The organism is Acinetobacter sp. MF4642, assembly GCF_002018925.1.
GTDB lineage: Bacteria > Pseudomonadota > Gammaproteobacteria > Pseudomonadales > Moraxellaceae > Acinetobacter > Acinetobacter johnsonii.
In genome coordinates this window covers 1-57,671 of record NZ_MVON01000009.1, presented here as the reverse complement: position 1 = coordinate 57,671, position 57,671 = coordinate 1, and the positions used below count along the sequence as shown (strand labels likewise).

Here is a 57,671-nt window from a genome sequence, read left to right as displayed (position 1 = left end):
AAATCCGTGAAGGCCTCACGCAAATTACCAGTTATGGCGCGAACATGGCCATTTTATATGGTGGTAGTGTAAAAGCTGAAAATGCAGTAGAGTTAGCGGCCTGTCCAGATATCAATGGTGCACTCGTCGGTGGGGCATCTTTAAATGCAACGTCGTTTTATAAAATTGTCGAAGCATTTGCAAATACAAAATAATTAGGAGTTCAGCATGCAAACTTTTGTGCTGGTAGTACATATTATCTTAGCTGTGTTGATGATCGTGCTGATTTTGGTCCAGCATGGTAAAGGTGCAGATGCTGGTGCTTCTTTTGGTGGTGGCGGTGCTGCAACTGTATTTGGTGCATCAGGTTCAGGTAATTTCTTGACCCGATTGACTGCGGTTTTGACGGCCTTGTTTTTTATCACCAGTTTGTCACTTGCTGTGTTTGCCAAAAAGCAAACCACAGATGCCTATAGCTTAAAGTCAGTGCAAACGACAAGTTCTGCACCTGCACAATCGAATGAAACTTCGCCAGCTGCACCTAAAACAAGCGAATAATTGGAATTAGTCCTTTCTTTTTTGTGACGATGCTACTAGAATGCGTCACAGCTGCGGTGGTGGTGGAATTGGTAGACACGCTACCTTGAGGTGGTAGTGCTTTCGGGCGTGGGGGTTCAAGTCCCCCCTTCCGCACCAACTTATGAATCCAGAAGATTAAGTTGGTGTATGCAGCAAATTCTGTTGATGCGGGATGGAGCAGTCTGGTAGCTCGTCGGGCTCATAACCCGAAGGTCGTTGGTTCAAATCCAGCTCCCGCTACCAATCAATCTTATTTTAGATGCAAACTAAGGTGAGTAACTTAAGTGATTAAGTTAAGAATATTTTTGCGTTTTGTTGCGGGATGGAGCAGTCTGGTAGCTCGTCGGGCTCATAACCCGAAGGTCGTTGGTTCAAATCCAGCTCCCGCTACCAATCTTATTTTAGATGCAGACTAAAATAAGCAGTTTAAGTCATTAAGCTGAAAAAATTGCATTTTGTTGCGGGATGGAGCAGTCTGGTAGCTCGTCGGGCTCATAACCCGAAGGTCGTTGGTTCAAATCCAGCTCCCGCTACCAATTTGATTTAGGTGCAACTAAATCAGAGCAAGTACGAAGTATTTAGATTGAAAAATAGTTCATATTTGTATATAATTTTTGCACGTTGATGCGGGATGGAGCAGTCTGGTAGCTCGTCGGGCTCATAACCCGAAGGTCGTTGGTTCAAATCCAGCTCCCGCTACCAAGTTTCTAAAAAGAGGCTCACAACAAGGTGGGCCTTTTTGCACAGTGGATATTAATTTTCTGTGCAATAATTGGGGCGATTACGCCCTTTTTTATTGGCTATCGTGTAGTGTCGATGTGAGCCGGATACGGTGAAAGTCAAAGTGTCATGTTCCACTACTACTATAGTTTGTATTGGCTTGTAGTGGTCTGTTTCGGCCATTGAATCGCACAAAAATGACGAGAGTAAATGAAGCTATCAAATAAAACTCAAGCACTCCAAGACTTAATTGCTCCTGCAGTGCAAGCCTGTGGTGTTGATCTTTGGGGGATTGAATTCCTTCCTCAAGGAAAACGTTCTTTATTGCGCATTTATATTGACAAAGCTGTCGACGAAAATGCAGAACCCATCATCAATGAAGATGGTGAAGAAGAGCAGGGCCGTGGCATCGGCGTACAAGACTGTGTACGCGTGACTCAGCAAGTCGGCGCAATGATGGATGTCCATGATCCAATTTCAGGTGAATATGCACTTGAAGTGTCATCTCCAGGTTGGGATCGTCCATTTTTCCAACTTGAACAATTACCTGCATATATTGGTCAACAGATCGCTTTCCGTTTGATCAGTGCGGTCGATAACCGTCGTAAATTCCAAGCTAAATTGGTTGCTGTAGATCTTGAAGCTGAAATGATTCAAGTCGAAGTAGAAAAGCAACAGGTGCTTGAAATCGATAGTAATAATATTGATAAAGCCAATTTGGTCTATCAAGATTAATTCATTTAATAAATAAGAATCTGAACGAATAGGTGGCTTATGGCACGTGAAATTCTTACCGTAGTTGAAACGGTTAGTAATGAAAAAGGTGTACCTCGTGAAGCGATTTTCGAAGCCTTAGAACAAGCGCTTGTTGCTGCGACTAAAAAGAAATTTTACGAAGGAACAAACTCTGAAGAAGCTCAGCTTCGTGTAGAGATTGATCGTAAAACGGGCGAATACAGCACTTTCCGCCAATGGGAAGTGGTTGCAGATGAAGATCATGAAATGCCAGCATGTCAAGATGCGATTTCTGATGTTGATCCTGCACAATGGTCGATTGGTGATATTCGTGAGCTTGAAGTGCCTTCAATTGACTTCGGTCGTATTGCGGCGCAAATTGCAAAACAAGTGATTGTTCAAAAGATTCGCGAAGCTGAACGTGCGCTGATTGCAGATGCCTACGAGTCTAAAGTGGGTGAGTTGATCTACGGTGAAGTGAAAAAGCAAACCAAAGATGGCTTTATCATTGACCTTGGCGATAACGCAGAAGCGTATCTTGCACGTGAAGAAATGATTGCAAAAGAAATTTTGCGTCCGAAGCAGCGTGTAAATGCGATTTTGTTCAATGTGAACCGTGAAGGTCGTGGTGCACAACTACAATTGTCACGTGCCAAGCCTGAAATGCTCATCGCTTTGATGAAGAAAGAAATTCCTGAAATTTCTGAAGAAATCATTGAGATTAAAGCTGCAGCGCGTCAACCTGGCGTTCGTGCTAAAATTGCTGTGAAAACCAATGATCATCGTATTGATCCAGTGGGTGCATGTATTGGTATGCGTGGTACACGTATCCAAGCAGTTCAGCAAGAATTGAACGGTGAGCGTATTGATGTTGTTGTATGGTCTGATGATCCTGCACAGTACATTGCGAGTGCTTTAGAGCCAGCAGATGTATCGGGTATTGTGATCGATGAAGAAGAGCGTACAGCGGACATTATTTTCGCAACTAGCGATCAATTAGCGCGTGCGATTGGTTCACAAGGTCAAAACGTACGTTTAGCCTCTGAACTGACAGGCTACAAACTCAACATGATGCTTGAAGATGAGTATCATGCTCGTCAACAAAATGAAGCACAACAATACTTAGACCTATTTGTATCGCGTCTAGATATTGAAGAAGATTTGGCAATGGCATTGGTTGAAATGGGCTTTACTTCTTTAGAAGAGATTGCTTATGTTCCAGCTGAAACATTTGACGAAATCGAGCTAGATGCTGAAGTTGTTGAATTACTTCAAAGTCGTGCCAAAGAAGTTACATTGGCTGATGCATTACAGCAGCAAGAAAACATCCAAGATCCAAGCGCGGAACTCGTTGCAATGGAAGGGATGACGCAAGAGATTGCTTATGCACTTGCAGCACGTGGTGTCATCACAATTGATGACTTGGCTGACCAAGCGACTGACGATATTGCTGATATTGAAAGTCTAGGTACAGAGAAAGCAGGTCAACTTATTATGAAAGCGCGCGAATCATGGTTTAACTAGGAGATCTACATGACGGATAAGACGATACAAGAGTTAGCTCTCAGTGTGAACCGCCCTGTTGAGAAGGTCCTAGAGCAGGTTCGTGATGCTGGTTTACCACAGCGTAAATCGGACGATATAATCTCTACTGAACAACAAGATGCCCTCGTGCACCATTTGAAGAAAATTCATGGTCAAAACGATGGTCAGGCAGGAAAAATCACGTTGAAACGTAAAACGACCAGTACCGCTAAAGTAGCGAGTACTTCAGGTAAGGCAAAAACGATTAATGTAGAAGTTCGCAAGAAACATACATTTACCAAGCCAGATCCAGAACAAATTAAAGCGGAAGCTTTGGCAAAAGCGCAAGCTGAGCAACAAGCTCGTGCGAACGTTCAAGCTATGGTTGAACCTAAAGCTGAAACTCCAGCAGTAAATAAAGCAGCTGCAAACTTTGAAGCAATGCGTGCTGCTGCAAAGCAAGAAACGACGAAGCAAGAAGTTGCGAAAGCTGCGGTAGTTGTGAAGCGTAAATCAAACAATAAGCCTGTGGTTAAAGCACAAGTTAAAGTTGTTGAAACACCTGAACAGAAAAAAGCACGTGAAGCTCAAGCCGCTCAATTAAAAGCGACCGAAGAAGCAGCACGTCGTAAGGCAGCTGAAGAAGCGCAGCAACGTACACTTGAACAAATGCGTCAAATGGCATCTAAGTATTCTAACGAAGATGCAACTGCGACCATTCGTGTTGTGGATGATTCTCCACTTGCTGCGGGTCTAGTTGGCCAAGCATATGAAGATTCATTTGCGAAAGAAGACCGTGACATCAAACGTGGTACCAATACACCAAGTACACGTGCACCGAAAAAAGGTGGTCGTCGTGGTCAGGAAGAGCAAAGTTTCAGCAAGCAACCTAAACGTGGTCTGAAAACAAGTCAGGCTGGTAAACATGGTTTTGAAAAACCAGTTAAGAAACAAGTTTATGATGTTGAAATTGGCGAAACTATTGTTGTTGCAGATCTTGCAGCAAAAATGGCGATTAAAGTACGTGAAGTAATTAAATCACTCATGAAAATGGGTGAGCTGGTTACTCAGAACCAAGCGATTGAGCAAGAAATTGCTGCATTGATCGTAGAAGAAATGGGTCATAACCCTGTTCTTGTATCGGATACGCAAGCTGAAGATAACTTACTTGAAGCAGCTGAAGGCGCGCGTGGTGCTCAATCTACACGTGCACCAGTGGTGACCATCATGGGGCACGTTGACCATGGTAAAACATCGCTTCTTGATCGTATTCGTCGTGCGAAAGTTGCAGCTGGTGAAGCGGGTGGTATCACACAGCATATCGGTGCGTACCACGTTACAACTAACAAAGGTATGATCACTTTCCTTGATACCCCTGGACATGCTGCATTTACTGCAATGCGTTCACGTGGTGCGAAAGCGACTGATATCGTGGTTCTTGTTGTAGCAGCAGATGATGGTGTTATGCCACAAACTGCGGAAGCAATTGATCATGCACGTGCAGCTGGTACACCAATTATTGTTGCAATCAACAAAATGGATAAAGAATCGGCTGATCCAGATCGCGTATTGAACGAATTGACAGTAAAAGAAATCGTGCCAGAACAATGGGGCGGTGATGTACCTGTTGCAATGGTTTCAGCACATTCTGGTCAAGGTATCGATGAGCTTCTAGATTTGATTTCAATCCAAGCTGAATTGCTTGAATTGAAAGCATCTGAAGAGGGTGCTGCACAAGGTGTCGTGATTGAAGCACGTGTAGACAACAGCCGTGGTGCGGTAACGTCTATCCTTGTTCAAAACGGTACATTGAAAGTAGGTGACCTGGTTCTTGCGGGTGCATCTTACGGTCGCGTTCGTGCAATGACAGATGAAAACGGTAAACGTATTCAATCTGCAGGTCCTTCGATTCCAGTTGAAATTTTAGGTCTACCTGAAGCGCCAATGGCGGGTGATGAAGTTCTTGTTGTAAGCGATGAGAAGAAAGCACGTGAAGTTGCTGATGCGCGTATGGATCGTGAACGTCAAAAACGTCTTGAGCGTCAAAGTGCAATGCGTCTTGAAAATATCATGGCGTCTATGGGCAAGAAAGATGTGCCTATCGTCAATGTGGTATTGAAAACTGATGTACGTGGTACATTGGAAGCATTACATGTTGCTCTTGCTGACCTTGCAACAGACGAAGTTAAAGTTCGTATCATTGGCTCAGGTGTTGGTGCGATCACTGAATCTGACGTGACACTAGCTGAATCTTCTGAAGCAGTTCTTCTTGGCTTTAACGTACGTGCGGATAACGCAGCGCGTCAAAAAGCGGATGCTGACGGCATCGATATTCGTTACTACTCAATCATCTATCAATTGATTGATGATGTGAAAGCAGCGATGAGCGGTAAGCTTGCTCCAGAACACCGTGAAACAATTCTGGGTGTGGCTGAAGTACGTGAAGTGTTCCACTCAAGTAAGTTTGGTGCAGCAGCAGGCTGTATGGTACTTGAGGGTATGTTACATCGCAATAAACCAATTCGTATCCTTCGTGATGACGTGGTTGTGTTCCAAGGTGAGCTTGAGTCACTTCGTCGCTATAAAGAAGTGGTTGAAGAAGTTCGTGCAGGTATGGAATGTGGTCTTGCGGTTAAAGGTTATAAAGACATCAAAGAAAAAGACAAGATCGAAGTCTATGATGTTCAATTGATCAAACGGAGTCTTTAATGGCGGGTAGTCAACGTCTTAAGCGCATGGCGGATACAGTACAACGTGAGTTGTCTGAACTGATTCGTCAAGAGTTGAAAGATCCACGCTTAGGTGGTCTCGTGACCATCTCTGCGGTGAAGGTTAGTCCAGACTTAGGTTATGCTGAAGTATATGTGACTGTGATGGGCCGTGAGCTTGGCGATGAGCAAAGTGAAGCAGCCAATAAAGAAACGCTAGATGTGCTGAACAAAGCATCTGGTTTCTTGCGTCACGAACTCGGCCGTCGTATTAAGACACGTATTACACCGCGTTTGCGTTTCCATTACGATAAAACCAATGCATATGGTAACTATATGTTTGGCCTGATTGCTGAAGCAGTGAAGGATTTACCCGCTGACGAAGCAAACAAAGATGATGAATAATTCAGTCTAACTGAATCAAAAAGCCACCTTCGGGTGGCTTTTTTTATAATTGTATATAGATAAAAATAGATGGAGATTTTAAAAATGTTGTATCTGAGCGAGCCTCAATTATTAGAGATCCGGAGTCTGGATCCGTTGAGAGAATCTAAATTTAAGTATAATTCTACTCGATGGCTGAGTTTGGATCAGAACTTGAAAAGTATTACAAAGGACTATTGTGATGATGATATTTCAAGAGAACAGGTCATTAAATGTTTTAGGGATTATTTTGATTGCAAAGTTAGTGTGGAGTTACCTTTTGTACTGACGATGATTTGGGGTTTTGCTGATATTGGTTATGGTACATTTAGGACGAATAAATATTATACTTCAGAGAATATGGAGCTCATGGAGTTGGCGTTCACGCATGTAAAAAGGAAGAATATTCAACAAGCCTATAGAACATTGAAGTTAATTAATGGTTTGAATATTAGCTATATTTCTAAATTGCTCTATTTTTCAACTCGTGCTTTGGAACACTCGGATTATTGTTTAATTTTTGATATTCGAGTGGCTAGAGCCTTAATTAAACTGACTTGTCCAGAAACACTAGTGAATTTAATCGAGGTGACACCATCCAATAAGTTTGAACCTTATCATCAGTACAATGTGCAAATTAGCGCAACACCACCATGTCAGTGCTGAAGCGCTAGAAATGTATTTATTTTTATATCCTTAAGGATACAAGCGTTTAGAGACGATGTTCAGTGTCTTCATGCTTATTGCTAAAAGCTCTGCGGCGGGTGCGTTGCCAAGGCAGTGGACGATTTAGCGCTTCTGGAACGTCACCACTGAGTGAACGTAAGCGTAAATGTAGCGCCGCTTGCGCCATCAAATTCGCTGATACGGGTGCGGTTAAGAAGGCAAACAGTGTTAATAACAGCTCAGCAAAACCAAAGCGTCCTTGGAATGCAGAATAGATCATTCCGGCGATCAAGAAGCTCCCTAAGCCTAAGGTGCTGGACTTGGTTGGGGCATGCAGGCGCATGAATAAATCGGGCAGACGCACCATTCCAATTCCTCCGACCAGCATGAAGAAAGTACCGATCATGAGAAAAATGGAGACTAAAATTTCCATCGTAAGTTGCATCGATCTTGCTCCTAGTCAATCACATGACCTGAGGTGAAGTAGCGTGCTAAAGCGGCTGTAGAGACAAAGCCGAGCATCGCAACCAAAAGAGCACCTTCAAATAATGAAGTGCTGGCCCAGTAAATGCCTAAAATAATAATGAGGCAGATTGCATTTAAAAAGAGTGTATCGAGTGCTAAGAGTCTATCTACAATCGATGGGCCGATGATTAAGCGAATTAAGCACAGCAACATTGAAATGGTGACAGCGATTAAACAAATCCCGAGGGCATAAGGCAAAATGGTCATGCTTTGTCTCCTGCTTCGACACCAAAAATTTGCATCAACGGTTTTTCATAACGCGCTTTGATATTTTCAATCTCGGCATTTTCATCATCGGTGCTGAGGGCGTGAACTAAAATGTCCCCACGATCTTGATCGATGCCTGCTGAAACAGTGCCTGGTGTGGTGGTAATAATCATCGCCAGTAAGGTGTTTACTTCCTCATGTTGTGTTTCCAGCGGAACGCGAAACCATTTGGGTTGTAGACGATCAATTGGGCCGAGGACCAATTTAGCCACTTGAATATTCGACACCACGATGTCGTATAACACCACAAAAAATAGTTTCACCGCCGCTTTCCATTCAATATTTGGAGTATACTTAATGAATGGTCTGATCAGACTCGGAATAAAAATAGCCAGTAAAAATGCCATCACTAAGCTGGCTGCATCGACACTATGTGCCAACATCACCCAGCTCAGCGCAACAATCACCGAAACAAAAGGGTGGGGTAACCAACGTTCTAAAAACGACGTTTTTTTCATGTTTAAGGCTCCACCATCGGTTGTAGGCTTTCAGCATCGGGATTCACTTCAGCCTGTTGTTGCTGTTGCATTTGGCGTTTTTTGTATTCGGAAATATGTTCGCCTTCCAGTGTTTCCTCTGAAATTAAATATGGAATCAAATGTGCATTTGGATCTACGCGTTCGCCACCATATTTGGTCTCGGGTAAATTTTCACTGTCGAAAGGTTGTACGCTAATGGTTTGCCCATGCTCATCAGTTTTGAGCAAAGTCTGTTCATAGAGCGCATTATTTTGGATTTGCTCAGCCGTTTGGTAAGTGTACTTTTGAATCGGACCTGCAAACACCATATAAGCCATTAAACCTACCAACAAGAGATAAATGGTTTTGTCATTGCGCTTCGGTGCTTGTTCAGGCAAAGCTTGGTAAGCGGCATAAGCTGCTTCATCAGGATTATCTTCAGGTTTGGTTGCGCGCCAAAAAATCACGAAACCCACACGTGTAAACGCGATTATACTCAATAAACTCACCACTAAAATTGTCACAATAATCAGCAATTGATACGGTGAGTGTGCGGTGGCTTGGAGAATAAATACTTTGCCTAAGAAACCACTAAAGGGTGGTAAACCTGCCATCATCAAGGCAATGGTGAAATAGGTTAACGCCACTACCTTATGCTGTTTCATTTGCGGTGCAATTTTAAAATGGTCTTTAAACTCACCACGTTGAGAGGTAATCCAACCACTTAAAATATAGAAAGCTGCCGCAATAATGGTACTGTGCACCAAATAATACAGTGCCGCTGCCCATGCCAAGGTATTGAACAGGGAAATGGCGATTAAAATCGTGCCGACAGAAGACAAAATCATAAAGCCAATGAAACGACGTAAGCGTTCAGCACCCATTGCACCAATCACACCATAGACTGAGGTAATTAAGCCAATCGGTAATAGAATGTACTGCAGAATCTCACGGCTAATTGCATCGTCAAATACGGTACCATTAACACGTAAAATGGCATAAATACCGACTTTGGTCATGATGGTGAACAGTGCCGCCACAGGCGTGGTCGCGACCGCATAGGTTTTTGGTAGCCAAAAACCGACAGGTAGCATGGCTGCTTTAATGCCAAAGACTGTAAACAACAACAGCCCACCAGCAACAGCAATACGATGTTGATCGCCTTCCAATAGAGGCATCAAACGTGCAACATCCGCCATATTGAGGCTGCCGACACTGCCGTAAATCATGCCAAGGCCAATCAGAAATAGAGCTGATGCCAACAGGTTAATGGTGACATAGTGAATGCCGAGTTGAAAACGCGCTTTGCCTTGACCATGCAGTAACAAAACATAAGAGGCCATCAACAAGATTTCAAAGAATACGAACAGGTTAAATAAGTCGCCTGTCAGGAAGGCACCGGTTAGCCCCATCAGTAGGAAATGGCACATGGCATGGAAATAACGGCCACGTTCATCCCATTCTTTACTGGCGAACCACATCACTGGAACAGCCAAGCCGTAGGTTAAAACCAACATCAGGGCAGACAGTTGGTCGAGGACTAAAACAATACCAAATGGTGCTGCCCATTCACCAAGGTTATAAACACTGATTTGCCCTGAGCTGGCAAAGATCAGATAGTTGACTGCTGTAAATAAGCCCAACAGGCCAGAGGTATAACTGATGCCTCGACGCCACGGTTGTCGCCAGTCTTGTGCTAAAGAACCTGATCCTGGATTACCCAGTAATACCAAAATAAAGGCAGTAATGGCAGGAATTAAAATACTAAAAATTGGGGTGTGTTCGGTCCAAAATTGGATGAAGTCATTCATTATGGCTCATCCTCACGTGGGTCAATTTGTGGTATTTCTTCTTTAGAGTCAACGTGGTCGGTTCCTGTTTCATAACGACTGCGTAAAGCCAGTTGTACAATAAATGCTGTGGTGGCAAAGCCAATCACAATCGCGGTTAACACCAAGGCTTGTGGCAAAGGGTCAGTGGCTTTGCTGGCTTCAGTGAGTACCGCGGGCGCATTAAGTTGAAGTCGTCCCATGGCAAATAAAAATAAATTGACGGCATAACCAATCATGGCCAAGCCAAGTACGACAGGGAAGGTACGGGCACGTAAAATCAGATAGATACCTGTGGCAGTCAACAGACCAATAGCGGAGGCAAGTAACAGTTCTAAACTAATCATATTAATCCCCCTTTGGTACTGGACCAGACATACTAGAGTGACGTGAGTCCCCAAGTACTGAAATAAGTAGCATGGTTGCACCTACGACCGTGATATAAACCCCGACATCGAACAGTGCAGCTGTCGCTAGGTGCATTTCGCCTAAGATCGGTGGCGACACATAAAAGTGTGCACTGGTGAGGAAGGGGCGTCCCCAGAACCATGCGCCTAAGCCTGTTAATCCTGCAATGACCAGACCTGTTCCAATCCAGATTTCATACAAACGACCAGACTTGGCTTTGAGCAGCTGTTCTGCATGATCTTGACCGAGTGCCATGTACTGAATAATCAAGGCCAAAGCGGTAATCAAACCCGCGATAAACCCGCCCCCAGGCAGATTATGTCCACGTAAGAAGATATACAGGCTAACCACCAAGGCAATCGGTAATATCCAAGATGCAGTGATACGAAGCATCAACGGCGATGGATTAAAACGGTAACTAAGACCTTTGGTCATGGTGGTGCCGTGGGTACGCATACCATCCATTAGGCATAGCGCACCAATGCCTGCAATGCCGAGGACTGTAATTTCACCGAAAGTATCGAAACCACGGAAATCGACTAAAATTACGTTGACCACGTTGGTACCGCCGCCTAATGGAATCGACTGCTGCATGAAGAACCATGAAATGGAGTTGTGATCACGGGTCAAGATAAGCCATGTGATCCATGCAATGCCAAGCCCGCCGCCAATCGCAATCAGGGCATCTCGCCAACGGCGTGATACACTCGACTCATAGGGAGTGAGTTGTGGTAAAAGCGATAAACTCATCAATAACAGTACGGTGGTGACCACATCTACGGTGATTTGTGTCAAAGCCAAATCAGGCGCAGAGAAGCAGACAAAGACCATAGTTACGACTAAACCAATCGCGCCACTGATCAATACCGCTTTAATCCGTTCGTGGTGGAACCATAGCATCATCCAGCACGAAGAGAATAACAGTAGCCACAGTACGATCGCTAAAGCAGGGGCGTGAGTGAGTTCACGGGTGCCTGTGGTCAGCCCTTGTCCTAAAAATGGAAGTGAGACTATGGCAATACTGAAGACCACAATCCAAAGAATATAGCTTTGTAATTTACCGTTTTCAGTCCAGCGTTTAAATTTGCGTGAGTTGAGCAAAAGTGACTTAAGGAATAAGTCAAAGGCAACTCGACCTTGTAGGCGACCTAAATATGGATCGAGATCAATTTCTCGAATTTTGCCACCCTTCGCTAGACTGAAATAGAAAATCAGACCGCCAATCGATGCAATCAGGCTCATCAATAATGGCATGTTAAAACCATGCCATAGAGCAAGATGTACGCCTTCAAAGTCCATCACTTGGGTGCTGGCGCGTGCTGTGCTGTTGACGATATTTTCAACCAAGAGAGCAGGGAATAAGCCGACTAAAATACACAAAATCGCCAGTAAAGTGGCCGGTGCACGCATGCCAAACGGCGGCTCATGCGCATCTTTGTTCGGAACTTGCTTGCCTAATGGGCCATCGAAGAAAACCCCATGTACCAAACGCACAGAGTAAGCGACTGCAAAAATCCCCGCCAGTGTCGCGACAATCGCCGAGCAGATGAGCACAGGACCAGACAGATTGCTGAGCAGTTCAGTAAAGAACATTTCTTTAGATAAGAAACCGTTGGTCAAGGGTACGCCGGCCATCGATGCTGCAGTGACCATCGTCAAAGTCGCAGTATAAGGCAACAGTTGCCATAACCCACTAAGCTTACGTAAATCACGTGTGCCTGACTCATGATCGATAATACCTGCGATCATGAACAGCGCTGCTTTAAAGGTGGCATGGTTAATAATATGGAAAATAGCCGCAGCCACAGCCAATGGTGATCCGATTCCCAAGAGACACATGATCAAGCCGAGATGGCTGATGGTTGAATAGGCCAATAAACCTTTCAGGTCTTCTTTAAAGATGGCAAAAAACGCAGCCATACACAGGGTAAACAGGCCAATAAAGGTGACCAAATTATGGAACAGTGCCGCACCTGCAAAAATTGGTAACAGTCGAGCCACCAAGAAAATGCCCGCTTTTACCATGGTTGCTGAGTGTAAATAAGCAGACACGGGGGTCGGGGCTGCCATTGCGTTGGGTAACCAAAAATGAAATGGAAATTGCGCACTTTTGGTAAAAGCACCGAGTAAAATCAGCAGCAGCGTAGGAACAAATAAAGCATGACTCTGAATCTGTGCTGTCATCGTCAAGATTTGATCAATCTCGTAGGTACCTGTGATTTGGCCGAGCAAGATGAAACCACCTAGCATGGCTAATCCGCCCATACCCGTAATGGTCAATGCCATTCGTGAGCCACGTTGCGCCGCGTCGTAATTGTTCCAATAACCGACCAACAGAAAAGATGAGATACTGGTCAACTCCCAAAAAACGAGGAGTAAAATTAAATTATTGGAGAGAGAAATCCCGAGCATGGCTGCCATGAACAACATGAGCAGTAGATAGAGTTTATTGAGAGAATTTTTTGGGCCTAAATAAAAATAGGCATAAATATAAATGAGCGTCCCGATGCCACTAATGAGTAAGGCAAAGAGTAGGCCTAATGCGTCTAGACGGAAGCTGAAGTCAATTCCAAGCTGCGGCAACCATGACCACGACTGCGTAATGACAGCGCCATTAAACACCTCTCGTGCTTGGGTCAGTAATAAGCCTAAACTTGTCATACTGACCCCAACAGCTGCGAAGGCGGTTAGCCTACGTGAGCTCTGCTTCAGTAATGAGACAAGGGTTGTGCCAAGTATTAACGGTAACAATATAATAATCGGTAGCACACTCGTTTCCATTGTCGTGAATAGGTCAAAACCTATTGGTGAATCTCATCTTTCAAGGATTACAGGACTGCAAAGAGCAGCCCAAGAGTCTCAATCTTGAAAGCCAATGTGAAATTTAAAAATAATGAAGTTGTGTTGCGCAACTCATGAAGCGTTATAGCAAAATCCGATTTCAGTTAGAAATTTGCAAGTAAAACCGATCATATAACATGACTAAAACAACATCAATCTTTTTTGCGCTGACGCAAAACATTATACGCGTGATGGTCGTTTCTTGGTGGATGACAGGCACTTTCTCAGTGCAAGAAATGTAAAAAAAGCGACCATTGGTCGCCTGTTTTTGAGGGTTAAAATAGATATGCTTATGCAGCAGGCTAAGTTAATGGATTTGCCGATGAAGCATCATCCTCAGCACTGAGTAAAGCAATCAAATGCTGTTGCTGTTCGGGAGAGAGTTGCTGCTGTATTTGTGCGAATAATTCAGCCACACTTAAATCTTGGGGTTCAGCCGCAATCGGTTCGGTGCTTCCACTCGTCGCTTCATGATTGGCAAGGTTTTGGTAAATTACATCGAACTGATGTTGCAGTGGTTCGAGTTGGATAGAACTTAATTGCTTATTTTCCAGTTTGAGGCATTGAAACTCACTGGCTTGTTCCAGCAACTCACTTCGGTTGCCTGAGGCGATAATTTGTAGTCGAGGAAAAGCCTGATTTAAATGTTTTAAAATGACTTGTGCCATATTTTGATCCAATTGATGATCAATTGCATCAATCAATAGTACGCCGTCACCTTCTAAACAAGGGAACAGACTTTCAGGATTGAGTAGGCATAAACGTCGCACAATATCGCCAACAAGTGCCACCCAGTTGCGAATACTATTGGACAGCTGTTGATAGAGCATGCTGTTGCCATGGTAGCGCACCATCAGTTGTAACTTGGGATGATATTGCAGATAAAGATCTTCTATTTCGGGCAGAACAGTTGCTAACGCTTGCTTGAGCGCTTGTAGGCTGGGTGACTGGATGTGTGCTTGAGCCTGAGCCAGTTTATAGCTTAAGGGTATATCGGGTGGCATGCTTGTAGGCTGATGCAATATCGTTTGTAAAAACTGCGCAGTTTGCGCATTTTCAATATCGCTGATTTCACGAAACCACTCAAAGAAACGCGCAAAGGTGGTATAGGGAATAGCTGAAATTTCATAGGCATGTGCATGTTGGAAAATCAGGGGATTGTTCTTGCTGAGAATATTCATTTCATTGACAAAACGTTCCGCAGGATAATACGCAATCAACGGCAAACCTTGCAGTGGATCTTGTAGCGTTGCCTGCTGATATAGATTGACCAGTTGTTCGAGTTCCAAGGTTTCAACTCGGCTGATGCCAATTCCTTGTTGGTTTAAGGTTTTGTAGAGTTGCCATGTATAGGGTTCGGGCGCAGTATCGGCTGCCGTAGGTTTGAGATCATACAGCTCAGCGGGCACAGCAACTTGAATATCAATTTTGGACTGTAGGCGGTTCAGCATAATATCGTGATCTAACATCACCACACCTGCAGAGCGTAAATCTTTATAACGGGCCGCAAACCAAGTCAGAGCCTGATAGCTAAAACGTAAGATCGAGGTCTTGCCTGAGGCTTGATCGCCTAAAATTAAAGTGACGGGTTTATCGTGATAAGAAAAATCGACTTTAAGGTCAGCAAAATGCAGGATGTGTTTCAGGTGAATCGATTGAATTTTCATAGAACACCCGCAGCGGTTGTGACTATTTTTACATTCGACTATCCAACAACTTTACGTAATGAGCTTGGCATTTGTTTTTTCAGCTGTTGCATCAGGTCGTAAATGTGATGGATATTTAAACTTACTTTAGCACGTGTACAGGCCACGTAAAGCAGTCTTAACTCTTCATCACTAATTTTATGGTCTTTGTCGTTGACCTTAAACTGATAATCATCTTCGATGTGAACGCGGTTCCACTCTAAGCCTTTGGCTTTGTGTGCGGTGGAAATAATATAATCCGCTTGTTCAATCGGCGTAATCTTTGCAAGGGCTTTTTTGAGTGGATCGGTGCCATGATCATCTACCAATTTTACTAAAGGCTTGATGTCACTGCCGTCATTGGTTTCGCAATATTCATGTACATCATGCCAAGAATTAAACCAGGCCAGTTCCGGCACATCGGTGACGCGCTTACCTTGTTTAAGCATCGCTGCGGCATCGACAAAGCGGTTCAGTTTGACATGGTCGGCTTGTAAGCTGACTTTGTCGCCATGGACCAATCCTGAGAGCAACAGTTCCATGGCGCGCGCATTGGTGCGACATAAAATCGCATCGCGCATTTTGGTATGAGGTTTGTTGACCACTTTGGAGTTGAGCAGAGGGTTGCCCATGAGCGGCACGGTTTCATTCAAGGCGCCTAAAATGGCATTGGCATGCAATGCAATCTCTTCACCAAAACGGAACGAGGTGGTGAGACGGGACTCAGGCAAAGGCAGTTGTTGCATAGCATTGACTGCGCCGCGCCATGCATAAATTTGTTGGTGTGCATCTCCGACATAGATCACTTGTGTATTACGCTGCTTCAGTAAGATGCCCAACATCAGTGGATCAGCGTCTTGTGCCTCATCAAACAACACATAGTCACTTGGGATATTGGGTTCAGACAGCGCCCACAGTTTTAAATAAATATCGTGACCAATCCCAGCCTGATGGTTTGGATCGATAGACTCTAACCAACGACGTTCAATGGCAGGGTAGAGGTGTTTTTGTAGTGAATCGATATCATCAGGGTGTAACCAGCTCGGTGTTTGTAAATGTCGCGGTGCTGGGTACTGAGAACTGGTTGAACAGAAGTGACTCACTGCATTCGCCACAAGGCTGGCCAAGCGTGACGGCATCAATACATATTTTTCATAACGTCCGCCCATCATCCGTCTTAAGGTGATGGGTTCAAGGCGGTATTCTTTGGCAATAAAACTCGGACTTAAACGAGGCAGACGAAGTTTGTCTGTCACTCCACGTGGAACACTGCGAAAGGCAAGCGAGTGGAAGGTTCGGCAGTCGACATTGCCATGAAACTTCGTTTGCGCTTCGCTGGCAATGGCTTTGTTGAACGCCAAATACATGCCACGCCTTTGTGGCATGGCATCACTAATCATTTGCAGGGTAGTGGTTTTACCTGTGCCTGCATAAGCAATTACTTTAAACGATTTGCCCAGACGCGCGTTATCAATGGCAATGGCTTGCTCATAAGTCGCGCTCGGTTTGATGATATTTGACACAGGCAATAAACTTAGTGGCTGCGGTTGGCTTTTTCAAGCAAACCAGAAAGCCCTTGACGACGTGCCAATTCATTAAGAATCACTTGAGGGTCTAAGTCGAAATAGCCTAAAACCACAATAGTATGGAACCAAAGATCCGCCACTTCATAGATCAAGTCATTTTTATGGTCTTCATTGGCTTCAGACTTAAAATCTTTAGCCGCGATAATGGTTTCAACCGCTTCTTCACCGACTTTTTCTAAAATTTTGTTGAGACCTTTGTGGTACAGCTTTGCGACATAAGATGAGTCTGGATCCGCCGCTTTACGCTCAGCCATCATTTGACCGAGATAGGATAAAACTTCAACTTGCTCAGACTGTGCCGTTGAGGCATTCATCGCCAATGTATGTGGATTTTTCGATTTTTCGCCATAAATCGCGTTCGGGTCTTTGAGCTGTGCATCCACAATTTCCCAGCCATTTGGCGTGAGTTTACGGTAGAAGCACGATTCGCGACCTGTATGACAGGCAATTCCGCCGTGCTGTGCAATTTGCAGCACAATTACATCGGCATCGCAGTCGAGACGAATTTCGTGCACGGTTTGGAAATGTCCAGACTCTTCGCCTTTGTGCCATAACTTGTTGCGTGAACGAGAGAAATATACGGCTTGGTTTTTCTCAGCCGTCAAAGCCAAAGCTTCACGGTTCATCCATGCAACCATCAAGACACGTCCCGTTTGGTGATGCTGTGCAATGGCAGGGACTAAACCTTGTTCGTTAAATTTTACTTCATCGAGCCATTGCAAATTGTTCATAAGATTTCACCAAGCGAATAAATTTTGAGAGTGTTACGATGTTAACGTAGCGCGCTATAGTCTACGTGATTTAAACAGAATAGAGGAGAAACTTTCTACAGTTATCTTACAGTGGCTTAATAATGTATTTTAGAAACTCGTCTATCACTCACCCATCCAAAGCGAATGAAGATGATTGTCATCGCATTCTATACAGAATGATTGTTTTGTTTTGCAATATCCCGATAGTTCATTTGACTGAACATGCCTAATTTTAAACCTGAAATCGTCACCGCCATTTCTTTACGGAAATAGGGAATTCGATACATCCAAGCAAAGCTTAAATCACGTAAACCCCCTGCCCACCATAGGTCAGATTGGTAAAGTGGTGTGAGTAAACGACTTAAAAATTGATAGAACGCCGTCGAACTTTGACGGTGTTGATGGTAAGTTTGCCAGAGTTGGACATAATCAAGGGCTTCATTTTTTCTTGTGCTTTGAACCGCTTGCCCCAAAGCCCATGCATCTAAAAGGGCCATATTTGCACCTTGCCCCAGTTGTGGACTCATCGCATGTGCTGCATCACCCATGACACCAATACGACCCTCACCAAACTTAGACAGCACCACATCACGATAGTTTGCAGTCAACCATTGTGATTTTTGTTCAGGCTGGGCAATGACTTGCTCTAACCAATCCGCAGCAGGTTTCCAACGCTTAGACACTTGGTTTAACCAGTCTGAGTGAGCTTGTGAGTTGTGTAGAAAACTATTCAGTTGATGGCTTGGAAGACTCCAAAACACACTCGATAGTCTTTGCTTGGGTTCATGTGGCACTGTACCGGTCGGTAAGATGCCCATCATCATTTTAGAGCGATCATGAAACTGATGTAAAATTTCTGTATCTAATTCAAGGCATTCGGGAACAATTGTCCATTTGGCTCCCCAAGGATAAGCTTGATCAACCTTCACCCATTCTTTCGGTCTTAAGAGGCTGCGTGCGCCATTGGCAATGATCACAGCATCAAAAGCTTGATCAAATGATTCACCATCTTTTGTACCCGAAACCCGAACTTGATTGGATGTTTCTTTTAATTTTTGAATGTCGGTATTCATATACCACGTAATGAGTTCTGGATATTCACGGCATTTATTTTCTAAAACATGACATAACGTTGCTCGATGGATACCGACACCATAAAAATCAGGATGCGCTTGTTGATAATGACTATTGACCAGTAAATTGCCACTCGGTAACTGACCTTTGAGCCCAGTGACTTTTGCACCCAGTCTTAAAACCTCATCTAAAAGGCCTAAATGCTCAAAAACAGCTAAACCAGAAGGCTGTAGTAACAGTCCTGCGCCGACAGGTTCGAGTTCTGAGGCTTTCTCTAAAATACTGACTTGAATATTTTGTCGAGCCAGTAAAATCGCAGTGGCTAACCCTGCGGTTCCAGCACCGATGATGGCGAAGTGGGGCGGGTGATTAGAAATCATAGATCGAATGATTTAACCATTGTCTAAAATGAATGCGTAACGAATATCATCAGATTTTTTTAATTGGTCGATGTTGATTTGAATGAAATCTTCTAACGAGCTTGCAATCACATTTTTTCCACGATTCATTTTGTAATTCAATGACTTGACCATATTTTTTTTGTTCACTTAAAATTATTGTTAGCATAGAAAAAATGTAATCTCGATTTTTCTTTATTTGGTCAGATTAAACAAGATTACATTCATGCGCAAATTTTGTTTATAAATCTTGTATGACCTGTGCAAAATGCTGTTTTTCCAACATTTCCAAGAATTCATCACCTAAGCGCTGACTTTCAGAAATACATTGGTTCCACATTTGAATGCGCTGTTTTTGGTCGAGCCCTTTGAGTGTGAAATCTTTACGATCGGGCAGGCGTCCTAAAGGTAAGCTCTGTAAATAGTCTTGGGATGGGGACAATAGCAGCGTACGGGCTTGATTTTCAGGATTGGCGTGACGTTTAAACAGCTTATCAAACCAACCGGGCGTAATGCTGTCCGTAAAGTGTGGATAAAGCACAATGCCTTGACTCTCAAAAGGCAGATCGATGTGATAGTCAATCAGACCACCATCACGATAACTGCCTTGTGGTGCATCTGGAATATCACGAATCGCGGCCATCACGCCTGGAATAGAGGCTGAGGCAATCAACCAAGGCAGAACATTTCTAGCGGTGAGACTGTGATAATGAGTGAGGAAATCATCTTCTACTTTAAATTGTTTACCATTGCTGGGCTGACTAATCACCCGTTGCATAAAGTGGCGGCTATGCTTTCGCGCAACAGCGGTTGTACCGATGATACCTGCGACAGAGGCCAAGAGCGGGAGAACTTGGTCACTTTGGAAGATGTGTTGAGCCTTAATCGACAGTACCGCGAGGTGGTAATCGGGATGATTGACCAATTCCACTTCTTTGCCTTGCACCAAGTCGAGCAGCATGCCACGGCAAATATCACTGACTTCTTGACGCTGCATTTTTTTGTCAAAATAGAGATTGGTATAGAGTTCACCTAAACGTTCGGTACCTGCTTTTGCACCGTGCGCTAAGATGCTGGCAAAGCGCCAACTGCCAATGGACGAACCAATCAAAGTCCGTCTTTGCGGCGCACGAGCAAAGAATTCACCAAAAATAGCTTGGTCTAAACCTTGAATCCCGATCCCTTTGGGCCCACCTGCGGCACCGGGTACAATATCGACCTGTTCCGCTTGTAAGCCTTCGCTTTGAATGAGTTGACGTGCTAATTTACCTGCACGAATGCTTAAAGCTGGAGGGTGTTTATGCAGGATTTGAGTCATCGTGATCATTCAAAATAGACAATATGTATTGTCATTTTAACTGGTGAGAGAATGAGCGCATTGGCAAAAGTGATCCAAGAATGACTTGGGAGTCACTTCCGACATAAAACCTAAACATAAAAAAGCCTGAGAGACTCAGGCTTTTAATACAGCAGAAAGCGTCTATTTAAACACGCGCCAAACGGCCAATAAGCTGGTGAGTACAATCAAGATTACTGAAATAAACCACGGCGAGATAATGGCAATCGACAGCAAAATGGCCATGAGACTACCAAAAATCCAACTCCGTTTTTGCTGATGTTCCATTTGCAGGCGCATGCTTTGTAGTTCATTGAGCTGTTTAGCATGCCAAGCCGATTGGTTTTTGAGTCCATTTAAGCTATCGACCAACAGTGTTGGGAAGTCTTGTGCCCCTAAAAGTAAGTCCGGAATTTTTTGTCCCAGCTCTTTTAGGTTCTTTTGTGGATTCATTTGCGCTTTGATCCAATCAGTCAGGATTGGCTTTGCCAAACTCCAAATGTCCAGCTCTGGGTAAAGGTCAGTCCCTAAACCCTCAACATGCACGAGGGTTTTAAGCAGCAGCATCAGCTGGGGCGGAATTTCCAAATGGAAGCGTCGTGCAATATCCATCACTTGAATCAAAATGCCCGCGAAGTCCAATTCATGCATGGGTTTGGACACCATTGGCCCGACCGTGCGACGCATTTCACGTGCTAGCGCATCTTGGTCTGTGCCCGGTGGAATCCAACCAGCTTGATGCACGATTTGAATCAGTTGCATAAAGTCGCTGTTCATGACCGCAAGCAGCATACGTGCCACGGTCATTTGGTCGTGCTTCGACAACTCACCCATAATGGCACAGTCTAGTGCAATATAGCGTGGTTGGCTTGGGTTTAGTGTTTCAACGAAGACATTGCCCGGATGCATGTCGGCATGGAAAAAGTTGTCACGGAAAACTTGGGTAAAGAAAATGGTTAAGCCTTTTTCCGCCAGATCTTTACGATCCATCCCCAGCTTTTCAAAGGTTTCAATGTCTGAAATGGGAACGCCGGTAATGCGTTCAGCCACCATCACGTCTTTGCTGTCCATATAAACTTCAGGCACATACATCATGCTTGAGCCTGTAAAGTAATGGCGCATACGACGGGTATTGTCGGCTTCTAAGGTCAAATCCAGTTCATTTAAAATGACTTGACGATAGTCCTGAATAATTTCAGATAAGTGCAGTGCACGCGCGGCTTCTAGGCGTTTTTCTAGAAAATCACCTAGCCATTCTAAAATTTCAAAGTCTTGTAAAATTTGACTACGAATAGCGGGACGGGTGACTTTCACCACCACTTCGCGACCATCATGTAAAGCGGCCGTATGTACTTGAGCAATCGAGGCTGCTGCCAAGGGTTGTTCGTCGAAGCGAGCAAACAGCGTGTTTACATCGGCTTTCAGTGAGTCTTGAATGCGCATTTTTGCCACATCAGAACCAAACGGTTTGACACGGTCTTGGAGTAAAACCAGTTGCTGTAGTACTTCAGGTGGAATTAGGTCACGACGAGTAGACAGCAACTGTCCCATTTTAATCGCCAGTGGTCCCATTTCCTCTAAAGCTTGTTTGAGCTTCAATGGGTTTTTACGTTCACGACTCGACCATGCCGCAGGGTGCATACGAATTACACCCAGCGCATGACGCACTTTTTCAGGCAATTCTTCCGCAGGAAACAACGTGTCGAGTCTATAGTGCGCGGCAATGCGCCAAAGTTCGAGTAAACGTGAAACGTGCGGAATCATATATGTAAATACCTAGTTTTGAGTTGAGTCTTGAGTGTCAATCTGTGCTTGAAGTTGTTGAATTTTGGCTTCGGCACGATCTAAGTTTTGATTAAAAATGCGGGTGTCTTGATGCAGATCATCCATTTGCCAACGCGGGGCAAATAGACCACTGTCTTCTTTCAAGGCATCTTCAGCAAAAAACAAATGACTTTGTAAGGCCTGTTTGATGTGTTTTGGTGCCAGCTGAATTTTAGCCAATTCATGCGCCAAACTTGGGCCAATCCACGGGCTTAAATGCGCAGCCAAGTCAGGCTCAGCTTGTTGCATAATCCGTTGAATATCTTGCAGAAGGTGATAATCACCTTGGAGCGGGATATTGCCGACATCATCCGCCAGTAATAGCTTGAGCAGCTCAACCACATTGGCCACCGTTAAAGTTGCGGTTGCTGGGGTGTGAGATTGAGCTTGGTCAAAAGGGCGTTGTTCAAAAATGGACGCTGTTTCACTATGCCCTGTAACGGTAGGTTCTAAGCGCACTTTAGCTTGGTCAAAGAACACATCTACAGACAGTTGCGGGGACGCTATCACCACACGTAACATCTTGCCTTGTAGTTCATTGAGCTGGATGCGAGTGATCGCATCCAAATTAATCACATGATGAATTAATCGTTCAATTGCACCGAGTGCCAGAATCGACCACATAATTTGCCCTTAAACGTTTAATTTTAAAGTTTAAAACCACGGTGTACAGCAACGATACCACCTGTCAGGTTGTGATAGTCACAGTTTTGGAAGCCTGCATTTTCCATCATGCCTTTTAGCGTGCGTTGGTCTGGGTGCATACGAATGGACTCGGCTAAATATTTATAGCTTTCTGAGTCATTGGCAATAATTTTGCCCATGATTGGCAGTGCGGTGAACGAGTATAGGTCGTACAGTTTTGAAAACGGTTCAAATACAGGTTTGGAAAATTCTAATACCAGTAGGCGACCACCTGGCTTAAGCACGCGGTACATCGCAGCAAGTGCTGCATCTTTATCGGTCACATTACGTAGACCAAACGAGATGGTGAGTAGGTTGAAGCTGTTGTCTTCAAATGGCTCTAAGGTTTCAGCATTGGCTAATACGAAATCAACATTGGTACATCCAGCATCAATCAGGCGGTCACGGCCAACATTGAGCATGGATTCGTTAATGTCTGAAAGTACTACATGACCAGTAGGGCCGACTTCACGACTAAACACTTTAGCCAAGTCGCCTGTCCCCCCAGCAATATCGAGCACGCGTTGACCACGACGTACCCCTGACATATTGATCGCAAAGCGTTTCCATAGACGGTGAATACCAAAAGACATCAAGTCATTCATAATGTCGTATTTGCTGGCAACCGAGTGGAAAACCTCCGCTACTTTTTGGGCTTTGTCTTCACTGCTGACAGTTTGGTAACCAAAGTGTGTGGTACTGCCGACGTTACCTGTGTTGGCACCGCGAGGAAGATTGTATTTAGGTACAGAACCAGTTACTGGCGTATCAGTCAACTGTTGTTGTAATGATTTTTGCTGACCTTGCGCCGTACCTTGGGGTAATGGTTCAGTTAAAAATGGACTCACTTTGTCTGTGTTTTGTGCCGACTCTTGAGTAGCGGTAGGCGTTTGATTTTCATTCGACATGGGAGTCACTCCTAACATAGCAATAGGGTAAATGTTGCAGTGCTTGCATGATGACAGATTCTAGGACGTTGTACAGTAACCATCATGCAATTGTGCTGAATAATATACAGAAAAACAGCAGAGCTATGCAGCCACTGCCTTATTTTTATCAAGGAATAATCTGAAATTTACTGAAATGGGTATAGATGACCCGAATGTACTTTATCAATAATTTGACGTTCCACCGCAGTAAAGTCTTTCACAAATTTCTCCGCCGACTTTAGCGGTTTCATGGCCAAAAAGCCATCTTGCATAAAATCATACATGATATTGAAGTTATATTTGTTGGCCGTCCCTTTACACATCTTAAAAGCGGTATAGATCATAAAAGAGCGCATGTATTTATCGAGATTCTTACCCAATTGATCGAGTAAATACAACTGTTTCAAGCGTTCTTCGCCTTGTTCTAGTTTTAAGTAGGCTTGGCGCATCAAATCATCGCTTAAGGCTTCGGAGGGATGGTGATCTTTCAGTAATTGCATCGCCACTTGTTCATCAAGTCGCACCGCCAAAATCGCCAACTCAACCCCAGAGGTACCTGTTTTAATGGCATTTTCAGGAATTAATTTCTCCGCTTTGTGCGCATATTTGCTCAAGCGTGCAATTTGTCCTGCCAAAGCGTCAAAATCTGGGCCACCATATAAACGGTTGATAAAATACTCGGCCATCAAGAGGTTCTGTTTTTCTGAGAAAGCACGGTTATGCGTGCGTTGCATCCGTTGCTTTTGCCAGAATTGCACATCTTGTAAACGTTGGAAGAGCACCGAATCTTGATGATAATGCAATTGGTAATACTGTTCTAAAAGCTCATCGAGGGCGGCGAGTTTGGACATTTGCTGTCTCAGTTCTATTTAAAGATAGCTAAATCTTAGTGCGTGATGACGGAACTCGCTATGACAAAGTGACAAAAAAACTATTTATTTGTGGTCAGTTTGATGTAGAAGTAGTCAAAAGACGCGTGTGAAAATCATCTAGATCATCATTTTTTAGGATCTAGTGATTTGATTAAATAGAAAAAAGGAGGGGCAATGGATACAGAAACGATCGCCAGTGCAGTGCTGAACGAAGAACAGCTTTCACTGGACTTAATTGAAGCGCAATATGCATTGATGAATACCCGTGATCAGAGCAATGCAAAAAGTTTAGTGATTTTGGTCAGTGGAATTGAACTTGCGGGTAAAGGTGAAGCGGTGAAACAGCTGCGCGAATGGGTCGATCCACGTTTTTTATATGTCAAAGCCGATCCACCGCACCTGTTTAATCTAAAACAGCCTTTTTGGCAGCCCTATACTCGATTTGTACCTGCCGAAGGGCAAATTATGGTGTGGTTTGGTAACTGGTATGGGGACTTGTTGGCTACGGCCATGCATGCTTCAAAGCCTTTGGACGACACTTTGTTTGATGAATACGTCAGCAATATGCGGGCTTTTGAACAGGACTTAAAAAACAACAACGTAGATGTCTTAAAAGTTTGGTTCGATTTGTCGTGGAAGTCTTTGCAAAAGCGTTTGGATGACATGGACCCGAGCGAAGTACATTGGCATAAGTTGCATGGGCTAGACTGGCGCAATAAAAAACAATATGACACCTTGCAAAAGCTGCGTACGCGTTTCACTGACGACTGGCAAATCATTGATGGTGAAGATGAAGATTTGCGTAATCACAATTTTGCACAAGCGATTTTAACAGCGCTGCGTCACTGTCCAGAGCATGAAAAAAAGGCCGCATTAAAATGGCAGCAAGCACCGATACCGGATATTCTGACTCAGTTTGAAGCCCCTCAAGCTGAGGATGCAAACTATAAAGCAGAGTTAAAAAAACTCACCAAACAAGTGGCCGATGCCATCCGCTGTGATGACCGTAAAGTGGTGATCGCTTTTGAAGGTATGGATGCTGCGGGTAAAGGGGGGGCGATTAAGCGTATTGTGAAAAAGCTTGACCCACGAGAATATGAAATTCATACCATTGCCGCACCTGAAAAATATGAGTTACGCCGTCCTTATCTGTGGCGTTTTTGGAGCAAATTGCAGTCGGATGACATCACTATTTTTGATCGGACATGGTATGGACGCGTTTTGGTAGAGAGGATAGAAGGCTTCGCAACCGAGGTGGAGTGGCAACGCGCTTATGCGGAAATCAATCGTTTTGAAAAAAACCTCAGTAACAGCCAAACCGTGCTGATTAAGTTTTGGCTGGCGATTGATAAAGATGAACAAGCAGCGCGTTTTAAAGCCCGCGAAAGTACTCCGCATAAACGCTTTAAAATTACCGAAGAAGATTGGCGCAATCGCGACAAATGGGATGACTATTTAAAGGCAGCCGCGGATATGTTTGCACATACCGATACGGGTTATGCGCCTTGGTATATTATTTCTACCAATGATAAACAACAGGCCAGAATTGAAGTCTTAAGGGCAATTTTAAAACAGCTCAAAGCGGATCGCGATACAGATTAAAAAGCATAAAAAACGGTCATTTGACCGTTTTTTATAGAGGCGGATTTAGTTCTTTAACTTAAGGGAATTTGGGTCACTGGCGCTGCAACAGGAACACCTTGTTCAGCGGCTTGTTTCAGTTGAATGCCTTTGGCGAGCTTATACGATTCTTCCACATGAGTTTCCGCAATTTTTTTCATCACGACATAACCCAAGCTAGCCGCAATCATCTGCCCACCAAGAGGAATGAATTTAGTGACTTGTTTGGTGATGTATTTGGCTGCCATGTTATTGAGGGATTTCTTCACGGCTGTACGTGCCACCACCAGTCCAGAGAACTCCACGCCACGTTTACGCAGTTCTGACCAATGTATTTGCTTGGTTTCTGGGTCGTAGACACTGACTTGCTCAGGGGTTAGGCCAAAGCGGGCGTTAATTTCGGGAATCAACTGCGACAATATGCCCACATCAATCACCACATCGAGGAAGGGGACTGGAATAACCGCAGCACCTGCGGAAAAATAGGCGCGCTTTTTGACTAAATCCAAACACTCTTCACGGATTTGTTCTAAATTTAAAGAGGGATCAATTTTTTCTGGAATATGCTCTAATTTCATTTTCTAAATCCTAAAATATCCTGATTCACATTGATTCTAGTTTTGCTTAAAGTACGTATTTTAAAGCAAATTTTAAATAGAAATATGTCATCAAAGTGACATAGACAGAACCAGAAGTATAGTCAATAATCTGTGTACTTTTGTAGATTTTTCATAAGATGGTTATTTGAGAGGAAACATGGCGATACACGTAATACAAAGTCAGCGTATTGATGTTCTGTTGCAGGCCATGCAAAAAACCGTCTTTAAACCAGCCAAAAATGCCTTTCAAGTGTTGCAAGCACAGCACTTTATTGTACCTTCACCTGCGGTTGAGGCTTGGCTAACACAAAAGTTGGCGGAGCAGCAGGGCATCAGTGCCAACACGCAGTTTCATCATCGTATTCGTGGTTTTCAATGGTCGGCTTATCAGTGGGTTTTGGTCGATCAAAAAGATGAAGTCCGTAAAGCCAATATTCCGCGATTGATTATTAAATGGCGCGTCTTTCAAGCCTTAAAAGAATTTATACAAGCCGAGCTGAATCCTTTAGAGGTTGCTCATCCGTTGTATCCGATTATTCAGCGGATCTATGCCAGCGCTGACCGGTTGCAACAAGGCATTGATAAACAGCTCAAAAAGCAAAGCATGTTATATTGGGTGGCGGAGCAGGTTTCACGGTTATTTAGTTTTTATATGGATTATCGTGGGCATTGCACCAAAGGTTGTCCACCGCAAAATTGTCGTTGCCAGACCAATTGGTTACAAGCGTGGGGCAAGAATCAGCCGCTCGATTTGGAGCAGATGTTCTTTAAAACTCAGCAAGAACTCAGTGCTTTTCAGCTTAATCAAGCGCATGAATTGGAAGCATGGCAGCGTTGGCTCTGGCAAGTGGTGTTCCATGCTGACTTTGAACAAATTCAGCGTATTGATACTGCATTTTGGGACTTACTCGATCAAGCCGAGACCCGAGACGCTGCGCTTAAAAAGTTACCTGCTCAGCTGGTGGTGTTTACGGTTTTAGATTTACCACCAAAACAATTGGAGTTTTTACATCGATTGGGGCAATATCTCGAGATCTTTATTTTTCACTATAACCCTTCACAAGAATACTGGGCGGACAGTGTCGATCCCAACTGGAAAGCGCGTTATGACGCACGGGTGAAGCAGCGTTTTATTGAAAAACATCCAAATGCCAATGATGCCGAGATTCAGCAGTTTTTTGATGAGTTTACCCTCAATTTTAATGCAGAAACCCGAGAGTCTCGCCATCCTTTACTGACCCGATTTGGTAAACAAGCGCGCGACCATTTCTCTTTACTTTCTAGCCTTTCTTCAGGTGAGGATGGGGTGTGGGCCGATATCTTTGTTGATGAATATCCAGAAACTTTACTTGGTAAAATTCAGTCTGATATCCTGTATTTGGTAGAACCTGCGCAGCATCAGTATGCCTTGGCTGAACAAGATGATTCGATACAGATTCATGTCTGTCACTCCAGCCTCAGACAGCTTGAAGTCCTCAAAGATCAACTGACGCATTGGTTGGCTCAGGGTACGGCTGATGCACCGCGACGTCCAAGTGATATTTTAGTGTTGACGCCTAGTTTGACTGAGCTAGAGCCTTTTATTCGCAGTGTTTTTGCACCTCCTCACCATGAGCGTGAGGCTTTGCAAAAGGGCCATCAACTGAGTAAAGACAGTATTTATTTGCCGATTAAGCTGGCAGGCGTGACTCAACTCGATGCCTTAAATGCATGGCGTGCTGTGTTGGGGCGGATGGTCTTGGTGCGGGGGCGTTTGAGTATTGAGGACTTTGCCGATTGGCTCAGTTTAAATGCAACGCAGCAACGTTATGGCTTAGACATGAATATGATTGAGCGGATGACGGAGCTGTTGATCAACGCAGGCTTTAAACGTGGATTGGATGCCGAACATTTAAAACGCAGTTTGGCCGAAGGGGATGAAGACTATCGCTATAGTCTGAAGTTTGCTTTAGATCGTTTGGCTTTAGGCGTCGCTGTCCCAGAGCATGTGCTGTTTCATGAGACCTTGAGCTATGCCCAAGTACAGTCGAGTGATTTTGAGTTGATTGGTGTTTTGATAGAAATCTATCAGGATTTTAAACACCGTTCCGAATGGATGATCGCGCATGAAATTGGACAACGGACGACTGCTGAAACCTGGCTGAATCGTTTGATGGAAGATATTCGCGAGTTCGAAGCTGCGGGTGTCGAGTCTTTGGCCGCAGTGTATAAGATGGTCAAAAAACAAGAACGTATGCTGACCTTGGCGAGTTATTATGACGAACACGATCATCATGCACTGCGCAGTTTAAGTTTACCTTTGCCTTATGTATTAGAAGAAATCCAAAAGACCTTAGAAGCGCAACTGGATTATGCAGAACCGACAGGGCAGATCACATTTAGTCAAATTGGTCAGATTCGACCTGTGCCGTATAAGTTGATCGTGATGTTGGGCTTGGACAGTGGCAAGTTTCCCAACCGCAGTGCGCATTTGCCTTTTGACCTGATGGACTTGCTGAAGCCACAACTGGGGGATCGTTCCCGTTTGGAAGATGATCAAGGGGCTTTTCTAGATGCGCTGTTGTTGGCACAAGAGAACTTATGGTTATTTTATAATGGCTTTGATATCAACGATGGTGAAGTCCGTGATCCGTCTACGGTATTGCAAGAACTGATTCAGCATATGGCCTTTATTGTGCAGCCTGACACACAAAGCAAGAGTGTCAATGCAATGGTTGATCAGCATGGTGTGACTGTCCCTGCACAGTTGGCATCGCTGTATCATGTCCATCCTTTATTACCTTTTGATCCGCGTGGTTTTGAGTCTGAGCACAGTATTCGTTTTCAGGATCAATGGTTTCAAGTCGCGAAACAATTGCAATATGCATCAGGACAACGGAGTAGTTGGGTCAACACGCCTTATCCAAAATTAGAGCAAGACATTCAAGTTCTTGACAGTCAGCAGTGGATTCAAGACATCACTTTCCCTGCACGGTTGTATCTCAAGACTTTAGGCGTGGAAAACTTAAAACCAGAAGAGATTCCTGCAACACAAGAGCCGTTACTGCTCGATGGTTTAGGACGTTATGCCATTCGTCATTTTTTACAACAACATGAGGCAGCGGCAGATGCCAATCTTCTGATGGATCAACTGCCGATTGGTAAAGTCCAAGATGGGGTCTGGCAAATGAGCGTGCTTGAGCAGCAGCGCTTGCTGACACGTTTACAACGTTATGCGCCTGAGGCTACAGCCACGACCCAACAAGTCTGGAAGGTGAATGAACATTTACAGATCAATGTCACCCTAGCCAAATTTAGTGCTGAAAAATGGGTCAGTGTAGAAGCATCCAGTGCTCGGGCAAAGCGCCGTGCCAAAGTTTGGTTAGAGTATTTACTGTGGTTGGCTTATGTCAATTTGGGTGAGGGCGGACAGCAATATCAACGCATCGTGGTGTTTAGTGACCGAACCATTTTATGTACTGGTGTGAGTTCAAATCAGGCGCGTGAATGGCTCAAACCTTGGTTGAAAGCATGGGAGTATGCACAAACTCAGCCTTTGGTTTTACCTGCGGCCTTGTTACTGAAAATTGCAGAAAAAGATAAAACGCATGAATGGCAACTGAATGATCAGGAGCAGATGGTGATTGCGGACATGGACGCCATTTATAAAGTGTGGGAAGAAGATGGTCGCTTTAGTGGTTTTTCAATGACTGAAAATGAAGCCAATAAAGCACACCGCGACTGGCAGTTTATTTTACAAGAGCAGGATGCCAAAGCATTACTTGCCCATGCCTGCGAGCAGTTTTCTTATGAACTATATCATCCGATATTTTTGCATCAGCAAAGCCTTGAGGACTAAGTCATGAAAGCACAGTCTCAGGTCACTACATCGAACATGTCTTATCAACCCATTGCCGATATGAGTTTTCAGGGCTTACATTGGATTGAAGCTTCAGCAGGCACAGGCAAGACTTTTACATTATCCAGTTTGATGGTACGCATTTTTCTCGGGGCCTATTTGCCGAATCAGGTTATTGCAACCACCTTCACCCGTGCTGCTGCTGCGGAACTGAAAAGTCGCGTTCGGGCACGTTTGATTGAAACTTTACGTTATTTTGAAGGTTGTCAGAGTCTGACCGAGCGAGAGATACAGGCCAAAATAGCCGCTGAACAAGATCCGCTTTTTACCAAAGTACTCACAGATTATGCACAGCGGGTCGGTTTTGCCCAAGAGCGTTTGAAGTTGGTGATTGATCAGTTAGATGAGTTATTTGTCGGGACATTGGACAGTTTTAGTCAAAAGTTACTGCGTGAGTTTTCTTTTGAAAGTGGCAAGATTGAGCGTGCAGATATCACCGATGATGCGCAGAGTTATACTCAGCAGCTCATTCATGATGTATTACGCGAGTGGATTCAGGCACAGCCGCAGCCTGTGGTGAATTATTTACTGTTAAAACAAAAATTAAAAACCGAACAGGCTTATGTGCCAATTGTTGAAAATAGTTTGAACTTTGCATCGGCACAGTTTCAACAGGTGGAAAAACCTGTGCTTGATTTGACGCAATTTGAGCAGGCCATTGATCAATTTACTGCGCTGGATGTGGCACAGATTGAAAGCTTGAAAGACTATTATGCCCCTGAAGGGCAATACCATGCAGTGCTTGGGAAAAAATGGCGTACCGATGCTTTGATGCAACGCATCCTATGTCAGGACTTACCTGCTTTTTTGACCGCCCTGAAAGAGCAACGAGCTTATGCCTTATTTGCGCCACATTTTGAAAAAACCTTAAAGCACCTGACTGACCTTGCAACGAAAAAAGTCTTAAACAAATGTGCTGTAGATGTGTTGGAACAGTTTGAGCAGCATCCTGTGTGGCGACAGGTCCGCATTTTCTTAGACGCATTGGCAGAGCTAGAGCTCAATTTGGATGTGCTGGATGCGTATTTAAAATATCACTTAAGTTCTGAGGTGAAAAAGCGATTACCACAAGTCTTGCAGCAAAAGAGTGAAACGACTTTTGCCCAGCAAATCCGTACCTTGTCAGAAGCCTTACAGGGCGAACAAGGCCGGCGCTTTGCCCAGTTTGTACAAGCACGCTATCCACTCATTTTAGTGGATGAGTTTCAAGACACCAACCAAGACCAAGATGATATGTTGGCGCGAATTTGGCGTGATGCACAGCGCTATCATCAAGGTTGTATGATTATGGTCGGTGACCCAAAACAAGCTATTTATGGCTTTCGTGGTGGTGACATGCTGACCTATAACAAGGCACGTTTAGATGTTTTGGCAAAGCAAGGTCGGCAGTATAGTTTGAAATATAATCATCGTTCTGTACAAAAACTGGTACAGGTGGTGGATGCTTTATTTCAACGCCAACAGGACTTTGGTGAGCAGGTCTATTACCAGCCTGTAGAAGCAGGGACTCGACCACATCCCGCTTTGGTCGATGCACAGGGTGAAAACCATGTACCGCTGCGCTGGCTATTACTTGAAGACAAAAAAAATGAAGCTCAACAAGTAGCATGGAAAATTCGTGATTTAATCAACCAAGGCATTCAACAGCAACTGTATGTGGCAGATGATCCGCCACGGTTTATGGGGGAAAATGATATCGCAGTGTTGTCGAAAAACCATGATGGCTTGGACAAAGTTCAGTTTGAACTAGAGCGTTTGGGAATTTTGGTCAACCGTCCGTCTAAACGTAGTGTGTTTGAAAGTCAGGTCGCGAAAGATGTTGGTGCGCTATTGACTGCAATGATGCATCCTTTTGATGAAGCCAAAGTTCGCCGTGCGCTTTTGAGCCGGCTGTTGGCGATTGATTTAAAACAATTACTGGAACTGGAAAAGCAAGCCAACGGTCTGAGCCAGTTTATGGCGGATTTTGATGACATCCGCGACATGTGGATCAATAAAGGCTTTTTAAGTGCATGGCAATACGCTTTAAACCTGTTTAAAGTGTGGAAAAACTTGGTGGCTTACCAAAGCCGAGACAACGAACGGACTGTGGTCAATCTACGGCATTTGACTGAGTTATTGAGCCAACATAGTGAACAGTTTCAAGGCGCGCAGAAACTGTATCATTGGTATCTCAAACAGTTACATTTGCCTGCAGAACGTGAATGGGAGTTAGAGCGTAAACTTTCCAGCGCCACAGGTATACAACTGATGACTATTCATCAATCCAAGGGTCTAGAGTTTAAAATTGTGTTCTTGCTGGGTGCCGACAAAGACTTTAAGGAAATGAATAAAACCTTAAACTTTTCAACACTGGAACAGATCAATCCGACGACAGGGCAGAGCGAGTTACAGCGCATCGTGGCAGTAAATGATGCCAATCTGTTAGACCCAACCGCAATTGATCAACACAATGAGCGAGCCGAAGCGGAACAGCATCGCTTATGGTACGTCGCACTGACCCGTGCGAGCCACCGCGTGTATGCCTTGCTGCAAGATCAGGAATATAAATCAAATACGGCATTGGCGTTTTGGCGTGGTCAAGCCGGTAATCTGTTTGAGCATCCTGCCAGTGGTGATGAGGTACTGCTGACTGAAAAGCCGATCCGTTTACAGCCAGCCCAGCAGCAAGAGATCATTCAGTTACAAGCTTTGGCTTTTCCTGAACAGCGTTTTTATCCACGTTCCAAAACCAGTTTTAGTGCGTTGGCGCAGCATTTGAGTCGCAAAGAGGCAATGGATGCCTTAGCGGTTTTGAGTGAGAAAGTGGGCAGTGCGGATGACGAGATCAATCATCCTGTGCTTGAGGATGTGGAGCTGAGTCAGCCTTTGGCGTGGATTAAACGGCAGTTTCCAATGGGGACGACTGCGGGAACCTTCCTGCACGAAATTTTCGAGCATATTGATTTTCAGGACTCGGGTGACTGGGGACTGGAAATTCATCGTCGTTTTAAAAATGATAGTCCCTTACTGTGGCAAGAGTTATTGGGCAAATATCAAAACGAGTTTGGACAGGATGATGAAATCCAATTGGTACAGTGGATGCAAGCGTGGTTAGTAGATGTGCTAGAAACGCCTTTGCATGCTGGTTTTCAGTTGAAGCAACTCAAAGCCGATGAACACTTGGCTGAGTTTCCTTTTTATTTGTCATTGTCCGATCATGTGCTGGCGATTAAACGCATACAGGCATTGTTTCAAGAGTATGGGATTGATCTGCTCGACTTAAATGAAGCCAATTCTGCTCGTTATCTGACAGGTTCGATAGACTTGGTTTATTTTGATGGTCAGCGTTATCACATTGCCGATTATAAAAGTAACTTCTTAGGGGCGGATCAGCAGAGCTATAATCATGACGCAATCGAATTGAATATGTCACATGCCAGTTATTGGTTGCAGGCGGGTCTGTATTTGGTGGCTTTGCATCGTTATTTAACAGTGAATTTTCTGGACTATGACATTGAAGAACATCTGGGTCAGGCGAGTTATCTCTATTTGAGAGGGATGAATGGGCAGCCCAATCAAGGCGTATTAAGTTGGCATGCCAGCCCAGAGTTTATTTTAAGACTAGATGCGATTTTGGGGTATTTTGCTGAGGATACTTCTACTGAAAATCATGTAGGCAAAACTTCTGAATTAAGTGAAATTAGTCACTCATAAACAAAGAATTAAGCTGTGGATAACTTTGAGGATAACCGTGTGGAAAATGTTCGTAAAGCCAGTATTGATCAGGCTACCGTGGTAGACACATGGTTAACGCGTTGGAGTCAGTTTATTCAGCAGTCGCCACTGAGTAAAACAGGGTTCACCGAAGCGCGAAGTGAAGTGATTCAACAGGTCCTTGAAGCCATGCTACGCGGTGAGAGTTGTATCTCGGTTGCAGCTGAAGCCGTCACAGTCTTAGATGATTTGGTCATGGATGAACAGCAGGCACAGCAACAAAAAGCGCCGTTTGTTTACGATCAGCAGCAATTATATCTGTATCGTTATTGGGCTTTAGAGCAGTCCTTGGCCCAGCAAGTAGCACGGTTAAAACTGCAAAATTTAACGCAAGTGGATATTTCAGCTTATGCTCATTTGCTTGAAGATCCACACCAAAAAAAGGCTTTGGCGATGGTAGCCGAGCAGGCGCTCGCGATCATTACAGGTGGTCCGGGCACAGGGAAAACCTATACCTTGGCGCGTATTATTGCAGTGCTCAAACAAAGTCTGCCTGATATTCGTATTGCGATGGCTGCACCGACAGGTAAGGCGGCGCAGCGCATGAAAGAAGCCCTTCAGAACTCTTTTCAAGATGAAAAGTTACAAAACTTCATTACCCCAGATTTGAAAAACTTAAACCCTGTGACGCTACATCGACTTTTGGGTCTTGGGAATACGCAGCAACCGCGTTTTCATAGCAGACAACCTTTACCTTATGATGTGATTGTCGTTGATGAAGCGTCAATGCTAGATTTAAATTTGGCACAGATGCTCTTTGCTGCCATGCCGAATCAAGCTCGTTTGATTTTATTGGGCGATGCTGATCAGTTGGCTTCGGTCGATGTCGGCTCTGTGCTCGCCGATCTACAACACGTTCCAGCTTTGGCTGAAAATAGAGTCAATTTGGTCAATAGCCGTCGTTTCAAATCAGATGCACGGATTGGAAAGTTGGCACAATTTATTCAACAGCAATCTTGTTTTGACTTAATGATGCATCCTGCTGAAAAACAGAGAGTATTGCACACTTTTCAACAGCAAGTGGTACATGCCATGACGTTGAAGGCGGTTGAGTTGGATCAGGTCAAGGTCGATTATTTACAACTCGAATTGTTGCCCGAGCAGGCTTTATCTGTAGAGCAGTTGCAGCATTATTATGATCTGTTGATGCTTGGCTTTCAGGGCTATGTCGAGGCTTTAAAGCAATATCAGCAAAATCCTAATGAGTCTCTCGTACCCAAAGTGATTCAACATTTTGATGATTACCGTATTTTGGCAGCCATACGTCACGGCCATTTCGGCTTAAAACAGCTCAATCTGCAAATCGAGCAACGTCTATTAGAACAATCAAAACAAATCAAGCAGGGTGAGTGGTATTTAGGACGCCCTGTGATGATGACCTATAACGACTATCAGTTGGGGGTGTCGAATGGCGATATTGGCCTGTGTTTACAGCGTATACAACAAGGTAAGTTGCAGTTTGAGGTGTATTTCCCTAGTTTGAATAAATGGGTGGCCGCGACACGGTTACCCAAAAATATTGAAACGGCTTTTGCACTGACCATTCACAAATCTCAAGGCTCTGAGTTCACCCATACCGCGGTGGTTTTAGATCGGCAGGCTGAAAAATTACTCAGTAAAGAGTTGATTTATACCGCAATTACGCGGGCGAAAAAAGTTGTTAGTTTACTGGTCGATGCCGATGCATTCGTACATGCTATGGTGACTCGAACCACTCGAGAAAGTGGTCTATCAAGAAAAATTAATCAACAAATTCAATTGTGAAGATTTAATAAACAAATAGGGCTTTTGTACGAAATGGCTTACAGGGATTCAAGAGATTTGCGCATAGAGCTTTGCTTGGGATTTTGAGAAGATGGCTTCACATAAAGAGCTCAACACGGAATGTTGAGTATAATCGCAAAAAGATAATAATAACGTCAGTAGACAGCGAACTTACAGTGAAGTAGGTGAAAGAGGAAACTTACAGCCGCTAAGCCTTGTAGTTTTGGGAGAGACTACAAGGCTTTTTTATATCTGATGAATTGGCATAATGTGACAAAAAATAGCCAATCATTTATCGGAACACAAATACATTAATATATGAACGGTTGAGTAGATATTGGCGCAATATATTGTGGTTTGTAACTTTTAATTAATTTATTAAGTATTTGTTTTTTATTGACTTGAATGTAATTTATTGAATTTTAGAATGTGCTTTAGGTTCAATTGTGGAGAAATTGAGAGTTTAATGTAAGCAATCGCTTACATGGAAATGAGCAAAATGCGACTTTTCTCTTTAGTTCTATGTGGCAAAATGTGTCACATAAGGACGTAAATAATTAAACATGGAATGTTTAATAGAAGACGCGGAAAAGCGCATTATTATAATGAGAACCAAAACAACAAGAACAAAAATAAAAGAACACTACAGCGCAAAAAAGCCCAAGTTTACTTGGGCTTTTTTTTATGCTCAGACTAAATCTGTTTCGCTTCGATCCGTTGCAAATAAGGAGCGACGTTGGTGCTTTAAGATTTTGGGACAATGCTTTGAGATTTGATAAAGCGTTTTCGCTAAGGCTGGTAAGTGAGTCCCGACGACAGATTTTCCTGTGGTTAATAGCGATACACTAATATCACGTTCTGGATCGGCCCAGCAGAGAATATTGGAAAACCCGAGATGTCCAAAGGCTTGCCCAGTCATGGGTCCAAATAACCCAATAGGATTACTCCCTAACATTGGGCCTAAGGCATAACGCATCGGGACTAATAATGTCCGATCTAAACTGACTCCTGACGTGGCCAAGGTCGAGCGAAATACTGTTTGGGCACTCATGATTTGTTTGTCTTGGTATTCGCCACCACTCAAGAGCATTTCAAAGAAACGTCCAGCTTGTTCTGCACTGGTATAAATGTTGCCCGCTGGGCAAATCGTGTCCATAAAACGCGCATCATTGGTCACATCGACCGCCAACTCTAAACCACCGCCCAGTACCCGATTAAGATAATGGTCTGTGCCTAAACGTGGATGTAGACCTGTGGCATAGTTTAAAGCGGCATCCGCTCGATACTCAGGTTTTAAACCATAGTTAAAGTAATCTAAGCCCATGGGTTTTTCGATATTTTCGGCAAGAAATTCACGGGCCGTTTGACCTGTTACCCGCTTGATAATTTCCCCTAAAATATAACCTGACGTCACGGCGTGATACGCCAGATGTGTACCTGAGGCTGAAACGGGTTGTGCAGCATAAAGACGTTCTAAAATTTGATCTTGATTAAACAACAGTTCAGGCGTGACTTTACTGTCAATGCGAGGAATGCCACCACGATGAGCGAGTAAATGGAAAATGGTGGCACGACGTTTACCGTTTACGCCATATTCGGGAATATAGTGGCTAATCGGATCGAGTAAATTCAGATCACCGCGTTCATCCAACATATGAATCAGCATGGCTGTAACGATTTTAGAGGCGGAAAATAAGCAAACTGGGGTATCAGGTGTGCCAATTTTCGCATCTGCCGCTAAACCATCGGCTGAGTTGCCTTGCGCATAACCAATGCTGCGATTTAACAATATTTGTCCCTGACGACGTAAACAGAGGCTGATGAAAGGGTAGTTTCCTGTTTTATATAGGGACTCTACACTGGCCCAAATGCTTTGAATTTGTGCGTCATTCATGCCACCCAAGGTAGCGCAGACCTCATCTTTAGAACGAATCACGTGGTTGAGGTCATGGGGGACATAACAGGTATTGGCAGATAAAATTTTCACAAATTTCTCTCTATTTTTCGTTTTTATTGGGTCTGAGTCTGATATTGAAAATCAGGATTGTCATTATTGTGCATGATTTGTGCAAAGCCGTCAGTTGCTGAATTGACTGCGAACATAAAACATTTTTGCAATATAGCGCTAGATCCCTTAAAATAATGCTTTGCTGTAGTGATGCACGGCAGTCAACTTGGTTTTGAAGAATCAATTTGATTTGTATCAAATGTAACTTATAAGCATCTCGGAGAAATCGAATGGCTTTAACAAACGCAGATCGCGCAGAGATCATTGCTAAATTTGCTCGCGCTGAAAACGACACTGGTTCACCAGAAGTTCAAGTAGCTCTTTTAACTGCTCAAATCAATGATTTACAAGGTCACTTCAAAGAGCACAAACACGACCACCATAGCCGTCGCGGTCTTATCCGTATGGTTAACCAACGTCGTAAGCTTCTTGATTACCTTAAAGGTAAAGATGCTACTCGTTACAGCGACTTGATTGCTGCTTTAGGTTTACGTCGTTAATTCGATTAAACTTTTATTTTCGGACTATCGCATTTTGAATGCTTTATTACTGAAAAAGAAAGTCTACCTTGCTTCTGTGAGGTAATGGGGAAGGGGCGAATGTTTCGCTCCTTCTTTGTGTCTTAAAATCATATTTTTAGTCTCTGGTGAGGTCGGCTTCTAAGCTTTGTCATTTATACAGTTGCCTGAAATGGCGATGTGAATGCCAAACCTTAGGGGTCTCCACTAGAATAAAAATCAGGAAAGAAAAATACATGTCTATGTTTAATATTATTCGTAAAGAATTCCAATATGGTCAACACACGGTTGTTTTAGAAACAGGTCGTGTTGCTCGTCAAGCAAACACTGTTGTGATCACCATGGGTGGTGTACAGGTTCTTGTTGCAATCGTTGCTCAACCAAAAGCAAAAGCAGGCCAAGATTTCTTCCCGTTGACTGTTAACTACCAAGAAAAACAATATGCTGCAGGTCGTATCCCAGGTGGTTACGGTAAGCGTGAAGGTCGTCAGTCTGAAGCTGAAACTTTAATTTCACGTCTTATTGACCGTCCAATCCGTCCATTGTTCCCAGAAGGTTTCTACAATGAAATCCAAGTAACAGCGACTGTTATATCTTCTGACAAAACCATGGAAGGCGATATCGCTGCGATGTTGGGTGCTTCTGCTGCAATGTCAATTGCTGGTGTTCCATTTGCAGGCCCAATCGCAGGCGCACGTGTTGGTTTAATCAACGGTGAATACATCCTTAACCCAACTTTAGAACAACTTAAAGAATCTGATCTTGACCTTGTGGTTGCAGGTACTGAAGCTGCTGTATTGATGGTTGAATCTGAAGCGAAAGAACTTTCTGAAGACCAAATGTTAGGCGCTGTACTTTTCGGTCATGACGAAATGCAAATTGCAATTCAAGCAATTAAAGAGTTTGCTGCAGCTGCGGGCGCAGTTGAATCTACTTGGGTTGCGCCAGTTAAAAATGAAGAACTTCTTGGTAAATTGAAAGAAGCATTCGAAGCGAAAATCTCTGAAGCATACACAATTGCTGTTAAGCAAGACCGTTATGCAGCATTAGATGCGCTTCATGCTGAAGCTGTTGCTCAGTTTGTTCCTGAAGAAGATGAAACTGGTATTGCTGCTGAAGTTGACGAATTATTCGAAGATTTGAAATATCGTACGGTACGTGACAACATCTTGTCTGGTAAACCACGTATTGATGGTCGTGACACGAAAACTGTTCGTGCCATTGATGTTCAAGTGGGCGTATTAGGCCGTGCACACGGTTCTGCATTATTCACACGTGGTGAAACTCAAGCATTGGTAACTACCACTTTAGGTAATACCCGTGATGCGTTGATGGTTGATACCCTAGCTGGTACTAAAACTGACAACTTCATGTTGCACTACAACTTCCCTGCATACTCTGTCGGTGAAACTGGTCGCGAATCTGGTCCTAAACGTCGTGAAATTGGTCACGGTCGTTTGGCGCGTCGTGGTGTTCAAGCTGTTCTTCCTGCAGCTGATCGCTTCCCGTACGTGATTCGTATTGTATCGGATATTACTGAATCAAATGGTTCATCTTCAATGGCTTCTGTATGTGGTGCTTCATTATCACTTATGGATGCAGGTGTTCCATTGAAAGCGCCAGTTGCAGGTATTGCAATGGGTCTAGTGAAAGAAGGCGAGCGTTTCGCAGTTCTTTCTGACATCTTAGGTGACGAAGATCACTTAGGTGACATGGACTTTAAAGTAGCCGGTTCTGCGAACGGTATTACTGCACTTCAAATGGATATCAAGATTGAAGGTATCACTGAAGAGATCATGGAAGCGGCATTGAACCAAGCGTATGCAGGCCGTATGCATATCTTGAATGAAATGAACCAAGTGATTTCACGTGCTCGCCCTGAAATTTCAATGCATGCACCGACATTCCAAGTGATCAACATCAACCCAGACAAGATCCGTGACGTGATTGGTAAAGGTGGTGCAACCATCCGTGCTATTACTGAAGAAACCAAAGCTGCAATTGATATTGAAGACAACGGTACTGTTCGTGTATTTGGTGAAACCAAAGCTGCTGCTGCTGCTGCGGTTGCAAAAATCCAAGCACTTACTGCTGAAATTGAGCCAGGTACAATTTACGTTGGTAAAGTCATTCGTATCGTTGAATTTGGTGCGTTTGTAAACATCCTTCCAGGTACTGATGGCTTACTTCACATTTCACAAATCTCGAACGAGCGTATTGCAAACGTGGCAGATGTGTTGAAAGAAGGTCAAGAAATTAAGGTACAAGTTGCGGATGTAGACAACCGTGGTCGTATCAAATTGACGATGAAAGATATCGAACAAGTTTAATCTCTTGTTAATTTACATGGTGTTTGCCATGTGAATTGAGTTGTCTTAGAAAAGCCTTGAGCTTGGCCAATTTAAACTTTGGCTTGCTCAGGGCTTTTTTTATGGCATCATGCTGGCTAAGACAGACAATAATAAATGAGATATGCAAAGCTATTATTTCTATCAACATCCCACCGCACAGCATACTTATGTGCAGAAACAGCCGATTGCAGAGCAGGAAGCTGAGTTTATTTGGGTGGAGTGTAGCCGTGACGATGTGGTCAATCGGGCAGAACATTGGCAGCAGGACATTTATGCGGCAACGGGACTGTGGATGAATGAATATCATCTGCGTGACATTCTAAATTTAGAACACCCTTGTGCCTTTGACACTTTGGAAGATTACGACTTGCTGATCTTTCGTAAGCTGATCACACCCGATGATCAAATTAAGTTTGATACTCAAGCGACTGAAAAACATGAACGGGTCTTTGGTCTGGCGACGACCCCGATTAGCTTTATGCTCACGCCGCAAGTTTTGATTACGGTTAGAGAGCAGGGCAATAAAGAAGTTGAAAGCTATATTCAGCGTATGGAAACGGTACTGAGCCGTCCGATTGAAGAACATAATAAGCCACGAAAATTACCTGCAACACCTTTAGATTTGACCTTGAGACTGCTCAATAACATGGTGGATGGTTATCTTGATTTACGTGTTCCGCTGACGCGTCGAGTGGAGTTTTGGCAGCAAGAGCTTTTACAAGGCCATCGCCGTTTTACCAAGTGGCATCAATTGTTGCAAGAGAATATGGCTTTCCAACAAGTGGAAAATTTGTGCGAAGAACAAATCGAGACTTTGCAGGAATTACGCGATGAAATTGTCGATAATTATTCGCACTTGAAAGGGAAAAAACGTAGTGAAAAACAAGACATCATGCTGGTACGTGTCGATGATTTAACCAGTCATATTGAACGTATTCAAAAGCATACCATTCGCTTGAGAAATGCAGTGCAAGCAGCTATCGATCTACATTTTTCAGCCATTGCCAATCAAACCAATGAAAACATGCGGATTTTAGCCATTATTACCGCGATTTTTGCGCCGCTAACCTTGTTGACAGGGGTGTATGGTATGAACTTTGAGTTTATTCCTGGACTGAAGTCTCCAACAGGGTTTTGGATCATGTTAGGTATCATGTTAATGACGACATTGATTCTGCTGTATTATTTTTATCGACGTCATTTGGTCGGGCGTGGCGAAAAAAGTGTCATTGATATGTTGGCACAGCAGCATGCGGATCAACATATGAATTTGTTTTGGTTTATCGATTATGAGCCGATCAAGCAAACCGTGAAGGGCACCATCAAAGATTTAGAGAAAATCACCAAATTAAAATAATTCGGTGATTTTCCGCATAGACCATTAAAGCCAATGGGCTTTAAGGTATTTCTTTATATGCTGACGCTATCCTTGTTCAATTTATTATTCGGATATGTGGGCGTCGCAGGGAGATTTAATTTAAGAGGTTTTTAACTGGGCTCCTTTTAAAATCCGGTAAAGCTGATCTTTAATGAACAACTTTTTGCGTTTGAGGGGCTCAATCTCTCCACGATGAATCCTGACAGGGTCTTGTTCGAGTAAACAAATTTCCTGATCGAGAGCTTCATGGTCGTCAAACATTTTAGAAAAATGCGGATTGTCTTCTCTAAGCTGTTGAATCATGTCTCGGTATTCAGGAAACATGAGCTTAGTCTTTTTATTACAAACTTTGAGTTTCATGGTTGCCGTCTAATCCTCTTATTCAAAAATAAAAAAAGAAAGAAAGGCATGCGCCCATCTTTCTTTATAGAACTAGTGTTGAGTCGTTTGAACTGGGTCAGTGAGATGTAAATGTTTTACTTCACGACGAAGTTTTTGAACTTCCTCAATCAAATCCAGCATCATTGCGACTGCAGTAAAGCTGGCATCAAAGTCACGTTGTAAGCGATAGGCTCGCCGTGCACGTGAGACATCATCACCAAAAAATTGGTGAATGCGGTTATCGGGTCGGTTAGGCAGAATGTCATATTCCAACAGCTGTAAAACCCATTCAGGACTTTGTCCGCAGGCTTCAGCAAAATGCTTTAAATCAAAGCTATGTTGTTCATCAACAATTTCAGCGTGTCGACATCCGTCTAAAATAATTTCACGATATTGAATAGTCGTCATAACTTTCTCCTTAAGACTGACGCGGCTTAAAGTGAGGGAAGGCTTCAGCAAAGGCTTGGTAGGCTTGCTGTTCTTGCTCACTCTGCGCAGGAGGTTGAACAATGTTTAAAATTAAATATAAATGTCCTGCCTTTTTGGCTGGAATCCCCTGATCTTTTAAACGGAGTTGCTGCCCCGTTTTGGCATTTTTCGGAATTTGAATTTGTAATGTCCGACCATTAGGGAGCGCGGCGGTGATGCTTTGCCCCAAAGCGGCTTCCCAAGGACTAATATTCAGTTGGTGATAGACATCAACTCCTTCAACGCGTGTGGTCTCCGTATCTTTGTAATAAATTTCGATATACAGGTCGCCATTTTCACCACCCTGAATACCTGACTGTCCTTGACCACTTAAGCGAATTTGTTGCCCTTCTTTCATGCCTTTGGGAATTTTAACTTCCAGCGTTTTGCGCTGAATTTCCGCTTCACCATAGGCATTTAAAGTAGGAATTTGTAAGGTAATAGTTTGGGTGGTACCGTGGAATCCAACCTCAAGATCGACCTCTAAACGCGCATGTTGGTCTTCGCCTTTATGGCGTGTGCTATTTTGGCGTTGATATTGATAGTTTGATCCTCCAAAACCTGAACCAAAACGGCCAAATAAGTCTTCAAATCCTGAAAAATCATGTGCCTGTTGCCCACCTTGGGCATTCCGAAATGCATCTTCAAAACCGCCAAAGCCTGCATTGGGGTTGAATTGCTGTGAGCCTTGTGGATGATCGAGTTCAAAGTCATATTCTGCTTTTTTTGTTTCATCACTTAAGGTGTCATAGGCGACATTCAATTCTTGCATACGTGATTCAGCATCAGGCTCCTTACTGACATCGGGATGATACTTACGTGCCAATTTTCGATAGGCTTTTTTAATTTGTTCGGCGGTCGCATCTCGCGTTAAACCGAGTATTTCATAATGGTTCTTCGGCATAAATAAGATTAAATAAATTGATTAAGCTTTAATCATTATTCAGCCTTTCAGCAGATTTCAACAGTAAAGATATGTTCCTTATTGTTTCAAAACATGACAAGAAAAAAGCCCCGATGAAAGGGGCTTTGATGGATGAGGGATACTTAATATTTGACCCATGTGATGTTGCGTCCACCGCCATTTTCGGTCGACGTTCCTCGAATTCGTAAGTGCTTACCATTGTTGCTGAGTCGTGCATATGCGTCATAACGTAACCCTGTGAAAGGGTCGAGGAACTGTCCATGGCTATAGGTCGAATCTTTGGCATTGTCTAACTGCAAATGGCTGAGCGTTGTCATGCCGACGATGGGTTGATTTTTATTGACCCCATCACACTTGCTACAGTTTTCTATTTTTACTGCACCTGGAATTTCACGCGTATTTACGATGACTGCTTTATAGCTATTGTTTTTGTCTTTTTCAATCATGACGTCACTGAGAGAGTATCCTGTTTTATCATCGATAGTTTTCCATTTGCCGACCAAGGGATCGGTGGCTGCAAAACTGGAGAAGGCGCATAAACTGCTGAGTACGAAAAGACTGCAAGAAAATTTCATGATGATAAAACCCCAATGGAAGAGAAAAATAAAGACATATAAAAATTATGGGTTTATTTATAACGAAATTTAAGCGGTGTGCCCAGTGAAATATCTATGAATAAAAGTGATGAATCATTTGAATTATCTTATTTTTATGAGAACAAAGGCATAAAAAAAGAGCAATTTAGTTGCTCTTTTTTTATTGCACATGACGCGCTTAGCTTAAGTGTTCACCAAATAAACCCAAGGCTTCTTCTGCACTAAAGCTATATTGCGTGTTACAGAACTGGCAGTCCATGGTAATCGGGTTTTGATGTTCTAGCGTTTCACGAACGGCTTCAGCGCCAATTTGTTCAAGCGCTTGAGCACAACGTTCTTTCGAACAGGTACAGCCAAATTTCAGTACTTCAACTTCAGGTAAGCGTACTTCTTCTTCGTTGTATAAACGGTAAAGAATTTCACTGGATTCTAAATCGGTTAACTCTTCGATTTTGAGCGTTTCAGTCAACATGGTCAGACGTGGCCATAAGTCTTGATCAACACGTTCTTGTTCCTCTTCACTGTTACGTGGTAACAGCTGAATAAGTAAACCGCCAGCACGCTGGGCTGAACTGGCCAAAACGATACGTGTTGGAATTTGGGCAGACAGGTCATAGTACTGCATTAAACAACCCGCAAGATTTGGCTTGTCTAAAGCCACAATCCCTTGATAACGCTCACCAAATTCTGGCTCAATATTAATAAATAGTACAGGGCTAATGAGGGTGCTCAATACCGTACTGCTGCTGTCGGCAGCATTAAAGCGAGGATCTGCTTCATAATCCGCCAAGGCACGTACTTCACCAAGGTGATTACATTCAGCCATGGCCCATTTGAAACTACCTGAAGCCTGAATTTGTAAACTAATACGGCCTTTAATTTTTAAAGTACTGGCAAGTAATGCCGTGGCACTAAGCATTTCACCTAACAGCACTTGGACTGCAGGTGCATAATCACGCTGCGCCAAGATGGTTTGTAGGGTTTCTTCTAGATGAACCACTTCACCACGAACAGGACTATCTTCAATATAAAAGCGTTGACGCAAATCAGACATAAATTTCTCCAATATCCTGTCTTAATGGTGACGATATTGTAAAACACAAGTCATTTTACTTCATCCCGTGTGACATCTATTCGGTCATGTTGTAACTCGCGTTGTAGGTCAACGCCAACAGGACTTTGACGGAGCTGCGTATCACTTTCAAATAAGTGTTCTAATTCGGCCAAAGCATTACGATGTGTTTCATAGACCTTCTGTTCGTCGTTATAAATACTCTGCTGCTGTGCGAGCAGTTTTTCATCATAATCGCGAAATAACTCAATGCTCTTATACGCATCTTGTTCTGCAATTCCGAGATTACGTAGGGCAAAATAGGCCATCCCTAAAGATGATAAATAGGTTTCACGCCAAATATGTTCTACCCCCAAGTCACGCAACAAATGCACATGATGTCGATCGCGGGCACGGACCAGCAAGTTTAAATCTGGATAATTGAGTCGAATATGGCGTGCCACATTCATGGAGTCTTCAATATCATCGATGGCTAGCACAAACACTTTGGCATGTTCGATACCGGCTGCACGCAGGATATCGGGTTGAGTGGCATCACCATAGTAGAGTTTGCCTCCATAGTTGCGAACGAAATCGACCTTGTCTATATTGCTGTCAATCGCTGTGAAGGTTTGGTGTTGTAAGTGAACCAAACGCGCCACAATTTGTCCGACACGGCCAAAGCCAGCAATGATCATCGGGTTATGCTGTTCAGGAATCTCATCATAGACGGGTGTGGTTTCTTTTTCGAATAGTGGCACCACCCACGAACTCATCAGCCAGTACAGAATAGGCGTCAGAATCATCGACAATGTCACGATCAAATTGATCGGCTCTAAAATGGCCTGCGTAATCACGTGTTCACTCATGGCAACATTGAGCACCACAAAAGCAAATTCACCGCCTTGTGCCAAACAGGTTGCCAGCATCAAACTATTGCGCCATGAAAACTCGAAGTAGCGAGCGATGGCTGTTAAGGCCAGCAGTTTGACCAACATCAGCAATAACGCACCGCCAACAATTAGACTTGGGCTTTCCCACAGCAGCGAAACTTGCGTGCTCATCCCGACGGTCATGAAAAATAGACCGAGAAGTAGACCTTTAAATGGTGCAATACTGGCTTCCAGTTCATGACGGAATTCAGAGTCAGCAAGTAACACTCCAGTTAAAAATGCGCCCAAGGTGGTACTGATACCTAAGACATCCATCAGCGCGACTACGCCTAAGACAATAAACAAACCGACTGCGGTAATCAGTTCATGTGCGCCACTTTTGGCCACAAAGCGGAAAAAAGGGCGCATGAGATAGCGGCTAAATAAAAACAAGCCTGTAAAGGTAGCAACAATCGCTGCAAAGTAGGCCACACCATGATGGGTTGAGTTTGTCCCTGCAAGGAGTGGAATGACTGCAATCAGCGGAATCGCGGCAATATCTTGAAAGAGTAAAATGGAAAAGGACTGCTGACCAAAAGTGGTATTGAGCTGCTGTTTTTCACTGAGCAGCTGCAACACAAACGCAGTAGAGGAGAGGGCAAGGGCAAAACCAATCACGACACTGGCTGCAATCTGTTGTTGCAGGGCAAAAAAGACGATGCACGCCAGTAGCACGCCGCAGAGTGTTACTTGTAAACTGCCCATCACAAAAATGGATTTACGCATTTCCCATAAACGTTGTGGGCGAAGTTCGAGTCCAATAATGAACATCAAGAAAATCACGCCGTACTCAGCGAGTTTATGGATGTCTTCAGGGTCATGGACGACATTGAATACACTGGGACCGAGTAAGATGCCTGTAAATAAATAGCCGAGTACCGTGGCAATCCCCAGCCGTTTAGCCAACGGAACGATCATCAGTGCCGCAGCCAAAAAGAGGGTGATTTTAAGCAGTAGAGACATTGCCCTGTCCTAAATTTTTTTCTTTATGTTGGAAGTTTAAGGGAGAACGCGACTCAGGTCTAAGCCTTATTTACGTCAAGTCTTAACTTAACTCTTGTGGATCAATATCAAGGCTCAATTTCATACCATGCGGTTTGTTGTGCCAGACATTTTGCCACCACTGACGAATGTAAAAATGCATCCGCGCTCGATCTTTGGACAGTAGTACCATATGCGCTTGATAGCGGCCTGCTTTACGTTCCATCGGCGCAGGAATGGGCCCCCAAATATCAATACTGTTTTCTGAGGCTTGGCGCAGTACTTGTGCATGCTCTTGTAAAAAGCTTTGGTTCAGTTCTTGGTCTTTGGATTCACAGCGCAATAAAGCCGCATAGCGATAAGGTGGCATCCATGCAGCTTTACGCTCTTTCAACGTTTGCTTGGCAAAGCTGCGATAGCCCGATTCCAGCAGGGTATTCAGCAAAGGATGATCGGGACGTAGAGTTTGTAAATAGACTTCGCCTTTTTTCTCACCGCGCCCAGCACGTCCAGCGACTTGGATGATGAGCTGTGCGGTACGTTCTGTGGCGCGAAAGTCAACACTGAGTAAGCCCGAGTCGATGTCTAAAATCGCCACCAAAGTCACATAAGGAAAGTGATGTCCTTTGGCCAGCATTTGGGTGCCGAGCAAAATGATGGGTTCACTTTTCTGAATCTTGTTATAGATTTTTTGCCAGCTGCCGACCCGACTGGTCGAGTCACGATCAACCCGAATTACGTCAAAGTTGGGGAATAGTTCTTGTAGGTTTTCTTCAACTTTTGCGGTGCCTAAACCAATTGGTTTTAGTTCGCTATGCTGACATTGTGGGCAGTGTTCAGGCATGCGGTGGATGGTGCCGCAGTGGTGACAGTGCAAATGCTGATAGGGCTGTCGATGCACGGTAAAATTGGCATCGCAGTGGGGGCACTTGGCCTGCCAGCCACAACTTTCACAAATCAACACAGGCGCATAGCCGCGACGGTTTAAAAAAATCAGCACCTGTTCTTTTTTGTCTAAGCGCTTTTGTACTTCATGAATCAACTGTTGGCTGATGCCATTTTGTTTTTGTGCCACTTTTAGATCGATCACATGCATTTTCGGCATCACGGCCACACCTGCACGTTGGTCCAACTCCAAACGGGTCATTTTACCTTGTTCGACCAACGCATAACTGTCGATACTTGGCGTTGCAGAGCCGAGGATAATCGGACAGTTTTCTAAGTGCGCACGGTATAAAGCCACATCACGAGCATGGTAACGGAAGCCCTCTTGTTGCTTGAAAGATAGATCATGCTCTTCATCTAAGACAATCAAACCCAGATGCGGAAGAGGGGTATAGATGGCAGAACGTGTGCCAATCACAATCGAAGCTTTGCCCGTTTGTGCGCTTTGCCAGGCTTGCAGGCGCTTAGAATCATTTAAACCTGAATGTAGTAGCGCAATATGACAGTGAAAACGTGACTGAAAACGGCTCACTGTTTGTGGGGTGAGGCCAATTTCAGGCACTAATACCAAGACTTGTTTGCCTTGTTTTAAAACCTCTTGCATGACTTGCAAATAGACTTCAGTTTTGCCACTACCGGTTAAACCATCCAGTAAGAAAGCGTGGTAGCTATGACGAACTTTGAGTATGTTTTGAATGGCACGCTTTTGTTCATCATTGGGCGCGAGAGGCATTTGCGCCAGTGTCATGGCTTGCGGTTTAAAGTCTTGAGCTTCAAGTATGCACTGGGTGATTTTCTTTTTTTCTAAGGCTTTTAAGGTCGCAGTTTCAATGCCAGCCAAATTTAGAATGTTTTCAGACGTTCCTGTGGGATGCAGCTTTAAAATTTTATAGGCATCTTGTTGTTTTTCAGAACGCTTCAATTTGTCTTCGGCATGATCATCAATCAGCTTCCACATTCGCGCCAGTAAATTATAGGGTTTACCTTGGCGTAAAAAGCTGGGTAAAGCAGTATGCATCACTTCCCCAATGGGAAATTGGTAATATTGCGCTGACCATGTCAATAAACTTAAAACTTTAGCATCTAGAATAGCGCTGTCATCGAGCAACTCAGTTATGGCTTTGAGTTTAAAGCCTAAATCGAGTGGTTTCTCATCAGTGAGTTTCTCAACAATGACACCGACCACATTTTGGCGACCAAATGAGACAGCCACACGTGCACCCACTTCAGCTTGGTGGTATTGTTCAGCCGTTAAACTATAGTCAAAACAGTCATATAGATAAACGGGAACAGCCACACGAATACGGTAGCTTGGTGTTGTGGAAAGTGTAGTTTCTGGCATAAAAAGCTCAAAATGTCCTGATGAAATTGTCGTTGTGCGATGAATGAGTTGTGTTAGAGTGATGACATAATTTATAACTTAGAATATGAATGATTTTGGTGCCGACATGCAACAGCGCCAAATGACTAAATGGACAATTAGAAAGCGTAAACATGCCAGCATATCAATTTACCGCACTCGATGCCGCAGGAAAGCAGCAAAAAGGCGTGCTCGAAGGGGATTCAGCACGTCAAATTCGGCAACAACTTCGTGATAAAGCGCTGATCCCAGTCTCGGTTGATCCTGTTGAACAAAAAGATAAGCACAGCAGTAAAACATGGTTTCAAAAACAAATTACCGCCTATGATTTGGCCTTATTGACACGTCAACTTTCGGTACTTGTGGCGGCGGCCATTCCGTTGGAAGAAGCCATTCGTGCGGTTGGAAAGCAGTCAGAAAAAACACATGTACAAAATCTATTGATGTCAGTGCGTTCTAAAGTACTGGAAGGTCATTCATTGGCACAGGGTTTACAGCAATCTGGACGCTTTCCAGAGTTGTACATTGCCACGATTGCCGCTGGCGAACGTTCAGGACATTTAGACTTAATTTTAGATCAGCTGGCAGACTACACTGAAAATCGCTTTGCGATGCAAAAGAAAATCCAAGGCGCGATGATTTATCCGATTATTTTAATGCTGATGTCTTTTGCCATCGTGATGGGGCTCATGACTTATGTAGTGCCTGACATTGTCAAAACCTTTGACCAAAGCAAAGATGCCTTGCCATGGATTACCGTTGCCTTGATGAAAGCCAGCGATTTTATTCGAGTGGCATGGCCATTTTTATTGGTGGGCAGTGTACTAGGCATCGGCTTATTACTGCGATTTTTAAGAACCACAGCAGGGCATTATGCCTTTGATCGTTTAACGCTCAAACTGCCATTATTCGGTAAACTTTCACGTGGTATAAATGCCGCACGCTTTGCCAGTACCTTATCGATTTTGACCCAGTCAGGTGTGCCCTTGGTGGATGCGTTAAAAATTGGCGCGGCGGTGAGTAATAACTGGGTGATTCGCGATGCGGTCAATCATGCCGCAGAAAAAGTGACTGAAGGTGGAAACCTTGCGACCCAGCTGGAGCGCAGTGGTTATTTCCCACCGATGATGGTACAAATGATTAAAAGTGGTGAAACGTCAGGTGAATTGGATCGGATGTTGGAGCGTGCATCGACCATGCAAGACCGAGAAGTGACAACGCTCATATCGACCTTGCTGGCTTTACTTGAGCCACTGATGTTGGTTCTGATGGCAAGCGTTGTCTTGGTGATTGTGATCGCCGTGATGCTGCCGATCGTCAACATGAACAATATGATTTAATTTTAAAAATATAAGATGGAAGAGAAAATTCACATGCAATCAAAAATCTATAGTCGCCAAGCTTCAGGCTTTACCTTAATTGAAGTCATGGTGGTGATTGTTATTTTAGGTGTGTTGGCAGCCTTAATTGTACCCAATGTGATGGGACGCGGTGAAAAAGCCAAAGTGGACACCACTGTCATTACCCTTAAAGGGGTCGCTGCGGCATTGGATCAATATAAATTGGACAATGGTAAATACCCTTCAATGCAAGAGGGTGGGCTCGACGCTTTGGTGAATAAGCCTGAGTCTGCAAAAAATTGGTTGCCAGGCGGTTATGTGAAAGGTGGATATCCGAAAGACAGTTGGGACAATGACATTCAATATGTTGCACCTGGGACTGATGGACGACCATTTGATTTATATTCTTTTGGCGCAGATGGACAGCAAGGTGGTGAAGAAACCGATGCTGATATTCAGTATCAACCTTAATTGAGAATTATTATATATTAGGTTTAATTGAATATATCATTACAGTGCATAGGTTATGTCGATGTGGACTGTAATGATAATACATCTTAATTTAAAATTAATATCTAAGATTATGATTTTAATATATTAAATATAATAATTATCAGCTGAGATTTATAATAAGAATTATTCCCATATTTATTGATTACAAATAATGTAAATTATGGATAAAAATAGGCTTTTTATTTATTTAAATCCTTGCATAATGTTCTCAATGGCAACTGATTTGCCTGAGGAGAATAGAATGAAAGCATTAACCTTGTTGGATGAAATGAGCCAATTCCATTGGTCGATGCTCAAATCTGTTCTTTTGATTTTGAGTATGCTTCCTGTTGCTCAAGGTATTTTAAGTGTGTGGCAGTCGACTGAAGGCAGCAGCCAAATTATGGTGGGTTTCTTTGCAATCAGTCTGTTCAGCACATGGGCGGTTTTGAGCTTTTGGTCTGCGTTAAAAGCAACCGTACTCACACTCGATCAAGTACAGATTACAGCATTAGAACAAAAAATGGTCATGTTCTACCGTTATACCCCGATGCTCTTTTTAGCTGGTATGGTGTCCTATTTGGTCAGTCAAATTTAATACTGACATTTATAGTTGTGATAAAAACCGAGCACATACGCTCGGTTTTTTATTGCGTCATGAAGAATGGCGGAAAGATAGGATCGCTTGTCTGTTTCGTTGTATATGATCCTAGTGTTCGCTCCCTATACTGTAAAAAATATAAATATAGAGTGATATATGGAACAGATTGATTGGGCGGATTTTTTAAAAGTCGAGCTCCGAGTCGGGCGAATTATTCAGGCCGAAGTTTTTGAGCAGGCACGTAAGCCCGCTTATATTTTACATGTCGACTTTGGTCATGAAATTGGCATTAAGAAATCGAGTGCGCAGATTACTGAGCGTTATCAACCTGAACTGTTATTGGGTAAATTGGTGGTGGCAGTGGTTAACTTTCCAAACAAACAAATTGGTCCTATCCAGTCTGAGTGCTTAGTGACAGGCTTTCATGATTCAGATGGCGTGGTACTGTGTGTGCCTGATACAGATGTTCCAGTAGGCACCAAGCTACTATAGCTGAAAAAGAAAAACCCAAGCTCAGCTTGGGTTTTTCTTTGGAAAAGTCTGATTTAACAATAGAAACTATCGACGAGACTTAAACGATACATCGACTTTACGTGGACGATAGATCCAGCCCAAGATCAGTAAAAAAACTGAGAAACCTAAAATTGGCCAGTCACTTAAACGGGTATACAGCGTTTGACCTTGCATAGCAGGCAGTTCGCCGCGAAGCACGGTTGCCACATCTTGTGGGGCACGTTTTACGATATGCCCTTGATGGTCAATAAACGCCGTCACGCCTGTATTGGTGGCACGGATAAACCAGCGTCCATTTTCTTTGGCACGCATTTGAACCATCTGTAAATGCTGTAAAGGGCCTGCGGTTCCCGTAAACCATGCATCATTGGAAACTGTCACCAAGAAATCACTTTGGCTGGCATTACGACGTGTTAAGTTTGGATAAGCCACTTCATAGCAAATGGCCGCGCCTAAATGCTGCTGATGAATAGAAAGCGGTTGTTGCTGTTGTTCACCACGTGAAAAACCACTCATCGACGGATCATTCTGCATGGCTGGCAACACCCATTTCAGTAAACCAGATAGTGGAATATATTCACCAAAAGGCACTAAACGTTGCTTTTTATAGAGTCCTTCGGCTTCAGCACCATTGGCCATAATACTGTTGTAGTACAGTGGTCGACCTGCCGCTTCAGAGCCTGAAATATCCCAGTATGGAATACCGGTGACCCATGCTGTGTTGGTTTTCTTGGCTTGTGCTGTCATTGCAGCTAAAAAGGGTTCGATATCACTTTGGAACATCGGAATAGAGGATTCAGGCCAAACAATGAGGTCTCGTCCCCATTCTGTTTTGGTTAAATCAGCATAGATTCCAAGTGTTTTTAGTTGATACTCAGTGAGCCATTTTAAGTCTTGTGGGATATTGCCTTGAATTAAAGAAACCGATAATGGCTGCGTATTTTTTGCGGAGACGAATTCAATTTTTGATGCGCCCCATGCACCAAGTACCAATAAGGCAGAAGGAATGACCCAAAAGACGCGGCGGTTTAAAATTTCGACCAGTGCGCAGGCCAACACCAAGACTACAAACGATACCCCGAAGATACCAAATAATGGCGCATAACCATCCAGTAAACGTTCGGTAAAGGCATAGCCTGCAAACAGCCATGGGAAACCTGTGAAGACCCAGGTTTTTGCCCATTCAAAAAGCACCCAAAGCGGAGCGAAGGTTAGTGGCGTTTCAGGGAAAAAATGGCGGTAAATAAAGCTTTGGACAGCCGTGAATAAGCCCATGACCAAGGCCATAATGCCGATCATACCGACACTTAAGGCACTATTGGTATCGCCATAGACATGGATGGAAGTATAGAGCCAAAAAGCCCCCACGAACCATAGGCCAAAACCATAGGCCCAACCAATACCAAAGGCCTGCTTTGCACTGCGACTGCGTAAAGTGGCATAGAGCAGTGCAGGGGATAATATTGCCAACCACCAATAATGATAAGGGGCGAGTGCAAAACTAAAGACCGCCCCTGAAAATAAGGCAATTAAAAGCGGATAAATTAAAGGTAACTGTTTTTGTCGTGGATTGGGGGTTAACAGTTTGTCAAAGTAAGCTCTCATTTACGAACGGCTCGAATCAGATGAATAGAACGTGCATCTGCTTCTACAATGGTAAATTCCCAATTTTCAAGATCAATCACCTGACCTTGCAAATCACTCACTAAACCAATTTCTTGAAGCAATAAACCGCCCACAGTTTCAACCTCATCATCAGAAAAGTCTGCATCTAAAAGATTGTTAAAGTGTTCGATTGGTGTAAGTGCTTGAACCAGCCACGTATTTGCGGTCGTTGGGTCATTATCGGGAATAATATATTCAGCTTCCTCATCGATCTTGTCGTGTTCATCTTCAATTTCACCGACGATCTCTTCCAAAATATCTTCTAACGTCACTAAACCTGAGGTCGTGCCATATTCATCAATCACCACCGCAATGTGTGTTTGGGTATTTTTCAACATGCGAAGCACTTGGTCTGAGCGTGCGCTTTCAGGTACATATAAAGGTTGACGCATCAGCGCACGTATATCCACTTTATTGTTTGGTTCAGTCAAAAAAGGCAATAAGTCTTTGGCCAATAAAATGCCAACGACATTGTCTGGTTGATCTGATGAAAAGACAGGGAAACGTGAATGTGCTGACTCAACCAGAGTATGCAAAATGTCGAGTAACTCATCATCTTCTTGTAGGCTGATCATCGATGTACGCGGTGTCATGACCTCGCGGACTTTGGTTGCTGGAAGATCTAATACGCCTTCTAACATCGCAACAGTGTCGGGTTCTAAAAAACGACGTGAATCTTGAACTAACTTTAACAGTTCATCGCGAGTTTCTGGCGCGGTACCTAACCATTTGCGTAAGCCACGCATTCCCCACGACGGGCCTGATTCCTCGTGCATGATCTTTCCTAAAGACGCTTAATATCTAAAAAACTTAATTTTATCATACCGTAGAAAACACAGTTGTCTATTGTAATTAAGCAAGGATTGCATGAATGATTAGATCAATACTTTTAAATACGAGGTTCATCTGCCATCAAACTATGCAAACAGATATGCGAAATGGGCAGTTGTGTTAAAATTGGCAAGTTTTTAAATTTTTGAGTTTATATATGTCTGATTTGGAAGTGAGCCCAAGCATCCAATTAAACACCCGTGGTTTACGCTGTCCTGAGCCTGTGATGATGTTGCATCAAGCCATTCGCAAGTCTAAATCGGGAGATGTAGTGGAGGTGTTTGCAACGGACAATTCAACTTCATGGGATATTCCGAAATTTTGTATGCATCTTGGGCATGAACTTTTGCTGCAAGAAGAGCGCTTAGACGAAAACGGCAATAAAGAATTTCATTATTTGGTTAAAAAGGGTTAAATCCTATTTTCCATAAAAATGCTCCGCAGCTGCTCGGAGCATTATGTTGTTTACATAATAAGAATAAAACTCTGCTCATTTGTCGGATTGATCTGGCTATAATGGCGCCTAATTTATGATCGCTGTTTGCGATCGACTATGACTGAAACTTACTTTTTAAAAATATAGACGATGATAAATACAATCACTCAAGTGTTTGAGCAATTGGGGTTAAGTGCACAAAAACGTGCCATTCATTCACAATTTTCACATGCTGCATTAAATCATGACATCTTTTTACAGCATATTGAAGGCACCCATGCATTAAACCAAGGTTTAAATGTTGAATTGATCTGCCTCTCAACCAATGCCCTGATTCCATTGAAACAATTTATCGGAGTGCAAGTCGCGGTCGATCAGGTCACAGACCAAGGCACATTATTTCGCAGCACAGGGATCATCACCCAAGCCGAACAAGGACAAAGTGATGGTGCACTGACCCTGTACAAACTTCGCTTAGAAGATGCAACGGCACTTTGGCATAAACGTCGCAACAGCCGAGTGTTTATGAATAAAAGTGTGCGAGATGTCAGTGAAATACTCTTTAAGGAATGGCAGAGTAAAAGTCCGCTATTTGCTGCTAGCCTCAGGCTTGATCTTTCTGGTTTAAATACAGAGACCGATGTTCGTCCCTTCATCATGCAGTCAAATGAAACCGATTATGACTTTCTAACACGGCTCTGGCGCAGTGAAGGCATCAACTGGCTGATTGATGAAGCTGAACTCTATGTGCCTCATACTCGTCATCCGATTCAAGCCCAAAAACTTAGACTCTTGGATGACAACAGTCAGTTTCAAGCCTTAAAGCGTCGACAGATTCGTTTTCATCGTTCTAGTGCTACCGAACAACAGGATAGCATCATCAGTCTGAGTGCGCAGCGCAGCCTACAACCGACTGCAGTCCATATCCAACGTTGGCAAGCCGATCACCTGAGTCAAGAAGAAGGCGCAGGTTCAGTCCAAAGCCAACATCAACACAGCACACAGCAAGACAATGCCAGCCTCAGCCTAGAACAAGCGTGGCATATTAGCCCTGCATGGATGCAAGATTTAAATGGAGAAGATCAGGCGACCACAGCATCAAACAGCCAAATTGAAAAACTCAATCAAACCCTGAGTAATGTCTACAACCAACAGGCGAAACAATTCACTGCACAGAGCACCGTACGTGATGCCCAAGTAGGGTATTGGTTTGAGTTACATGAACATCCTGAACTTGATCAACATAGTGATGCAGACAAAGAATTTCTGATCACGACCAAGACTTTCTATAATCAAAACAACTTGCCCAAAGATCTGAGTGAGCAAATTCAGTATTTACTGAAACAAAGCCAATGGTCACTCAAAACCAGCACAGTGCCAAGCGAACGCCAAGCCAACCACTTGAGTTTACAGCGTCGTCACATCACGACCGTTCCAGCTTATAACCCGATAGCGCACCG

At 43.7% G+C, this 57,671-nt stretch carries 46 protein-coding genes and 5 tRNA genes (1 of these 51 running past the window's edge); 25 read left to right on the top strand and 26 right to left on the bottom strand.

The features are described 5' to 3' along the window. The 12 genes from tpiA to MF4642_RS06965 all read left to right on the top strand — a co-directional run. Window positions 1-194, top strand: partial view of a triose-phosphate isomerase gene (tpiA, locus tag MF4642_RS07020; protein ID WP_078425745.1) — the end only. It extends 598 nt beyond the left edge of the window; only the last 194 of its 792 coding nucleotides appear in the window; its start codon lies off the left edge, out of view; it ends in the stop codon at window positions 192-194. A 13-nt stretch (window positions 195-207) separates the two neighbouring features. Further along, the gene (gene secG, locus MF4642_RS07015; protein WP_078388529.1) at window positions 208-537 is read left to right on the top strand and encodes a preprotein translocase subunit SecG; all 330 of its coding nucleotides are present in this window, start codon (window positions 208-210) and stop codon (window positions 535-537) included. 53 nt (window positions 538-590) lie between these two features. Continuing rightward, window positions 591-675: transfer RNA gene (locus tag MF4642_RS07010), tRNA-Leu, on the top strand. A 49-nt stretch (window positions 676-724) separates the two neighbouring features. Further along, window positions 725-801, top strand: a tRNA-Met gene (locus tag MF4642_RS07005). 73 nt (window positions 802-874) lie between these two features. Next, window positions 875-951, top strand: a tRNA-Met gene (locus tag MF4642_RS07000). Between the two features lie 66 nt (window positions 952-1,017). Beyond that, a tRNA-Met gene (locus tag MF4642_RS06995) sits at window positions 1,018-1,094 on the top strand. 89 nt (window positions 1,095-1,183) lie between these two features. Further along, window positions 1,184-1,260 (top strand) — tRNA-Met (locus MF4642_RS06990). A gap of 228 nt (window positions 1,261-1,488) precedes the next feature. After that, window positions 1,489-2,013 (top strand): ribosome maturation factor RimP, encoded by a 525-nt coding sequence (gene rimP, locus MF4642_RS06985; protein WP_004692708.1) that lies wholly within the window; start codon window positions 1,489-1,491, stop codon window positions 2,011-2,013. Between the two features lie 39 nt (window positions 2,014-2,052). Then, entirely contained in the window at window positions 2,053-3,537 is a 1,485-nt protein-coding gene (nusA, locus tag MF4642_RS06980) for a transcription termination factor NusA (RefSeq protein WP_078425744.1), read from the top strand. A gap of 9 nt (window positions 3,538-3,546) precedes the next feature. Next, entirely contained in the window at window positions 3,547-6,246 is a 2,700-nt protein-coding gene (gene infB, locus MF4642_RS06975; protein ID WP_078425743.1) for a translation initiation factor IF-2, read from the top strand. Then, window positions 6,246-6,650 carry a ribosome-binding factor A gene (locus MF4642_RS06970; RefSeq protein WP_004978763.1) on the top strand — a complete coding sequence of 135 codons (405 nt, stop codon included), beginning with the start codon at window positions 6,246-6,248 and terminating at the stop codon, window positions 6,648-6,650. The genes infB and MF4642_RS06970 overlap by 1 nt, the downstream gene beginning before the upstream one ends. Window positions 6,651-6,842: 192 nt before the next feature. Beyond that, a complete protein-coding gene (locus MF4642_RS06965) occupies window positions 6,843-7,334 on the top strand; it encodes a hypothetical protein (protein WP_227518524.1) in 492 nt (163 codons plus the stop codon). Window positions 7,335-7,380: 46 nt separating this feature from the next. Here the strand turns inward: MF4642_RS06965 and MF4642_RS06960 are convergent, their stop codons facing one another. The 15 genes from MF4642_RS06960 to MF4642_RS06890 form a co-directional block, all read right to left on the bottom strand. Further along, window positions 7,381-7,779: a Na+/H+ antiporter subunit G gene (locus MF4642_RS06960; protein ID WP_078388531.1), complete on the bottom strand. Its 399-nt coding sequence runs from the start codon at window positions 7,777-7,779 to the stop codon at window positions 7,381-7,383. 11 nt (window positions 7,780-7,790) lie between these two features. After that, a complete protein-coding gene (locus MF4642_RS06955; RefSeq protein WP_004692700.1) occupies window positions 7,791-8,066 on the bottom strand; it encodes a monovalent cation/H+ antiporter subunit F in 276 nt (91 codons plus the stop codon). Next, window positions 8,063-8,584 (bottom strand): Na+/H+ antiporter subunit E, encoded by a 522-nt coding sequence (locus tag MF4642_RS06950; RefSeq protein ID WP_062035163.1) that lies wholly within the window; start codon window positions 8,582-8,584, stop codon window positions 8,063-8,065. The genes MF4642_RS06955 and MF4642_RS06950 overlap by 4 nt, the downstream gene beginning before the upstream one ends. A gap of 2 nt (window positions 8,585-8,586) precedes the next feature. After that, complete coding sequence (locus MF4642_RS06945) at window positions 8,587-10,395, bottom strand: monovalent cation/H+ antiporter subunit D (protein WP_078425742.1); 1,809 nt, start codon at window positions 10,393-10,395, stop codon at window positions 8,587-8,589. Then, complete coding sequence (locus MF4642_RS06940) at window positions 10,395-10,760, bottom strand: Na+/H+ antiporter subunit C (RefSeq protein ID WP_004692695.1); 366 nt, start codon at window positions 10,758-10,760, stop codon at window positions 10,395-10,397. The genes MF4642_RS06945 and MF4642_RS06940 overlap by 1 nt, the downstream gene beginning before the upstream one ends. A 1-nt stretch (window position 10,761) precedes the next feature. Then, on the bottom strand, window positions 10,762-13,602 hold the full coding sequence (locus MF4642_RS06935; RefSeq protein WP_078425741.1) for a monovalent cation/H+ antiporter subunit A: 2,841 nt from the start codon (window positions 13,600-13,602) through the stop codon (window positions 10,762-10,764). Between the two features lie 362 nt (window positions 13,603-13,964). Further along, window positions 13,965-15,329, bottom strand: coding sequence for an ATP-binding protein (locus MF4642_RS06930; protein ID WP_078425740.1), 1,365 nt, complete (start codon window positions 15,327-15,329; stop codon window positions 13,965-13,967). A 38-nt stretch (window positions 15,330-15,367) separates the two neighbouring features. Then, window positions 15,368-16,870 carry an AAA family ATPase gene (locus tag MF4642_RS06925; protein WP_078425782.1) on the bottom strand — a complete coding sequence of 501 codons (1,503 nt, stop codon included), beginning with the start codon at window positions 16,868-16,870 and terminating at the stop codon, window positions 15,368-15,370. An 11-nt stretch (window positions 16,871-16,881) separates the two neighbouring features. Beyond that, complete coding sequence (gene hisIE, locus MF4642_RS06920; protein ID WP_078425739.1) at window positions 16,882-17,664, bottom strand: bifunctional phosphoribosyl-AMP cyclohydrolase/phosphoribosyl-ATP diphosphatase HisIE; 783 nt, start codon at window positions 17,662-17,664, stop codon at window positions 16,882-16,884. Window positions 17,665-17,852: 188 nt separating this feature from the next. Beyond that, window positions 17,853-19,139, bottom strand: a complete 1,287-nt coding sequence (locus MF4642_RS06915; protein ID WP_078425738.1) for an FAD-dependent oxidoreductase — start codon at window positions 19,137-19,139, stop codon at window positions 17,853-17,855. Between the two features lie 259 nt (window positions 19,140-19,398). Beyond that, complete coding sequence (locus MF4642_RS06910) at window positions 19,399-20,475, bottom strand: patatin-like phospholipase family protein (protein WP_078425737.1); 1,077 nt, start codon at window positions 20,473-20,475, stop codon at window positions 19,399-19,401. Between the two features lie 162 nt (window positions 20,476-20,637). Continuing rightward, the gene (locus MF4642_RS06905) at window positions 20,638-22,257 is read right to left on the bottom strand and encodes an ABC1 kinase family protein (RefSeq protein ID WP_078425736.1); all 1,620 of its coding nucleotides are present in this window, start codon (window positions 22,255-22,257) and stop codon (window positions 20,638-20,640) included. Window positions 22,258-22,269: 12 nt separating this feature from the next. Further along, complete coding sequence (locus MF4642_RS06900; RefSeq protein ID WP_078425735.1) at window positions 22,270-22,941, bottom strand: SCP2 domain-containing protein; 672 nt, start codon at window positions 22,939-22,941, stop codon at window positions 22,270-22,272. Between the two features lie 23 nt (window positions 22,942-22,964). Continuing rightward, window positions 22,965-23,909 carry a bifunctional demethylmenaquinone methyltransferase/2-methoxy-6-polyprenyl-1,4-benzoquinol methylase UbiE gene (gene ubiE / locus MF4642_RS06895; RefSeq protein ID WP_078425734.1) on the bottom strand — a complete coding sequence of 315 codons (945 nt, stop codon included), beginning with the start codon at window positions 23,907-23,909 and terminating at the stop codon, window positions 22,965-22,967. A gap of 167 nt (window positions 23,910-24,076) precedes the next feature. Continuing rightward, on the bottom strand, window positions 24,077-24,781 hold the full coding sequence (locus MF4642_RS06890; protein WP_078425733.1) for an FFLEELY motif protein: 705 nt from the start codon (window positions 24,779-24,781) through the stop codon (window positions 24,077-24,079). Between the two features lie 195 nt (window positions 24,782-24,976). Between MF4642_RS06890 and MF4642_RS06885 the strand changes: the two genes are divergently transcribed. Next, on the top strand, window positions 24,977-26,404 hold the full coding sequence (locus tag MF4642_RS06885; RefSeq protein WP_078425732.1) for a phosphate--AMP phosphotransferase: 1,428 nt from the start codon (window positions 24,977-24,979) through the stop codon (window positions 26,402-26,404). Between the two features lie 53 nt (window positions 26,405-26,457). Here MF4642_RS06885 and MF4642_RS06880 read toward each other — a convergent pair whose 3' ends face one another. Further along, window positions 26,458-27,000 carry a hypothetical protein gene (locus MF4642_RS06880; RefSeq protein ID WP_004692676.1) on the bottom strand — a complete coding sequence of 181 codons (543 nt, stop codon included), beginning with the start codon at window positions 26,998-27,000 and terminating at the stop codon, window positions 26,458-26,460. A gap of 178 nt (window positions 27,001-27,178) precedes the next feature. On the opposite strand from MF4642_RS06880, the gene MF4642_RS06875 reads away from it, so the two are divergent. Genes MF4642_RS06875 through recD form a run of 3 tightly spaced genes read left to right on the top strand, consistent with a single transcriptional unit; the run spans window position 27,179 to window position 36,439 of the window. Then, window positions 27,179-30,859, top strand: a complete 3,681-nt coding sequence (locus tag MF4642_RS06875) for an exodeoxyribonuclease V subunit gamma (RefSeq protein ID WP_078425731.1) — start codon at window positions 27,179-27,181, stop codon at window positions 30,857-30,859. Window positions 30,860-30,862: 3 nt separating this feature from the next. Then, the gene (locus tag MF4642_RS06870) at window positions 30,863-34,615 is read left to right on the top strand and encodes a UvrD-helicase domain-containing protein (protein ID WP_078425730.1); all 3,753 of its coding nucleotides are present in this window, start codon (window positions 30,863-30,865) and stop codon (window positions 34,613-34,615) included. A 39-nt stretch (window positions 34,616-34,654) separates the two neighbouring features. Beyond that, window positions 34,655-36,439, top strand: coding sequence for an exodeoxyribonuclease V subunit alpha (gene recD, locus MF4642_RS06865; protein ID WP_078425781.1), 1,785 nt, complete (start codon window positions 34,655-34,657; stop codon window positions 36,437-36,439). A gap of 688 nt (window positions 36,440-37,127) precedes the next feature. Here the strand turns inward: recD and MF4642_RS06860 are convergent. Next, the gene (locus tag MF4642_RS06860) at window positions 37,128-38,426 is read right to left on the bottom strand and encodes a serine hydrolase domain-containing protein (RefSeq protein WP_078425729.1); all 1,299 of its coding nucleotides are present in this window, start codon (window positions 38,424-38,426) and stop codon (window positions 37,128-37,130) included. Between the two features lie 251 nt (window positions 38,427-38,677). On the opposite strand from MF4642_RS06860, the gene rpsO reads away from it, so the two are divergent. The 3 genes from rpsO (at window position 38,678) to MF4642_RS06845 (ending at window position 42,673) form a co-directional block, all read left to right on the top strand. After that, a complete protein-coding gene (gene rpsO / locus MF4642_RS06855) occupies window positions 38,678-38,947 on the top strand; it encodes a 30S ribosomal protein S15 (RefSeq protein ID WP_004692669.1) in 270 nt (89 codons plus the stop codon). A 260-nt stretch (window positions 38,948-39,207) separates the two neighbouring features. Continuing rightward, a complete protein-coding gene (pnp, locus tag MF4642_RS06850) occupies window positions 39,208-41,295 on the top strand; it encodes a polyribonucleotide nucleotidyltransferase (protein ID WP_171057586.1) in 2,088 nt (695 codons plus the stop codon). 142 nt (window positions 41,296-41,437) lie between these two features. Beyond that, window positions 41,438-42,673 (top strand): magnesium transporter CorA family protein, encoded by a 1,236-nt coding sequence (locus MF4642_RS06845; protein WP_078425728.1) that lies wholly within the window; start codon window positions 41,438-41,440, stop codon window positions 42,671-42,673. Window positions 42,674-42,793: 120 nt separating this feature from the next. Here the strand turns inward: MF4642_RS06845 and MF4642_RS06840 are convergent, their stop codons facing one another. The 7 genes from MF4642_RS06840 to MF4642_RS06810 form a co-directional block, all read right to left on the bottom strand. Further along, the gene (locus MF4642_RS06840; RefSeq protein WP_004692664.1) at window positions 42,794-43,054 is read right to left on the bottom strand and encodes a YdcH family protein; all 261 of its coding nucleotides are present in this window, start codon (window positions 43,052-43,054) and stop codon (window positions 42,794-42,796) included. Between the two features lie 72 nt (window positions 43,055-43,126). Further along, window positions 43,127-43,483: a chaperone modulator CbpM gene (locus MF4642_RS06835; RefSeq protein WP_004978810.1), complete on the bottom strand. Its 357-nt coding sequence runs from the start codon at window positions 43,481-43,483 to the stop codon at window positions 43,127-43,129. Between the two features lie 10 nt (window positions 43,484-43,493). Next, on the bottom strand, window positions 43,494-44,447 hold the full coding sequence (locus MF4642_RS06830) for a DnaJ C-terminal domain-containing protein (RefSeq protein ID WP_078425727.1): 954 nt from the start codon (window positions 44,445-44,447) through the stop codon (window positions 43,494-43,496). Between the two features lie 143 nt (window positions 44,448-44,590). Then, window positions 44,591-45,043 (bottom strand): DUF2147 domain-containing protein, encoded by a 453-nt coding sequence (locus MF4642_RS06825; protein ID WP_004692659.1) that lies wholly within the window; start codon window positions 45,041-45,043, stop codon window positions 44,591-44,593. 199 nt (window positions 45,044-45,242) lie between these two features. Continuing rightward, the gene (locus MF4642_RS06820) at window positions 45,243-46,118 is read right to left on the bottom strand and encodes an Hsp33 family molecular chaperone HslO (protein ID WP_004978815.1); all 876 of its coding nucleotides are present in this window, start codon (window positions 46,116-46,118) and stop codon (window positions 45,243-45,245) included. 50 nt (window positions 46,119-46,168) lie between these two features. Continuing rightward, window positions 46,169-48,010 carry a monovalent cation:proton antiporter-2 (CPA2) family protein gene (locus MF4642_RS06815; RefSeq protein ID WP_078388552.1) on the bottom strand — a complete coding sequence of 614 codons (1,842 nt, stop codon included), beginning with the start codon at window positions 48,008-48,010 and terminating at the stop codon, window positions 46,169-46,171. Between the two features lie 82 nt (window positions 48,011-48,092). After that, entirely contained in the window at window positions 48,093-50,315 is a 2,223-nt protein-coding gene (locus tag MF4642_RS06810; protein WP_078425726.1) for a primosomal protein N', read from the bottom strand. Window positions 50,316-50,467: 152 nt separating this feature from the next. On the opposite strand from MF4642_RS06810, the gene gspF reads away from it, so the two are divergent. The 4 genes from gspF to MF4642_RS06790 all read left to right on the top strand — a co-directional run bounded on the left by gspF (window position 50,468) and on the right by MF4642_RS06790 (window position 53,258). Continuing rightward, a complete protein-coding gene (gene gspF, locus MF4642_RS06805) occupies window positions 50,468-51,673 on the top strand; it encodes a type II secretion system inner membrane protein GspF (protein WP_078425725.1) in 1,206 nt (401 codons plus the stop codon). A 33-nt stretch (window positions 51,674-51,706) separates the two neighbouring features. After that, entirely contained in the window at window positions 51,707-52,144 is a 438-nt protein-coding gene (gene gspG, locus MF4642_RS06800; RefSeq protein WP_078425780.1) for a type II secretion system major pseudopilin GspG, read from the top strand. Between the two features lie 283 nt (window positions 52,145-52,427). Continuing rightward, a complete protein-coding gene (locus tag MF4642_RS06795) occupies window positions 52,428-52,763 on the top strand; it encodes a hypothetical protein (protein ID WP_078425724.1) in 336 nt (111 codons plus the stop codon). A 159-nt stretch (window positions 52,764-52,922) separates the two neighbouring features. Beyond that, a complete protein-coding gene (locus MF4642_RS06790; protein WP_078425723.1) occupies window positions 52,923-53,258 on the top strand; it encodes a tRNA-binding protein in 336 nt (111 codons plus the stop codon). A gap of 66 nt (window positions 53,259-53,324) precedes the next feature. On the opposite strand, the gene lnt is transcribed toward MF4642_RS06790, so the two are convergent. Then, window positions 53,325-54,884: an apolipoprotein N-acyltransferase gene (lnt, locus tag MF4642_RS06785; protein WP_078425722.1), complete on the bottom strand. Its 1,560-nt coding sequence runs from the start codon at window positions 54,882-54,884 to the stop codon at window positions 53,325-53,327. Beyond that, window positions 54,881-55,720: an HlyC/CorC family transporter gene (locus MF4642_RS06780; RefSeq protein WP_004978829.1), complete on the bottom strand. Its 840-nt coding sequence runs from the start codon at window positions 55,718-55,720 to the stop codon at window positions 54,881-54,883. The genes lnt and MF4642_RS06780 overlap by 4 nt, the downstream gene beginning before the upstream one ends. Before the next feature lie 212 nt (window positions 55,721-55,932). Between MF4642_RS06780 and tusA the strand changes: the two genes are divergently transcribed. Both tusA and MF4642_RS06770 read left to right on the top strand, forming a co-directional pair. Further along, window positions 55,933-56,190: a sulfurtransferase TusA gene (gene tusA, locus MF4642_RS06775; RefSeq protein WP_004692640.1), complete on the top strand. Its 258-nt coding sequence runs from the start codon at window positions 55,933-55,935 to the stop codon at window positions 56,188-56,190. A 171-nt stretch (window positions 56,191-56,361) separates the two neighbouring features. Continuing rightward, window positions 56,362-57,671, top strand: a 1,310-nt coding sequence (locus tag MF4642_RS06770) for a phage late control D family protein (protein WP_193791710.1), incomplete at its 3' end; no start/stop codon positions are given.

Coding starts and splice junctions, on each gene's coding strand:
- MF4642_RS06905 (WP_078425736.1), bottom strand. CDS start 22,257: ATGATTCCGCACGTTTCACGTTTACTCGAACTTTGGCGCATTGCCGCG.
- MF4642_RS06910 (WP_078425737.1), bottom strand. CDS start 20,475: ATGACTCAAATCCTGCATAAACACCCTCCAGCTTTAAGCATTCGTGCA.
- MF4642_RS06915 (WP_078425738.1), bottom strand. CDS start 19,139: ATGATTTCTAATCACCCGCCCCACTTCGCCATCATCGGTGCTGGAACC.
- MF4642_RS06950 (WP_062035163.1), bottom strand. CDS start 8,584: ATGAAAAAAACGTCGTTTTTAGAACGTTGGTTACCCCACCCTTTTGTT.
- infB (WP_078425743.1), top strand. CDS start 3,547: ATGACGGATAAGACGATACAAGAGTTAGCTCTCAGTGTGAACCGCCCT.
- ubiE (WP_078425734.1), bottom strand. CDS start 23,909: ATGTCGAATGAAAATCAAACGCCTACCGCTACTCAAGAGTCGGCACAA.
- MF4642_RS06780 (WP_004978829.1), bottom strand. CDS start 55,720: ATGCACGAGGAATCAGGCCCGTCGTGGGGAATGCGTGGCTTACGCAAA.
- MF4642_RS06970 (WP_004978763.1), top strand. CDS start 6,246: ATGGCGGGTAGTCAACGTCTTAAGCGCATGGCGGATACAGTACAACGT.
- hisIE (WP_078425739.1), bottom strand. CDS start 17,664: ATGAACAATTTGCAATGGCTCGATGAAGTAAAATTTAACGAACAAGGT.
- tusA (WP_004692640.1), top strand. CDS start 55,933: ATGTCTGATTTGGAAGTGAGCCCAAGCATCCAATTAAACACCCGTGGT.
- MF4642_RS06875 (WP_078425731.1), top strand. CDS start 27,179: ATGGCGATACACGTAATACAAAGTCAGCGTATTGATGTTCTGTTGCAG.
- MF4642_RS06955 (WP_004692700.1), bottom strand. CDS start 8,066: ATGACCATTTTGCCTTATGCCCTCGGGATTTGTTTAATCGCTGTCACC.
- gspG (WP_078425780.1), top strand. CDS start 51,707: ATGCAATCAAAAATCTATAGTCGCCAAGCTTCAGGCTTTACCTTAATT.
- MF4642_RS06820 (WP_004978815.1), bottom strand. CDS start 46,118: ATGTCTGATTTGCGTCAACGCTTTTATATTGAAGATAGTCCTGTTCGT.
- MF4642_RS06795 (WP_078425724.1), top strand. CDS start 52,428: ATGAAAGCATTAACCTTGTTGGATGAAATGAGCCAATTCCATTGGTCG.
- MF4642_RS06815 (WP_078388552.1), bottom strand. CDS start 48,010: ATGTCTCTACTGCTTAAAATCACCCTCTTTTTGGCTGCGGCACTGATG.
- secG (WP_078388529.1), top strand. CDS start 208: ATGCAAACTTTTGTGCTGGTAGTACATATTATCTTAGCTGTGTTGATG.
- MF4642_RS06935 (WP_078425741.1), bottom strand. CDS start 13,602: ATGGAAACGAGTGTGCTACCGATTATTATATTGTTACCGTTAATACTT.
- rpsO (WP_004692669.1), top strand. CDS start 38,678: ATGGCTTTAACAAACGCAGATCGCGCAGAGATCATTGCTAAATTTGCT.
- MF4642_RS06940 (WP_004692695.1), bottom strand. CDS start 10,760: ATGATTAGTTTAGAACTGTTACTTGCCTCCGCTATTGGTCTGTTGACT.
- MF4642_RS06930 (WP_078425740.1), bottom strand. CDS start 15,329: ATGAAAATTCAATCGATTCACCTGAAACACATCCTGCATTTTGCTGAC.
- MF4642_RS06885 (WP_078425732.1), top strand. CDS start 24,977: ATGGATACAGAAACGATCGCCAGTGCAGTGCTGAACGAAGAACAGCTT.
- MF4642_RS06830 (WP_078425727.1), bottom strand. CDS start 44,447: ATGCCGAAGAACCATTATGAAATACTCGGTTTAACGCGAGATGCGACC.
- rimP (WP_004692708.1), top strand. CDS start 1,489: ATGAAGCTATCAAATAAAACTCAAGCACTCCAAGACTTAATTGCTCCT.
- MF4642_RS06870 (WP_078425730.1), top strand. CDS start 30,863: ATGAAAGCACAGTCTCAGGTCACTACATCGAACATGTCTTATCAACCC.
- MF4642_RS06810 (WP_078425726.1), bottom strand. CDS start 50,315: ATGCCAGAAACTACACTTTCCACAACACCAAGCTACCGTATTCGTGTG.
- MF4642_RS06900 (WP_078425735.1), bottom strand. CDS start 22,941: ATGTGGTCGATTCTGGCACTCGGTGCAATTGAACGATTAATTCATCAT.
- MF4642_RS06825 (WP_004692659.1), bottom strand. CDS start 45,043: ATGAAATTTTCTTGCAGTCTTTTCGTACTCAGCAGTTTATGCGCCTTC.
- MF4642_RS06835 (WP_004978810.1), bottom strand. CDS start 43,483: ATGACGACTATTCAATATCGTGAAATTATTTTAGACGGATGTCGACAC.
- lnt (WP_078425722.1), bottom strand. CDS start 54,884: ATGAGAGCTTACTTTGACAAACTGTTAACCCCCAATCCACGACAAAAA.
- nusA (WP_078425744.1), top strand. CDS start 2,053: ATGGCACGTGAAATTCTTACCGTAGTTGAAACGGTTAGTAATGAAAAA.
- MF4642_RS06890 (WP_078425733.1), bottom strand. CDS start 24,781: ATGTCCAAACTCGCCGCCCTCGATGAGCTTTTAGAACAGTATTACCAA.
- MF4642_RS06840 (WP_004692664.1), bottom strand. CDS start 43,054: ATGAAACTCAAAGTTTGTAATAAAAAGACTAAGCTCATGTTTCCTGAA.
- MF4642_RS06960 (WP_078388531.1), bottom strand. CDS start 7,779: ATGCAACTTACGATGGAAATTTTAGTCTCCATTTTTCTCATGATCGGT.
- pnp (WP_171057586.1), top strand. CDS start 39,208: ATGTTTAATATTATTCGTAAAGAATTCCAATATGGTCAACACACGGTT.
- MF4642_RS06945 (WP_078425742.1), bottom strand. CDS start 10,395: ATGAATGACTTCATCCAATTTTGGACCGAACACACCCCAATTTTTAGT.
- MF4642_RS06845 (WP_078425728.1), top strand. CDS start 41,438: ATGCAAAGCTATTATTTCTATCAACATCCCACCGCACAGCATACTTAT.
- gspF (WP_078425725.1), top strand. CDS start 50,468: ATGCCAGCATATCAATTTACCGCACTCGATGCCGCAGGAAAGCAGCAA.
- MF4642_RS06880 (WP_004692676.1), bottom strand. CDS start 27,000: ATGAAATTAGAGCATATTCCAGAAAAAATTGATCCCTCTTTAAATTTA.
- MF4642_RS06790 (WP_078425723.1), top strand. CDS start 52,923: ATGGAACAGATTGATTGGGCGGATTTTTTAAAAGTCGAGCTCCGAGTC.